At 39.3% G+C, this 57,671-nt stretch carries 57 protein-coding genes, 2 pseudogenes and 1 riboswitch (2 of these 60 running past the window's edge); of the genes and pseudogenes, 11 read left to right on the top strand and 48 right to left on the bottom strand.

Annotated elements, in window-relative coordinates:
- The 33 genes and pseudogenes from BQ7400_RS10160 to BQ7400_RS09995 form a co-directional block, all read right to left on the bottom strand.
- A protein-coding gene (locus BQ7400_RS10160) for an ORF6N domain-containing protein (RefSeq protein ID WP_002838522.1) crosses the window boundary here: on the bottom strand, nucleotides 1-602 show its 5' portion. 388 nt of this gene lie to the left of the window's left edge; the window shows 602 of its 990 coding nt (coding positions 1-602); the start codon lies at nucleotides 600-602; its stop codon lies off the left edge, out of view.
- A 73-nt stretch (nucleotides 603-675) separates the two neighbouring features.
- Nucleotides 676-999 carry a hypothetical protein gene (locus tag BQ7400_RS10155; protein ID WP_028078916.1) on the bottom strand — a complete coding sequence of 108 codons (324 nt, stop codon included), beginning with the start codon at nucleotides 997-999 and terminating at the stop codon, nucleotides 676-678.
- Nucleotides 1,000-1,180: 181 nt separating this feature from the next.
- Nucleotides 1,181-1,927: a phage replisome organizer N-terminal domain-containing protein gene (locus tag BQ7400_RS10150; RefSeq protein ID WP_065355236.1), complete on the bottom strand. Its 747-nt coding sequence runs from the start codon at nucleotides 1,925-1,927 to the stop codon at nucleotides 1,181-1,183.
- A 2-nt stretch (nucleotides 1,928-1,929) separates the two neighbouring features.
- Nucleotides 1,930-3,582, bottom strand: coding sequence for a MobQ family relaxase (gene mobQ, locus BQ7400_RS10145; protein ID WP_049691251.1), 1,653 nt, complete (start codon nucleotides 3,580-3,582; stop codon nucleotides 1,930-1,932).
- Between the two features lie 247 nt (nucleotides 3,583-3,829).
- A complete protein-coding gene (locus tag BQ7400_RS10140) occupies nucleotides 3,830-4,159 on the bottom strand; it encodes a DUF3847 domain-containing protein (RefSeq protein ID WP_028078447.1) in 330 nt (109 codons plus the stop codon).
- Between the two features lie 83 nt (nucleotides 4,160-4,242).
- Entirely contained in the window at nucleotides 4,243-4,659 is a 417-nt protein-coding gene (locus BQ7400_RS10135) for a sigma-70 RNA polymerase sigma factor region 4 domain-containing protein (RefSeq protein ID WP_001074477.1), read from the bottom strand.
- A gap of 265 nt (nucleotides 4,660-4,924) precedes the next feature.
- Complete coding sequence (locus BQ7400_RS10130) at nucleotides 4,925-5,509, bottom strand: MptD family putative ECF transporter S component (RefSeq protein WP_000791747.1); 585 nt, start codon at nucleotides 5,507-5,509, stop codon at nucleotides 4,925-4,927.
- Between the two features lie 10 nt (nucleotides 5,510-5,519).
- Nucleotides 5,520-6,224 (bottom strand): energy-coupling factor transporter transmembrane component T, encoded by a 705-nt coding sequence (locus tag BQ7400_RS10125; RefSeq protein WP_025194627.1) that lies wholly within the window; start codon nucleotides 6,222-6,224, stop codon nucleotides 5,520-5,522.
- Nucleotide 6,225: 1 nt separating this feature from the next.
- Complete coding sequence (locus BQ7400_RS10120) at nucleotides 6,226-7,731, bottom strand: ABC transporter ATP-binding protein (RefSeq protein ID WP_028078446.1); 1,506 nt, start codon at nucleotides 7,729-7,731, stop codon at nucleotides 6,226-6,228.
- 2 nt (nucleotides 7,732-7,733) lie between these two features.
- Nucleotides 7,734-9,443 carry an ABC transporter ATP-binding protein gene (locus BQ7400_RS10115; protein WP_004837644.1) on the bottom strand — a complete coding sequence of 570 codons (1,710 nt, stop codon included), beginning with the start codon at nucleotides 9,441-9,443 and terminating at the stop codon, nucleotides 7,734-7,736.
- On the bottom strand, nucleotides 9,436-11,175 hold the full coding sequence (locus BQ7400_RS10110; RefSeq protein ID WP_072470442.1) for an ABC transporter ATP-binding protein: 1,740 nt from the start codon (nucleotides 11,173-11,175) through the stop codon (nucleotides 9,436-9,438). The genes BQ7400_RS10115 and BQ7400_RS10110 overlap by 8 nt, the downstream gene beginning before the upstream one ends.
- Nucleotides 11,176-11,315: 140 nt before the next feature.
- On the bottom strand, nucleotides 11,316-11,834 hold the full coding sequence (locus BQ7400_RS10105; RefSeq protein WP_000708365.1) for a ClbS/DfsB family four-helix bundle protein: 519 nt from the start codon (nucleotides 11,832-11,834) through the stop codon (nucleotides 11,316-11,318).
- 50 nt (nucleotides 11,835-11,884) lie between these two features.
- Nucleotides 11,885-12,457, bottom strand: a complete 573-nt coding sequence (locus BQ7400_RS10100) for a TetR/AcrR family transcriptional regulator (protein WP_000079884.1) — start codon at nucleotides 12,455-12,457, stop codon at nucleotides 11,885-11,887.
- Between the two features lie 75 nt (nucleotides 12,458-12,532).
- Nucleotides 12,533-14,371, bottom strand: coding sequence for a recombinase family protein (locus tag BQ7400_RS10095; RefSeq protein WP_072470441.1), 1,839 nt, complete (start codon nucleotides 14,369-14,371; stop codon nucleotides 12,533-12,535).
- Between the two features lie 39 nt (nucleotides 14,372-14,410).
- Nucleotides 14,411-14,905, bottom strand: a pseudogene (locus BQ7400_RS10090) (type IV secretory system conjugative DNA transfer family protein); the annotation flags it as partial.
- Between the two features lie 41 nt (nucleotides 14,906-14,946).
- Nucleotides 14,947-15,111 carry a transposon-encoded TnpW family protein gene (locus BQ7400_RS10085; RefSeq protein WP_070606374.1) on the bottom strand — a complete coding sequence of 55 codons (165 nt, stop codon included), beginning with the start codon at nucleotides 15,109-15,111 and terminating at the stop codon, nucleotides 14,947-14,949.
- Between the two features lie 104 nt (nucleotides 15,112-15,215).
- Nucleotides 15,216-15,584, bottom strand: coding sequence for a nuclear transport factor 2 family protein (locus tag BQ7400_RS10080; RefSeq protein ID WP_070606376.1), 369 nt, complete (start codon nucleotides 15,582-15,584; stop codon nucleotides 15,216-15,218).
- Between the two features lie 10 nt (nucleotides 15,585-15,594).
- Nucleotides 15,595-15,816, bottom strand: a complete 222-nt coding sequence (locus BQ7400_RS10075) for a hypothetical protein (RefSeq protein WP_154274324.1) — start codon at nucleotides 15,814-15,816, stop codon at nucleotides 15,595-15,597.
- A gap of 67 nt (nucleotides 15,817-15,883) precedes the next feature.
- On the bottom strand, nucleotides 15,884-17,389 hold the full coding sequence (cls, locus tag BQ7400_RS10070; RefSeq protein ID WP_072470439.1) for a cardiolipin synthase: 1,506 nt from the start codon (nucleotides 17,387-17,389) through the stop codon (nucleotides 15,884-15,886).
- Nucleotides 17,390-17,453: 64 nt separating this feature from the next.
- Nucleotides 17,454-18,428 (bottom strand): choloylglycine hydrolase, encoded by a 975-nt coding sequence (gene bsh, locus BQ7400_RS10065; RefSeq protein WP_070606383.1) that lies wholly within the window; start codon nucleotides 18,426-18,428, stop codon nucleotides 17,454-17,456.
- A gap of 103 nt (nucleotides 18,429-18,531) precedes the next feature.
- The gene (gene mobQ / locus BQ7400_RS10060; protein ID WP_072470438.1) at nucleotides 18,532-19,992 is read right to left on the bottom strand and encodes a MobQ family relaxase; all 1,461 of its coding nucleotides are present in this window, start codon (nucleotides 19,990-19,992) and stop codon (nucleotides 18,532-18,534) included.
- Nucleotides 19,993-20,232: 240 nt separating this feature from the next.
- Complete coding sequence (locus tag BQ7400_RS10055; protein ID WP_070606385.1) at nucleotides 20,233-20,553, bottom strand: DUF3847 domain-containing protein; 321 nt, start codon at nucleotides 20,551-20,553, stop codon at nucleotides 20,233-20,235.
- 93 nt (nucleotides 20,554-20,646) lie between these two features.
- Nucleotides 20,647-21,318, bottom strand: a complete 672-nt coding sequence (locus BQ7400_RS10045; protein ID WP_257876529.1) for a class I SAM-dependent methyltransferase — start codon at nucleotides 21,316-21,318, stop codon at nucleotides 20,647-20,649.
- Nucleotides 21,319-21,421: 103 nt separating this feature from the next.
- Nucleotides 21,422-23,092 (bottom strand): recombinase family protein, encoded by a 1,671-nt coding sequence (locus BQ7400_RS10040; protein WP_072470436.1) that lies wholly within the window; start codon nucleotides 23,090-23,092, stop codon nucleotides 21,422-21,424.
- A gap of 54 nt (nucleotides 23,093-23,146) precedes the next feature.
- A pseudogene (locus tag BQ7400_RS10035) lies at nucleotides 23,147-23,719 on the bottom strand (type IV secretory system conjugative DNA transfer family protein); the annotation flags it as partial.
- 44 nt (nucleotides 23,720-23,763) lie between these two features.
- Complete coding sequence (locus BQ7400_RS10030; RefSeq protein WP_019117252.1) at nucleotides 23,764-23,970, bottom strand: hypothetical protein; 207 nt, start codon at nucleotides 23,968-23,970, stop codon at nucleotides 23,764-23,766.
- Between the two features lie 197 nt (nucleotides 23,971-24,167).
- Nucleotides 24,168-24,659, bottom strand: coding sequence for a PcfB family protein (locus tag BQ7400_RS10025; RefSeq protein WP_072470434.1), 492 nt, complete (start codon nucleotides 24,657-24,659; stop codon nucleotides 24,168-24,170).
- Nucleotides 24,660-24,673: 14 nt separating this feature from the next.
- Nucleotides 24,674-25,531: an ATP-binding protein gene (locus BQ7400_RS10020; protein ID WP_072470433.1), complete on the bottom strand. Its 858-nt coding sequence runs from the start codon at nucleotides 25,529-25,531 to the stop codon at nucleotides 24,674-24,676.
- A 14-nt stretch (nucleotides 25,532-25,545) separates the two neighbouring features.
- Nucleotides 25,546-26,508, bottom strand: coding sequence for a replication initiator protein A (locus tag BQ7400_RS10015; protein ID WP_072470432.1), 963 nt, complete (start codon nucleotides 26,506-26,508; stop codon nucleotides 25,546-25,548).
- A 1,317-nt stretch (nucleotides 26,509-27,825) separates the two neighbouring features.
- The gene (locus BQ7400_RS10010; protein ID WP_049555307.1) at nucleotides 27,826-28,116 is read right to left on the bottom strand and encodes a CD1845 family protein; all 291 of its coding nucleotides are present in this window, start codon (nucleotides 28,114-28,116) and stop codon (nucleotides 27,826-27,828) included.
- A 43-nt stretch (nucleotides 28,117-28,159) separates the two neighbouring features.
- Nucleotides 28,160-28,402 carry a P-loop NTPase family protein gene (locus tag BQ7400_RS10005; protein ID WP_072470431.1) on the bottom strand — a complete coding sequence of 81 codons (243 nt, stop codon included), beginning with the start codon at nucleotides 28,400-28,402 and terminating at the stop codon, nucleotides 28,160-28,162.
- Nucleotides 28,399-29,691: a metal ABC transporter solute-binding protein, Zn/Mn family gene (locus BQ7400_RS10000; protein WP_245759438.1), complete on the bottom strand. Its 1,293-nt coding sequence runs from the start codon at nucleotides 29,689-29,691 to the stop codon at nucleotides 28,399-28,401. Before BQ7400_RS10000 ends, BQ7400_RS10005 begins: the two co-directional genes overlap by 4 nt.
- A 117-nt stretch (nucleotides 29,692-29,808) precedes the next feature.
- Complete coding sequence (locus BQ7400_RS09995; protein ID WP_034438918.1) at nucleotides 29,809-30,474, bottom strand: ZinT/AdcA family metal-binding protein; 666 nt, start codon at nucleotides 30,472-30,474, stop codon at nucleotides 29,809-29,811.
- 490 nt (nucleotides 30,475-30,964) lie between these two features.
- Here BQ7400_RS09995 and BQ7400_RS09990 point away from each other — a divergent pair, with 490 nt between their 5' ends.
- From BQ7400_RS09990 to BQ7400_RS09980, 3 genes are read left to right on the top strand one after another with little or no spacing between them, the layout of a single operon-like run.
- Nucleotides 30,965-32,239: a peptidase dimerization domain-containing protein gene (locus BQ7400_RS09990; protein WP_072470429.1), complete on the top strand. Its 1,275-nt coding sequence runs from the start codon at nucleotides 30,965-30,967 to the stop codon at nucleotides 32,237-32,239.
- Nucleotides 32,229-33,029, top strand: a complete 801-nt coding sequence (locus BQ7400_RS09985) for a DUF3100 domain-containing protein (protein WP_034438921.1) — start codon at nucleotides 32,229-32,231, stop codon at nucleotides 33,027-33,029. Before BQ7400_RS09990 ends, BQ7400_RS09985 begins: the two co-directional genes overlap by 11 nt.
- The gene (locus tag BQ7400_RS09980; protein WP_072470428.1) at nucleotides 33,022-33,516 is read left to right on the top strand and encodes a hypothetical protein; all 495 of its coding nucleotides are present in this window, start codon (nucleotides 33,022-33,024) and stop codon (nucleotides 33,514-33,516) included. The genes BQ7400_RS09985 and BQ7400_RS09980 overlap by 8 nt, the downstream gene beginning before the upstream one ends.
- 66 nt (nucleotides 33,517-33,582) lie before the next feature.
- Here the strand turns inward: BQ7400_RS09980 and BQ7400_RS09975 are convergent, their stop codons facing one another.
- Nucleotides 33,583-35,508: an S-layer homology domain-containing protein gene (locus tag BQ7400_RS09975; protein WP_072470427.1), complete on the bottom strand. Its 1,926-nt coding sequence runs from the start codon at nucleotides 35,506-35,508 to the stop codon at nucleotides 33,583-33,585.
- 227 nt (nucleotides 35,509-35,735) lie between these two features.
- Between BQ7400_RS09975 and ald the strand changes: the two genes are divergently transcribed.
- The 7 genes from ald to hemL all read left to right on the top strand — a co-directional run bounded on the left by ald (nucleotide 35,736) and on the right by hemL (nucleotide 43,477).
- Nucleotides 35,736-36,851: an alanine dehydrogenase gene (gene ald, locus BQ7400_RS09970; RefSeq protein WP_072470426.1), complete on the top strand. Its 1,116-nt coding sequence runs from the start codon at nucleotides 35,736-35,738 to the stop codon at nucleotides 36,849-36,851.
- Nucleotides 36,852-37,068: 217 nt separating this feature from the next.
- Nucleotides 37,069-38,298: a glutamyl-tRNA reductase gene (hemA, locus tag BQ7400_RS09965; protein WP_034440749.1), complete on the top strand. Its 1,230-nt coding sequence runs from the start codon at nucleotides 37,069-37,071 to the stop codon at nucleotides 38,296-38,298.
- Nucleotides 38,295-38,963 (top strand): precorrin-2 dehydrogenase/sirohydrochlorin ferrochelatase family protein, encoded by a 669-nt coding sequence (locus BQ7400_RS09960; RefSeq protein WP_072470425.1) that lies wholly within the window; start codon nucleotides 38,295-38,297, stop codon nucleotides 38,961-38,963. Before hemA ends, BQ7400_RS09960 begins: the two co-directional genes overlap by 4 nt.
- Complete coding sequence (gene hemC / locus BQ7400_RS09955) at nucleotides 38,890-39,780, top strand: hydroxymethylbilane synthase (RefSeq protein ID WP_072470424.1); 891 nt, start codon at nucleotides 38,890-38,892, stop codon at nucleotides 39,778-39,780. The genes BQ7400_RS09960 and hemC overlap by 74 nt, the downstream gene beginning before the upstream one ends.
- Nucleotides 39,773-41,257, top strand: a complete 1,485-nt coding sequence (cobA, locus tag BQ7400_RS09950; RefSeq protein ID WP_072470423.1) for a uroporphyrinogen-III C-methyltransferase — start codon at nucleotides 39,773-39,775, stop codon at nucleotides 41,255-41,257. The genes hemC and cobA overlap by 8 nt, the downstream gene beginning before the upstream one ends.
- On the top strand, nucleotides 41,238-42,206 hold the full coding sequence (gene hemB, locus BQ7400_RS09945; RefSeq protein WP_219306821.1) for a porphobilinogen synthase: 969 nt from the start codon (nucleotides 41,238-41,240) through the stop codon (nucleotides 42,204-42,206). The genes cobA and hemB overlap by 20 nt, the downstream gene beginning before the upstream one ends.
- Nucleotides 42,203-43,477 carry a glutamate-1-semialdehyde 2,1-aminomutase gene (hemL, locus tag BQ7400_RS09940; protein ID WP_072470422.1) on the top strand — a complete coding sequence of 425 codons (1,275 nt, stop codon included), beginning with the start codon at nucleotides 42,203-42,205 and terminating at the stop codon, nucleotides 43,475-43,477. Before hemB ends, hemL begins: the two co-directional genes overlap by 4 nt.
- Nucleotides 43,478-43,523: 46 nt before the next feature.
- Here the strand turns inward: hemL and BQ7400_RS09935 are convergent, their stop codons facing one another.
- The 14 genes from BQ7400_RS09935 to BQ7400_RS09870 all read right to left on the bottom strand — a co-directional run bounded on the left by BQ7400_RS09935 (nucleotide 43,524) and on the right by BQ7400_RS09870 (nucleotide 56,382).
- A complete protein-coding gene (locus tag BQ7400_RS09935) occupies nucleotides 43,524-44,144 on the bottom strand; it encodes a V-type ATP synthase subunit D (RefSeq protein ID WP_034440755.1) in 621 nt (206 codons plus the stop codon).
- Nucleotides 44,137-45,525: a V-type ATP synthase subunit B gene (locus tag BQ7400_RS09930; protein ID WP_034440756.1), complete on the bottom strand. Its 1,389-nt coding sequence runs from the start codon at nucleotides 45,523-45,525 to the stop codon at nucleotides 44,137-44,139. Before BQ7400_RS09930 ends, BQ7400_RS09935 begins: the two co-directional genes overlap by 8 nt.
- Nucleotides 45,526-45,529: 4 nt before the next feature.
- On the bottom strand, nucleotides 45,530-47,296 hold the full coding sequence (locus tag BQ7400_RS09925) for a V-type ATP synthase subunit A (RefSeq protein WP_072470421.1): 1,767 nt from the start codon (nucleotides 47,294-47,296) through the stop codon (nucleotides 45,530-45,532).
- Nucleotides 47,293-47,919, bottom strand: coding sequence for a hypothetical protein (locus BQ7400_RS09920; protein ID WP_072470420.1), 627 nt, complete (start codon nucleotides 47,917-47,919; stop codon nucleotides 47,293-47,295). The genes BQ7400_RS09925 and BQ7400_RS09920 overlap by 4 nt, the downstream gene beginning before the upstream one ends.
- Nucleotides 47,916-48,239 (bottom strand): V-type ATP synthase subunit F, encoded by a 324-nt coding sequence (locus BQ7400_RS09915; RefSeq protein WP_034440759.1) that lies wholly within the window; start codon nucleotides 48,237-48,239, stop codon nucleotides 47,916-47,918. The genes BQ7400_RS09920 and BQ7400_RS09915 overlap by 4 nt, the downstream gene beginning before the upstream one ends.
- Complete coding sequence (locus BQ7400_RS09910; protein ID WP_034440760.1) at nucleotides 48,239-48,664, bottom strand: ATP synthase subunit C; 426 nt, start codon at nucleotides 48,662-48,664, stop codon at nucleotides 48,239-48,241. Before BQ7400_RS09910 ends, BQ7400_RS09915 begins: the two co-directional genes overlap by 1 nt.
- A 1-nt stretch (nucleotide 48,665) precedes the next feature.
- Entirely contained in the window at nucleotides 48,666-50,603 is a 1,938-nt protein-coding gene (locus tag BQ7400_RS09905) for a V-type ATP synthase subunit I (protein WP_072470418.1), read from the bottom strand.
- Nucleotides 50,593-51,633, bottom strand: coding sequence for a V-type ATPase subunit (locus BQ7400_RS09900; RefSeq protein WP_034440762.1), 1,041 nt, complete (start codon nucleotides 51,631-51,633; stop codon nucleotides 50,593-50,595). The genes BQ7400_RS09905 and BQ7400_RS09900 overlap by 11 nt, the downstream gene beginning before the upstream one ends.
- Entirely contained in the window at nucleotides 51,623-51,955 is a 333-nt protein-coding gene (locus BQ7400_RS09895) for a hypothetical protein (RefSeq protein WP_034440763.1), read from the bottom strand. The genes BQ7400_RS09900 and BQ7400_RS09895 overlap by 11 nt, the downstream gene beginning before the upstream one ends.
- A 1,129-nt stretch (nucleotides 51,956-53,084) precedes the next feature.
- Nucleotides 53,085-53,879, bottom strand: coding sequence for a DnaJ domain-containing protein (locus BQ7400_RS09890; RefSeq protein WP_072470416.1), 795 nt, complete (start codon nucleotides 53,877-53,879; stop codon nucleotides 53,085-53,087).
- Complete coding sequence (locus BQ7400_RS09885) at nucleotides 53,872-54,243, bottom strand: metallopeptidase family protein (RefSeq protein WP_034440765.1); 372 nt, start codon at nucleotides 54,241-54,243, stop codon at nucleotides 53,872-53,874. The genes BQ7400_RS09890 and BQ7400_RS09885 overlap by 8 nt, the downstream gene beginning before the upstream one ends.
- Nucleotides 54,244-54,251: 8 nt before the next feature.
- On the bottom strand, nucleotides 54,252-54,782 hold the full coding sequence (locus BQ7400_RS09880) for a folate family ECF transporter S component (RefSeq protein WP_052099446.1): 531 nt from the start codon (nucleotides 54,780-54,782) through the stop codon (nucleotides 54,252-54,254).
- Between the two features lie 47 nt (nucleotides 54,783-54,829).
- Nucleotides 54,830-54,920: riboswitch (THF riboswitch) on the bottom strand.
- 465 nt (nucleotides 54,921-55,385) lie between these two features.
- On the bottom strand, nucleotides 55,386-55,862 hold the full coding sequence (locus tag BQ7400_RS09875; protein ID WP_072470415.1) for a peptidoglycan recognition protein family protein: 477 nt from the start codon (nucleotides 55,860-55,862) through the stop codon (nucleotides 55,386-55,388).
- Entirely contained in the window at nucleotides 55,831-56,382 is a 552-nt protein-coding gene (locus BQ7400_RS09870) for an RNA polymerase sigma factor (protein WP_072470414.1), read from the bottom strand. Before BQ7400_RS09870 ends, BQ7400_RS09875 begins: the two co-directional genes overlap by 32 nt.
- Nucleotides 56,383-57,422: 1,040 nt before the next feature.
- Here BQ7400_RS09870 and BQ7400_RS09865 point away from each other — a divergent pair.
- Nucleotides 57,423-57,671: the 5' portion of a hypothetical protein gene (locus tag BQ7400_RS09865; RefSeq protein WP_072470412.1), read on the top strand. 267 nt of this gene lie beyond the right edge of the window; 249 of the gene's 516 nt are visible here — the first part of the coding sequence; the start codon lies at nucleotides 57,423-57,425; its stop codon lies beyond the right edge, outside the window.

The following is a 57,671-nucleotide window of genomic DNA, read 5'->3' as shown; positions in this document are numbered from 1 at the left end:
TTATATATTTTTGTATAGGCAACATCCGCTTCAATCTTATCTCCATTCATCAAAAGGAAATGCTTGTAAGTGTCCGGATCGATAAAATTATCCATTACTTTTTTCAAATCTTCTTTAGTAGCCATTTGAGATTTTATTTCTGCAATATCATTTGTGTTTTGGTTGGTTTGAATAGCTATTTGGACTAATTCTTTTGAACCGATAAAATCTTGATTTTCAATAATGAAGTCTTTCATCTGCTTAAATGTTCTAATTAAGGCTCTGCTTTGCCTAATCGCAAGTTCTCCCCTTAATACAGTCATAAGCATATAAATACCTTGTTCCGTAAAGGCATTTGGTAGGTACCTTGAGCCGCCCCAACTTGAGGTGAAATTTTTGCACCTCAAGTTTTCAAACTCATTCTCGGTCAATTGAAACATAAAATCTTCGCCTTCAAACTTTTCAATATTATTTTTTACCTGTCTATTAAAGTTTTTAGTTTCATAACCATATATTTCAGCTAAATCTGCATCAAGCATTACTTTTTGTCCACGAATGAAATATATTTTTTCTTGTATAGTTTTATCATCTACAATAACTATCTCTTTATTTTCATCTGCCATGAAATGCACCTCCAAAATTATCTAAATATCTTTTCCAATCCGCCACGCACTGCGTAGCTTTTTGAAATAAGTCTCATATCTTTTTATATTTTTCTACTCCACCTTCAGCTTTTCCGATGTGTTCTACATTTTTCACAAGTCCCTTATTTACATTTTCATAAAACCATCTGCCAATCAAAGCCGGCGGTGTTGCTATTAACTCTCGTAAAACAAATTCTTTGTCTTTCGGCAAAAAGCTTATTTTATTTAGTAAGGTATTATATAAGTCAACATAACTTGTATTTTCTTGTAAACTGCTACACTTACAATATTCACTAATACTTGGGTAATTACCCTCTATAACTTTTTTAGTTAAAATTTTCAGTTCTTCATCGTTTACTGTAAATTGAATTCGCATTTATATATCCTCTCTTTATAACTGAGTTTATTATCATATCACTGTCATTTTATCATAAATACGATGATTTTTCCATACTGCAATTTTAAGCCCTCACATGATGTTTTCACACTTAGCTATATTCTGATACCTCTTTTGCCATTAACGCTCTAAAAAAGCCTCTCCACCGTCTTATATGAGATTATAAATGTTCTCCCTTGTCATAATCTTCAAGGGTATATACTGTTGATTTACTACACTCCTTTAATTTCCCTTTATCTTGTTCATACCAATGAATTAAGGTCGCATAATGGTCTTTGTAGTTTCTTCCTGTGCTTTGCATATAAGTCGAAAGCTTTTCTATCATTTTCTCCCTATGACCTTGCATTTTATCCTTTAACTTTCCATATTCTTCATCTGTTAAGGAAACATTTTTATATTCTCCGTAAAAAACGGGGGATATTTTTTCTATCTCCCCCTCTTTTTCTAACTCTATATCTATTTCTTTCTCTATATCTCCGTTGCAATTTTGTTGCAAAAGGTTGCAATGTGTTGCATTAGTGTTGCATTGCAACGCTTTTTGTCCTCTCGATTTTCTCGAACGCCTTGTAGACGCTGTTTCTGAACCTATAAGACTTGGGATTTCTGTTAAAAAATACTCGTCATTTTCTGTGATTATCTCCATCAATCCTTGTGCCATAAGATAGTTCACTATAACCATTACATCATCTTCCGTTTCATCAATCGTTAAGGCAAGCTCTTTGATAAAGTCTGTTTCTACTCCATCATAATACAGCTTCCCACTATCTTTTAAGCTAAGTAAAAGCAATTTAAGATAAATGATTGTATAGGTATCTCCTCCTGATATTTTTCTTAGCCTTTTGATTCTCTTATCTGTAAAAAAATCTTCTTTCAATTTTAACCAATAGTATCTTCTGTTGTCTGCCATTTTTATCTTTCCTCCCCTTTATTTTTATAATTTTCTTTAGCCTTTTCTTTTGCTTTTTGTTTGTACTGACCCTTTCTTTCCTCTTGCTCTTGAAATTTTTTCAGTTGTGCAATTACACTTGGTTTATCTCCCCTCTTAATTGCCTTGTCTATCTCTATAGATAAATCTATTCCATACTCGTCACCCACAATCTTTACTGCATATTTGATATGATCTATCTGCTTAAATTCGTCTTGAACTTTAGCTTTATCTTCAGTTAAGTCTTGTATCTCTTTTTCAAGGCTTGATATTTCTTTCTGCCAATCACTCGACTTTATAGCTGATGTTCCAGTAAATTTTTCTATAGTCTTTCTTGCTTTTTTGTAGTTTTCAATTTCATCTTTATGTGAATTGTTAAATTTATCTTTAAGAAAAGTTTTATCTTTATATTCCTGATATACCGCCTTATTTTCTTTGATGATGTCTGCACAAATAAAGCAACGATTTAACTCCTTTATTCTTTGGGTTTTGCTTTGAATATCTTCACTTATCTTTTTACTTTGCTTTGCCAGTTCAAAAACTTTTTCTTGTAGGTCTGCTATGGTTTGAAGATGATTATCTTTTAGATAGTAGATTGCTTTTACAAATCTCTTTAGGTCTGCATTTCCCTTTTTTATCTGTCCATAGTAGGATAGATTTTTTGTTTTTTCTCCCTGTATTTCGTTGTAGATAGAAATATATTCATAAAGGTTAAAGAGTTCTGCTTTGTTCTCCAGTTCATCTTTCTTGGTCTGTTTATACCCATCGTATTTTGCTTGCAGATTTCCAAGTAAAGAGTCTATCCAAGAAGTGATTTCTTTTATCTTGTTCTTGATAGCTTTTACTAAAGAGTTATGTTTTTTTATTTCTCTGTTGATGTTTCCTTTGTCGGTTTCGATTCCTTTTTTCTCTAAGGCACTGGCACTTGCTCCCATGTGAATGGTTGGGATTTCTTCTATCCCTTGCCTTTTGTAGGAACGATGATCCACTCTCTTTTCTTGATGATTTTTTTCTAAATACTGATTACAAAGTCTTGCAAAATTCTCTCTCCATTTCTCTGCGTTTCCTTTATTGTTCCAGTCTGTCAGCTCTACTTTTCTTGTTTTGTAGTTCCCGCTTTTTAGTTTTATCTTTTCTCCATTTTCATCAATTACATATTCTTTTTTGCTTTTTGCCTGCCACTCTCCTTTTTCATTGATTGGTCTGAGGGTAGTCATAATATGTGCATGGATATTATTATTTTCTTCATCACTTTCATCATGGATTGCAAGGTCTGCTATCATTCCTTTTGATACAAAATTTTCTTGTATGAAGTCGGTAATGAGTTTCTTATTTTCTTCAAAGGATAATTCTTTTGGTAAGGCGATAATGAAGTTTCTTGCAAGCTGTGCGTTACTTGCTTTCTCATTTAGTTCAACGCTATTCCATAAAGTAGTTCTATCTTTTAATGCTATGGGAACATTCTCCGGCAAGAAGATTTCTGAATGTAAAAGTCCTTTTTTATTATGATAGTCATGAACTTCTCCATCCCATTCATTTTTGATTTTCTCACAAGAGATATATGCTGCACTTGCAACTGCCGATTTACTTTTTCCTCTGCTTATCATGGAAATATTAAAGTGAAATGTTTCTGCCATCTTCATAAGCTCCTTTCATTTTTTATTTGTTTTTAGGTAAAGGAAAAAAGCAGACAGGCTATTTTTTGTATCTTTTCCTATCTGCTTTATCCGTATATTTTTATTAAGTTTTGGATTTTTTAATACTTGCTAAAATCCCTTAGTTTTTCTAAGGGCGCAATTATACACCCTAAAGGGTGTTTTGCGTTCTGCGAAGCTTTTTGCCCTTGCAGGGAGCTTCTGAAAAAACTAAGTTTTTTTATTCTGTTCACTCAATATCTGTTTCATCTTCCATATCTTTTCCATTTATCATTTCTTCATAGGCTTGTCTGTATTCTTCTGTATCAGTAGCAACTTTAAGTAGTTCTTCTATCTCCTCATTGGCAAACATAAGGGAATTTTCAATTACTCTTTCTACTATCAAGCCTCTTTGTATGAGCCTGTGATTTCTTCTTTTTCGTTCCTTTTCATTTGCCAGTTTTTCTAATTTTTTGCCTTGATTTTGTAATTGTTTCAGCTTTACATCGCACTTTTCTCTTTCTTCCTGAAGTTCAGAAATTTGTTCCTGTACTTCCTGTAATGTTTTTTCTTTCTTCATTTTTAATTCCTCCGTTTTGGTATCTGCTTGTTTCCATAAAGAAAGGTTAAGCACCTTTTTTGACACTTAACCTTTCCAAGTTTTTAGATTTTATCTTCTAAAATCTTTCTCAGTTTTTCTAAAATCCTATCCCTCCTCCCACTGATTGCTTGATGTGTAACTTTCTCTCTTCTGCTGATTGACCTTAGACTTTCTTCTTTGTAGAAGATGGCTTCCATTAGTTCTCGTTCTTCTTTTGTAAGAGTATTTAATGCTTTATGAAGTTCTTCAATTCGCATTTTTACTTCTACAATTTTTTCTAAGTCTATCTTTTCATCTATGATGTTATCTACAAAGTGTCCATCATGATCCAGTGCCGAAAATGGTATTACATTATGCTTCCAATCTTTTCTTTGGAGATACTTTTCATGCTCTGTTATCTTCCAATAGGCTTTGTAGACTTCTTCACTTACAGGTACGGCTTTGCCTTTTACATAAAGGTAATATTCTTTCTTTGCCACTTAGTCATCCTCCTTTTTAAGTTCTCTGTTTTGGTTTTGAGAATAAAAAAGGAGGACTTCTACACTTTGGCGTAAAAAGTCCTCTCGGCTTAAAAACTAATGTTTTATATAATTTTCTATTTGGTCGTTTCTGGTAAAGTATTATTGCTATGTGTAAGCAATTCCAAGAATAAAAAAGGATAATTATATCGTTCTGTGAAAACCGAAACTATAAGTTTTGACATAATTATCCCTCCATTATTTTCCCTCCTAAGTAAATTTATTATTAAATCACTCCTGCTTTTTCAAAATGCTTTTTGAGTATCTTTGTTGCAACGAATGCTCCTATGCAAGCAAGAACAAATGTTATCAAGGCAAAGCCTACTGCCCATGAAACTTTGAAATAAGATAATGCTTCATTTATTTGTGCTTCACTCATTTTCCATTTTGATGCTCTTTCCACAAAAGAAGCTGTTCCGAATAAAATCACAGGAATTACTGTCCCTAAAAAATCCGCTAATGCAAATATCCCATATCCAATAATCATTCGTCCCTTGCTCTCATAATTTCCTATAATCAAATCACATATAATTCCACCGATTACAGCAAAGACTGCATGAGGCAAATGTCCTCCTGACAATGCAATTAAACCAAGAAGCGTTCCTGATATTGTAAATACGCCCTTCTTTTTAACTTTCAAAGCCATAAGGATATAAACGGTAGCAGCTACCATAAAGCTAACTCCTGAAGCAATAAATCCTCCAATCACTGTTGTTGCCATAGCAAATGCAACCGCCATGTATATGACAATTCCAATTGCATTAAAGATTCCGATTGTAATAAAATCACGACCATTTAATTTGTTTTTCATAAAAGTCCTCCTAATAAATTTTCTGTATTACTATCACAAGAGCAATCATCAAAGCTCCTAATAGTCCAATCAACAAATCCGTTGTTCTAAACCTCAATTTTGTTAATGTAACCCTGTTCTCATCACTATCAAGTCCTCTAATGAGTGCTGAAGCTGACAGTTCATCTGAAATCTTAATCATTCTCATTAAAAGCGGAACAAGCGTATATTCAATATATTTAATTGGATGTAGCAAGGGGAAAAATCTACTTGTTACGATTCCTCGAATCTTCATATTCTCTTTTAATGCCTTGAGTTCTATTTTTATAGTTGGTACAAACCTAAGCAAAACACTAAAAGGTATACCAATGCTTCTTGGTACTTTCATTCTATTTAATGCTTCAAGCATTTCACTTACACTTGTAGTCTTTGTTATATATCCACCAAACATAGCAATTAAGGTCATCCTTGATGCAAAGTAAATAAACATATATATTGCAAATACGATACTTGCTTCACAAAACTTTCCAAGCCATAACTCTATGCAGTATAAAATCACAAAAAACAAAATAAAGCGTAATGCTCTTTTCCACATACTGCTGTATACATACAGAAAAAAGGCAAAGAGAATCAGTCCGAAAAGTAGAATTGTATCGCTTATAAAAAAGCTCGTAAATCCAACAATTGGAAGTAGAGTAAGTTTTATTCTCGGATCGACTGTTTTTCTATCCATCAAGTTATCTACCTCCTCTCATCTTGTCCAATATGAGAATTTTATTACTTTCACTCATATTCAAAACACTTTCTATTTTTCCATCTCCCATTACCCAGAGCTTACTCACTGTGTTCGCTAAAAACTCAAAATCATGACTTATTACCAAAACTGTTATCCCTTTTTTTAATTGTTCTTCAATCAGTTTTGCGACTGAAAGCATTGAGTCTTTATCACAACCTGATGTTGGTTCATCATAGATGAAAACTTTTGCCTGTTTCATCATTCCACAAGCTATTGTCAGTCTTTGTTTTTCTCCTCTTGATAAAGCAAACGGATGCTTATCTATATATTTATCTAAGCCAAGAACATTCAAAATAGACTTTGCCTTTTGGGTATTTTCTTTTTTATCTTTATTTGAAATACCAAGCAGCATTTCATCAAGTACACTTTCCGAAAATAACTGATAGTCTGAATCCTGAAATACAAAATATGACATATCCATTAAATCTTTACGATTCAACTCTTTATCTTTTTCCGCCCATATTTTCCCCTCTTTTATCTTCTCAAGTCCTGAAATTACCCTTGCAAAAGTAGTTTTCCCAGTACCATTTAACCCAATAAGACCAATGGCTTTTCCACACTCCATATTGAAATCAAGATGATTTAAGATGTATTGATTTTGCTTATTTCCAACCTTAGTTGCACTTGGGTAACAAAATTTCAAGCCTTTCCCACTGATACTTTCATCATTTAATTGATATAAATCTTTCTTCTCACTTATCCTGTATTCTTTTAATTCAAGAGTTCTTAGTCCATTATCATCCCAAAACTTCCCTTCAAGATGGATAACTTCTTCCCGACTCAAGTCCTGTGCAATCTCTCCATCTTTAACCAAAAGAAAACGGTCAAATAAAGATTTTACATAGTACAAACGATGTTCAATTAGAACAACAGTTGTTCCCTTTTTCTTTAATTTTTCCAAAATTAAAAATAGGTCAAATGTTGCTTTCATATCCAAATTTGCTGAAGGCTCATCTAAAATTAAAACTTTCGGATTCATTGCATAGATGCTTGCAATAGCTATCTTTTGTTTCTGCCCGCTTGATAATTCAAAAACAGATTTTCCTTTCAGTTCCTCAATATCCAGCTCTGCATATACTTCTTCTACTCTCTGTTTGATTTCATATCTTGATTTGCAGATAGTTTGAAGCCCAAAAGCTATTTCTTCATCTGTCGTTGTCGTGAAAAATTGACTTCTTGGATCTTGAAATACAGTACCTACAATACGCCCTATTTCATGAAGCGATAATTTGCTTATATCTTTTCCGGACGCAAAGGCTTCTCCTTGCATTTTGCCTTTGTAATAATGTGGAATAAGACCATTCATTACACTTCCAAGAGTACTTTTACCACTTCCACTTTTCCCTGAAATTAAAACAAATTCACCTTTTTTAATTTCAAGATTGATATTTTTTAAAGCAGTTCGCCCATCTTCCCATTCATAAGAAACATTTTTTAACAAAATCATGATTATACCTCGTACTGAGCTTTCCATAATTTTGTGTAGTAACCATTTTTCGCAAGAAGTTCACCATGCTTTCCTTTTTCAAGTAAATTTCCTTTTTGAAATACGAGAATTTGGTCAGCTTTTTGAATTGTTTTTAAATGATGAGCCACTACAAGTACAGTTCTATTCTTTGCAAGTTCTGTAATAGCATCCTGTATCAAAGATTCATTTACAGGATCAACATTACTTGTCATTTCATCAAGAATTAAAATCGGTGCATCTTTTAGAAAAGCTCTTGCAATAGATATTCTTTGTCTTTGTCCACCTGATAAAATTCCTCCATTTTCGCCAATATCAGTTTCATAACCTTTTGGTAAACTCATAATGAAATCATGTATTCTTGCTTTCTTTGCAGCTTCAATGATTTCCTCTTTTGTAGCTCCTTTTTTACCTACTCTGATATTTTCTTCAATCGTGTTATCAAACAATTGAACATTCTGCATGACAATGCTAATACGGTCTAAAAGCTCATCATAAGGAATATCCCTTATATCAATTCCTCCGAGTGTAATTTTTCCTTTATGCACATCATAAAATCTTAGAAGTAAGTTGGTTATAGTGGTCTTTCCACTACCTGATTCTCCAACTAAGGCTGTCATTGTTTTTTCAGCAATAGAAAAGCTCAATTTTTCCATTTTAAATTCATCTTTTTCATAGGAAAATCCAATGTTATCAAAAGCTATATCATTATCTTTCGGAACAATTCCATTCACTTTATCCGGGATTACATCTGCATATAAAATTCTTGAAAGTCTTTCGTAACTATCTACCGCCGAAACATAGTTCATATAGTGTTGTTCCATAGAAGCGAACGGCTTATAAAACTCTTTTGAAATTACTGCAAAGATAATAAAATTAAGTACATCAAGACTTCCCTTTATAACAAGTATTGCTCCTGCAATTAAAAGAACTAAATATCCAATATCCAGTAAAAACCCAAATATAGATAGCTGTTTTGCCTTGAATCTTGAAGCTACTTTGCTTGTTTCTCCAAACTTTTTTGTCTTGTTCATAAGCTCATTATCCAAGCTTTTATTGTTTGAAAAACTCTTTAGTACAGGTATTCCTCTAACATATTCAACAAATAAGCTAACCATATCAAGAAGTGCTGAATTATTCTGATTCTCTATTCTTTCAGATTGCTTAATTGTCAGATATAGAAAGACAAGTGCAATCGGAACAGATACAGCCATTAGAATAGCAAGTTTGAAATCAATACTTGCAAGACCGATAAATACGACTGCACCTATCAAAAAATCGCCAAACATTCTCGACCACATGTGTCCTACAACAAGAGACATATTATCAACATCTTTGTGTAAAATTGTATTGATCTCTCCCAGTCTTTCATTGGTATAAAATCCCAAACTGAATTTTTTCAATTTAATAATCATGCGTTCTCTGATTTGCTGAACAATATCAAAACCTGCACTATGCTTTTTCATATCTGCAACCATATTACAAATGCCTTTGAATACTACAAGTAACCCAATTGCAATAAAACCTTTATATAAACTTGCTAAACTCGTCCCATCAAATATCTGAAACAGTATAGAAAATACGATAACAATCATGGCTATGGAGCTTAGTCCATAAAGGGCAAAGAATACACTTGATATAATCAAATCTCTCTTGCCGGTTTTTGTAAGCAGCTTTAACATTTCTCTAAACATTTTCTGTTACCACCTCTTTCAAATTCCATCTATCTACCTTGTTCTGTGCTTCAACCATATCCTTATAGAACTCACATCTTTTCATCAACTCTTCATGGCTTCCTGCATCAAGAACAACACCCTTATCCATAACTATAATTTGGTCTGAATCTCTAATTGTGTTTAGATGATGAGCAATTGTAATAATGGTTTTATCCTTGCTTAAATCGTCAATTGCTTCGCCGATTAGTCTTTCATTTTCACTATCAACAGCTGCCATTGCTTCATCTAATATTAAAATCGGTGCATTTTTCAGTATCATTCTTGCTATGGAGATTCTTTGTTTTTCTCCACCAGATAACTTAACTCCCATTTCACCTACTCGTGTTTCATATCCATTTGGCAATGCTGAAATAAAATCATGGCATCTTGCTTTTTTAGCAGCTTCTATGACTTCTTCTTTTGTTGCATTTAGTTTTCCAATTGCTATATTTTCAAAAATACTTAAATCAAAAAGGATAACTTCTTGTTGCACACTACCAATCAGCATTGAGATATTATCTTGACTATATTCTTTTATATCTTTTCCATTTATCAGTATTTGTCCTTCATCTGCATCCCAAAATCCCATAAGCAAATTAGATACAGTACTTTTCCCACAACCACTTGCTCCTACAAAGGCGTTCAAACTATTTTTCTTAAAATTCAAATTGATATGTTTAAGCTCAAAGCTATCTTTTCCGTATGCAAAATTCACATCTTTAAATTCTATATTTCCAAATTCTAAACCTTGTTCTGTCTTTTTCTTTGGAAGCGGAACTGTTAAAACTTTTCCAATCGCCTTTAGTGCTTCCTTAAACACAATAGAAAAATGTTGCAATGTAGCCGTCTTACTTATAGATGCAGTAAAAGCAGACGATAAAATAATGGCAAGTATAAAATTAGGGGTTGTAATATTTCCATAGTAAAGAAATATACTTCCCAAAATCATGACAATAACTACTCCAATTTCCATAAATATGTCAATGAGTCCCATTGGAATTGTAATTGCTCCCATGCTCTTTTTAACCCAGTAAATATATTCTCTTGCCGTTTTTAATGTTCTTTCACTAATCTCCTCTTCTTTAGCAAAAGCCTTAATCACAGAAATATTTTTTACATATTCCATTAGCTCTTCTCTCATCTTATTTTCATGGTTAAAGTAAATAGCAAAGTTTTTATCCATTGTTTTCTGTGAAAGAACTTTTACCAAATACATGAGTGGAACTCCAGCAATCATTCCAAGAGCAAGACGCCAATCAACAAAAATCATAGCTACAAAAATAATGGTAGGCAGAAGTGTAACTGCCATTATTTCAGGAAGACCATGGGCAAGGTATACTTCCACTTGCTCTACATCATGTTGAACAATGTTGGTAAGCTCTCCTGTATTATGTTCTTTAAAGAATCCCAAACTTAGTTTTTTCAGATGACCGATAATATCTAACCTAAGTTCTGTTAATTTTTCGTATGCTTTCTCATGGGCAACCTTTGTTGCAAAATAATAAAACACTCCTTTTAATACAAACGATATAAAGATTCCCAAGAATATATACTTTAAATTACCTTCGTTAATATTGTTTGTGATTAAAGAACTAATCAAATATACAAGTAAGATTTGTGGTATCAAATCAAATACTATTTTTAAAGCAAGAAGTGAATTGGATAAACTATTTTTCCCAATCACTTTTTTCCTTAATTCTTTTTCCGGCATGAACAACTCTCCTTTCAAAATTGAATAATATTGAATTTCAATTCAGTATTAAGGTTTAAAGTAAGACTTTGCTGATTACGCAAAGTCTATTTTATCCGATCACTATATTTTTTTAAATTACTGTATCAGCAAATCAAAAATTATAGCACAATCTTTTTCCATTTTCTAATCTTAGTTCTAAACGTTCCAAAAGGGGCAACCGTATTAACATGAATAAACTTATAAACTTCCCATGTCGCTGTTTTAGTAGCTTCATCAGCCCATTTTCTCATATGCGGTTGAAATAATTCTTCTTCACTTAGTGTATCAATCATTGTATAGATAGATATAATATTTTCTTTCAATCGTTTCTTTAATTCTTCTATCGATAAATGAGCATAAGTATCGGTAAACCACTGATATAATTCTCCAAGTTGATTCCATTTAAACATATCCGACGGTGTCTTTACTTCAAAACCGTTTTTCTCATCTTTTTCCCATTTCAAAACTAATGTTGTCCATCCGAGTTGATAAGCAAGATTTTCTGCTGGTGTTCTGTCAACTTCAGGGACTCTCTTATCTTTGAGAGATTCAGGAATAATATCAAATTCAGAAATATACTTTTCAAAACTTTTATTTATCTCAGATTTCAGTTCTTCTTTATCTTTATATATCTTCAAAATATCTCCTCCAAAAATTTAAATTTATCGCATTTAAATATCAAATCAACTTACAATGATTCCACTCCCTTGTAATAACACTTTGCAATAAGTTTTAGCATATCTTTTGCCCACTTTTCACTTTGATAATGCCTTGCTATTTCAAGAAGTCCCTCTGTAAAGTTACTGGCTAAAATATGGGCAAGCATTGGATCATATTCCTGTTTCGATTGTCTTTTTAAACTTACTTCAATATGAACCTGCATTTGCGATATGAGTTTTTGTTTTGCTTCTGTATGCTTTGTACCTGAGCTTTTATCCATTAAAATAATTAACTTCTTACGATCTTTTAAAAGTTCATGAATATAATTTTCTCCAACTTCATCAAACCTTTCAGAAGCAGAACCTTTTTCCAAAGATTCTTCCTCATTAAAAGCTGACTCGAAGTTTATATAAACAGAACTTACTACTGCATCAAACAAAACTGCCTTATTTTTGAAATAGGTATAAATTAGTGCCACAGGAATATCTGCTTCTTTTGCAATTTCTGTTAATTTGGCACCTCTATAATCCTTTTTATAAAATACTTTTTCTGCTGCTTCGAGTATTCTATTTCTAACTTCTTCTTTTAATACTTGTGCCATAGCACACCTCTTTCTATTCCAATACTGAATATATATTTAATAATAAATCAAAATTCAATATTTGTCAAGATAGGTTTAAATATTTGTTTTTATATACTCACTCACCGGTATCCCCACTCTTTTCAAAACCTTTATTTTCTCCTGTTTCTTCTGTTCTCTCCTTGCCTTATATTTATCTTCATACTCTTTCTGTTTTCCGCTTGCTTTTCGTTTCAGGTAATTTTGATGTAGCTTGTCTTTTCTTTTCTTTATTTTTCTTTCTTCTTCCTCAAGTTTTTGTTTTTCTTCATCACTTAACTCCGCCTGTGGCAGTTCATAATTGCCTATGAAATTAAAGTAAATTTCTATCTTTTGCTTTGATGTCTGACTTCCTTTTCTATCTCTTTCATGTACGACAATCTTTTCTACAAACTCATTTATCATTGTGGTTGTAAGTTCATCAAAGTTTTCATAACGACTGATAAGAGATATAAATTTTTTAGCTCTGTCTGTTTCTTTTTCATATCTTGATACCTGCTGCTCCAAATCCTTAATTTCTTTACTTAAAGTTATCTGCTCCGTTTCATATTGGTTATTTAGTATTTCATATCTGCTATTTGGTATTTTGTTAAGGATCATATCTTCATAGATACGACACATCAGTCTTTCTAATTCCTGTAATCTTCCTTTGCTGTCAATAAGCCTTGTGCGTTTCTTTTCTATCTCTATTTTTTCCTTTTCTTCCATTTCATTTTGAATGGAACGGATAAAGGCTTCATTATCTTCATTAAGGTATTTTTTAATATCTTTTAGTGTTTCCCTAATAAGGTTTAAGACCGCTTCTGCTTTTATTCTGTGTGCTGATGGACAAAGTGTGCCACAAGGTGTTTTGGTATAGGCACTGCAAGTGTAATAGGGAATATTCTTATAATTGCTTGTTCTATGAACATACATCTTGCTCCCACAATCTGCACAATGCATTAGTCCTGTGAGTGGGTGATATTCTCCCCAACCGTCAGGATACCTTTTTACATTTCCTCTTATCCTTTGCACATTATCAAAGGTTTCTTGGTCTATGATTGGCTCGTGTGTATTTTCAAAAATAAGCCAGTTATCCTCGGATACATATTTGCTTTTCTTGTCCTTGAAGTGCTTTCTTGTTTTGAAATTGACTGTATGCCCCAAGTATTCCTGTTTCTTTAAAATGCTTGCTATTGTTGAGCTGCACCAACGATAGGGATGTTCAAAGTTTTTGCTTTGATATAGTCCATAGCCTAATTTCTGTTGATGATAGGCGGGTATATCTACTTTTTCACTCTCCAATATCTTTGCTATTCGATACGGACCATTGCCTTGCATGGTCAGGTTAAATATTCGCCTTACTATCTCTGCTGCTTTTTCATCTACTATCCATTTGTTTTTATCTTTTTCATCTTTGATATAGCCATAAGGCGGTGTGCTTGCAGTATGTTTCCCACTTTCGCCTTTTGACCTGAAAGTCGATTGTATTTTTCTTGATGTATCTCTTGCATACCATTCATTCATGATATTTCTAAAGGGAGTAAAATCATCTTCTCTGTAAAAACTATCTACATTATCATTGATAGCGATTAGTCTTACGCCCTTTTGTCTTAGTATCTCCATACATTGACCGACTTTGAGATAATCTCTGCCAAGTCTGCTCATATCTTTTACAATGATACAACCAATATTTCCTTGATTGACTCCGTTCATCATTGCCATAAATCCCGGTCTGTCAAACTGCGTTCCGCTGATTCCGTCATCTGTAAAATGGATGATGTTGGTTAAATTATTCTTACTTGCATATTCTTCAAGGATTTTCTTTTGATTAACGATTGAGTTACTTTCTCCTTCAAGTTCATCATCTCGACTTAATCTCTCATAGAGTGCTGTTATCTTTTCAAAATTCCTCACTTTTACCCCCTTTCTCTTAATTTTTCAATAAAAAAAGAATTAAGAAGTACATATTTCACTAAAATAGTGATTAAGTGTTCTCCTTAATTCTATTACTCCTGCTGCCAGCTTATATTTCTTATATTGCTTGACTGCAAAATGACTTGGGTCTTTCTTTTCAAGAGCTTCAAAAAGCCTATCAATTGGGTTCATATAGGTCTCGTCATCTTCTCTGACTTCACTTGCGTCAATCATATCCAAAAGTGTCTTAAAGTTCTTTTCTTCTTCTGGTGCTTCATAATAAATATACCCAATAAGAGCAGTGTAATATAACTTTTCAGCCTTTACCCAAAAATCTTCTCCTGCCTTTTCTCCATCTCCCTTGGTGTTAGCAATTATGGTTTGGACAAGCTTTAAAATATCTTTTTCACTTCTCAAGTATGCAAAGGGATTGTATTTCATAGATTTTTTAAAGTTTATTGTATTTAAAATCTTTATGTCATATCCATTTTCATAAAGCATTTTTCCACACTCTAACACAAGTGTGCCTTTTGGGAAGATTTGTCAAGGACATAAACAAAATTTCTTTGAAAAATTTATATCTTTTCTGTTTCTCTCTTGATTAGCTTTAATATTTTATCCTTGTATGTTTCGCCTGTACCTTGCTTAAAATGTAGGTTTACAGTATATTTTGTCTTCCCAATATCCATAACTAACTGTTTATGTGGTGGTACTTGTATTTTTCTTCTTTCTTCTTCCATAAGTTCTCCTTTCCATTTTTAGACAATAAAAAACAGCAAACCATTTTTGATTTACTGTTACTGTGTTAGTTTTTATTAAATTGCTTGATTTTCAAAATTGAAATTTACCTAATGCGTTTCCCAATTTTCATTTTCTTACGCCATTCTGGTGCCAATCCATCATAAGACCAATATTCATCCATATCAACAATCAAATTATCTTCAAGATAGATAAAACTTACTACATGAAAAGACTCACTATTATCTGTTGGAAAAACCCGACAAGCTAAAATAATAGTATCTTCATTTTCTTCAATTCTCTCTATTTCTCCGTTCCAATTTCCGGGATATTCACAATTTGCCCTTATATACTCATCTAAGGTAAAAAACTCATTTGTGCAATGCCATTTTATAACAGCATTCTTTTGAAAATATTTCCTAAGTTCTTCTGCATTTTGTGATAAAACCGTTTTGAAAAATCTATCTATATCCATAGTAATCACCTTAAAACCAATTCACTTTTTCATCTCTAAACAATGGTGTTTCACTCTCTTTGTAAGGATTGTAGTTATTACAATTACAGCCAAACTCTTTCAATACTTTTATCTTATTATCGGCTGTCCAAACAATCAAAGAAATACCGTCAAATTCTTCAACTTTCCCTGTAGAGATACAATTGATGTGAGACCAAAAACAGGAAATTCTCTCTCCTGTTTTTGGTCTCACATCATTTACAAATGTACACTTTCTCAACAAATTATAATTTTCTATTTATCTAATTTTATTATATCGTTTACATTATTGGAGCAAATAATCTTAAAATAGCTTGCCATAGTCCTTTAAATAAACCATTTTTTGCTTCTCTTTCATCTACTTTATGTGATTCTTTAAAGGAATCCTCAAAATCTTTTTTGATATCTTTTATTACATTTGTATCCTTCATATAAATACCACATTCAAAATGTAAATATAAACTTCTATAATCTAAGTTTATTGTTCCTACAGTTGCTATTTCATCATCGGATAAAAATACTTTGCTATGTACAAAACCATTCGTATAAGTATAAATTTTTACTCCACCTTTAATTAATGTATAAAAATAAGAAGAGGTTAAATCATATACAATTCTTTTATCGGGTATTCCAGGAACAACAATTCTGACATCTACTCCTCTTCTTGCAGCTAAGATTAAACTATTTATCATATCTGTATCAATAATTAAATAAGGTGTATAAATATAAACATACTTTTTCGCTTGATTGATAATATTTAGATAAATATCTTCGCCGGTTATAACATCATCTAATGGACTTTCCCCATAAGGTACAACGAAAGCATTTTCCTTATACTTTTCAGTAAAATTATATTTGTATTTATTATAATCATTATCTTCTTTTTTAAATGAATTCCACATTTCTAGAAACATAACAGTAAAATTCCAAACAGCTTCACCTTTTATCCTAATTCCATTATCTTTCCATACTCCTAATTTACTATTTATATTTATATATTCATCTGAAATATTAATTCCACCAGAAAAAACAGTATGTCCATCAATTATCATCATTTTTCTATGATCTCTATTATTCATAATAATACCTGCAAATGGCGATAATTTATTAAATTGCATACATTTTATTCCATATTTCCCCAGTAACTTTGGATAATTACTAGGTAGCATAGCAAAAGAACCCATATCATCATATAATACTCTTACATCTAGTCCTGAATTTGCTTTTTCTTTTAATATATCTAAAATTCCTTGCCACATAGTACCATTATTAATAATGAAATATTCTATAAAAATAAATTTTTTGGCTTTTTTTAGTTCTTCTAACATAACAGGATAAACGTCATCACCAAGAGAATAATAGTTTATCTCATTGTTTTTCGTTACAGGAAATCCTGCAAATTCACTTATATATTTTAATTGTCCTAAATTTTTAGTATCGATTTCTTTTTTTATAAATTCATCTTGTATTAAGTATTTTTGACCATTTTCTATATTTTCATTAATATTCTTTAAAACTTTACTTCTTTTCATATTATTACTAAGTATGATATATAGAAGTGTTCCAATTAATGGAAAAAGCATAATCAGTAATATCCATATTAAATCGCTACTTAATCTTTTACTATACTTGATAATCATTAAAACAATTATAATACTAAGTAAACCATAAACTACATGAATAATACTTATAAATTCTCCAAATTTTAAATATATAAATAATGTTAATAGAATTTGTATTAATAAACCTATTGCTACAACAATTCCTCTTTTTACTGCCATCCACATATTTTTTCTCCTCATACTAATTCATTTTTATATGTAATACTTTTATCTTCTTTATAGATAAACATTAATTTTGAGTTCTTATCTGTTCTTCCTTTATCAAAGGATAACGAATAAGTACATTACTATCTAGATTTTCTTTGTGCATATCAACTGCTGTTATTTGATGATTATCATATGTTGTATAATAATAAATTCCCTTATTTACATTACAGCAAGATGTATAAATTGTTATTTCAAATTTATCATCACCTAAATCACAGCATCCTCTTTGTTGATCAACGCTACCTAAAATGTGAAAAAATTGACTAACACTTGATTTTTCATCTTCTTTAGAAAAAGAATTTAATTTAGTATACGCTACTCTTATGAATCTTGATTGCGATGATAAATCACCTGGTAGACCTATTGCTCCCATTCCTCTACTATATAAACTTAGATCTAATTCTTTACTAAATTTATTCTCTGGAGATTTAGGTGATAAATACATATAATTATTTAAGGCAAACATTTGCTTATCAAAAGATGGATTATTAGTTAATACCCCTACTGGATTATCATATATTTTTATTCCATCAATAACAGACTCTACAGTTATTGATTGTGTGCTATCGGAAATAATCCAATGTAAGCTAGCTAATGGTAATTTATCACTAAATGGAGTATTTAACACATTCATTTTTTCAATCAAATTTCTAGCTTCATTTACATTTGAACATTGGCTTAAAATCCATGGTATCAGTTCAAATTGAGCAACATTATCTTTTCCTTCCTGTTTTTCTTTATAATGAGCATTTCCAACAAAATTTAAACCTGCTATTGCTAACCCTTTTTCGTTTATTGCATCGTAATATAATGGATAATCTTCAGTAACAAATGCCATTCCAATTATCGCATAATGACTCTTAATGTCATCTACTTCTCTAAATTTAAATTCAAAGTTTCTTGGTGTTATTGTTACTTCATCTCCATATGAAAATTCATAATCCAATGTTCTTCCAAAATAAAAATCTTTCGTTTTATAAGTTGCTGCTGTACACATATTCTTTCCCTTCTTTCTAATACTATTTCTTATCTTTTATATAACTCTCTTTAAAATTACTATTTAGTGATTATATTTAATTATACCATTTTTTCACTTAGTTTTATAGGTCTAACTCATTCCTCTTTACCTGTGATAGTTGTTTTTCTTGTTCCTGTAACTGCTCTATACAGGTCTTAACTTTTTCAGCCTGTTCTACTTCTTCTCGTATTTCTAATATTTTACTATATAGGCTCTTTTTATCTTTCTTCAAAGTGGTAAGTTCCGATTTCCATTTGGATATATTTAAGGTCTTACTTTCCCCTAAATGCTCTTTGAGATGTTTCCTTGCACTTTCAAATAGAATAAGCTTCGCCGTATGCTCATTATAAAAATCTTCCTGTTTTATTTTCTTTAACTTTGCATAGGCTTTGTAGATGTCCTTGTACTTCAAATATTTTTCTGACTGGTCGATGAGTTGTGTTTTTTCATCAATCTTTTTCTCGGTATCTTTTAAGGCTCTTGTGGTCTTGTAATTCTTATCTCTTAAAGTAACTATACTTTCTTTCAGTTCAGATAAGGAAATAATGTTTTTCTCTTTTAAGAATTGATAGCTTTCGATGTATTTTTCTAAATCTGTATTATGGTTATCTGCATTTTTACGGATAAGATTTTTAAAAACGGATAGCAAATTTTCTTTGGATGGGAGGGTAGATTTGAGATTATCAGTTTCTGCCTTTTCTTCTTTTCCTATTCCTCTTATCCAATTTAGTAAGGCTTTTATTCTTCTTGCAATCTCTTTTAATATCTTATTCTGATGTTTGATTTCTCGGTTGATATTTCCCCTGTCGGTATTTATGCCTTTCTTTTCCATTTGGGTGGCTGATACGCCTAAATGAATGGTCGGTATTTGTTCTATGCCCTGTCTTTCATAGGAACGGTGATCCACTTTTTCCTGTATGCTATTTTCTTCAAGATATTTATTTGTAATATCTGCCCATGCTTTTCGCCAATGCTCTGCTTTGTCTTGTTCGTTCCAATCTACTGCATTTATTTTCTTTGTTTTGTAGTTGCCATTTTTAAGTTTTACTTTCTCTCCGTTTTCATCAAGGATATATTCCTTTTTTGATTTTGCTCCCCATGTTGTATCTTCGTTTAGCGGTCGCATAGTTAATAGAATATGTGCGTGTGGGTTTCCGTCATTTTTATCATGTAGGGCAATATCGGCACACATACCAACTTTCACAAAATTTTCTTTTACATATTCCCTTACAAGTTCTATCTGTTTTTCCCTGTCTAATTCTTTGGGTAAAGCAATTTCGATTTCTCTTGCAAGCTGTGAGTTTTTACTTTTTTCTATTTTCTCAACACTGTTCCATAATACAGAACGGTTTGAAAATTCTTCAGGTGCATTTTGCGGTAATAGAATTTCGGTATAGGCTATTCCGCCTTTTCTTGTAAAGTCATGGACTATTCCGTCATATTCGTTTTTTATCTTTTCGCCACTACGATAGGCGGAAGCTGCTACTGCACTTTTGCCTTTTCCTCTTGAAATAATCTTTATACTAAGATGATATATCGCCATAAGAAAAAACCTCCTCTCTTTTTTAATGTGGGGACGATGGCGATGATAAAGACTTACTAAAAAAAATCGGATTGCTTTTTATCCGATTTCTTTTGGGAAGTACACAAGGGGTAGGAAATTTATTTCCGTAGGGGAGTGTAGCTCCCCTGTATCAGCGTTAGCTGATATGCTCTCTGCAAGAGCCTTCGGAGAACGCACACACCCTTTAGGGTGTATAAGTGCGCCCTTGTAAACAAGGGACTATTCCTCTATGTCCGTTTCTTCCTCTTGGTTTTCTGTGTTTTGATTTTGATTTTCTTTTCGCTTTTCTATGATTTTTAAGATTTTTTGATTGACTTCTTCTTTGATGTTTGGGAATGTGATTAGCTGATAAAATTCGTCTTTGGTAAAATCCTTGCTTTCAATAAAGATACTTTCAAAGACTGCTCCTTTTTCATAAATCCGTCTATCCCTTTTCTTTCGTTCTTCCTGTTTCTGTTGACTGATGAGCTTTTTTCTTTTGTTTTGTAACTGCTTGATTTCTTCTTCTGTCATTAAAATTTTTTCATCTATGTTTTTCATTTCTGTTTTCCTTTCTTCTGTTTTTGGACAAAGAAAAAACAGTAAACCATTTTTGATTTACTGTTAGTGTGTTATTTTTTATTAAATTGTTAGTTACTTCTTTTTCTTAAAAACCACGACTCCAAAAAATGGACAAATAGCTACCGTTTTTACTAACTCCATATTTGCTTTTTCTGACCAATGTTTCAACTCTTTCATAGAATAGAACCAATTATCCTTGGGACTATTTTCTCTCATATCTTCAACCGTATAAACTTCATTTTCTTTAAGGTATGGTTCTATATAATTTTTATATATTTCTTCAGGCGTGGTTTCTTTTAATAAAAATCTATATACCTTATTAAATAATTCGGTATCCTTTTCTGCGTCAAATAAAAGCATGGTATCGCACAAATAAAAATAACCATCCGTTGTAAGTATCTCTGAAATATTTTCTAACGACTTTTCTTTATAATCCCATGGCACTTGATGGAATGCTAACATACTAATAACTTTATTAACGCTTTGATTGCAATTTAATGCTTCAAAACTTCCTTGAATATATTTTACATTTCCATTACTACGATTTATAGCTTCCTGTAAATTATCTGCATTTGGCTCAATACCAATAACTTCATCTGAAAAATTACTACATACCTTTGAAAAATTTCCCCAACCACAACCTATATCCATTACCTTATCGCTTTTTTTCAATTCAGCTAATTTAAGCATAAGATTAACTAACTCATCTTTACTTTCGTAGGTTTGTCTCCCATCGGGACTAATAAGTTTGTTAATGTATTTATCTAATAATGCTGTCCAATTTTCAGCGATATTCTACCTCCTATTTATATTTTTATTGTCTAAATTACTAAATATTATAGCATTTTTAAGGTGCTTTTTCCATATCAGCTTTCTGTGGAATTTGACAGTTCCCTATAAAGTTAAAATACACATCGACCTGTTGTTTTCTCTCCTTGCCTTTTCTTCCTCCTGTTGCTTCATGGACTACAACTTTTTCTATATACTCATTTATCATTGGTACTGTCAGTTCTTCAATATCGGTATATTTTTCTATCATCTTTAAGAATTTATCAGTATCAACTTTTCTCTGATGATAACTTTCTATTTCATCTTCAAAATACTGTATTTGATTTTCTAAGTCTTGTTGCTCCGTATCATAGGTATTAAATAATCTATCAAAGTGTTTTACAGGAATTTTTCCAAGTGCGTGGTCTTCATATAGCTTTGTAATAAGGGTTGTTAATTCTGCATTTCTTGATGACAGTTTCTCTAACTTTTCTTTATCCCCTTGATACTTTTCTTCTCTTTTTTCATCGGACAATTTGTTCATCACTTTTAGAAATTCTTGTTTATCTTCTTTGGCAAAGTCTGTGATTTCTTTAATTGATTTCAAGAGAATTTCATTCACTGTCTTTACTTTGATGTAGTGCATACTGCAAGTGCCTTTTCTGTGTCTGTAATGTTGGCACACAAAACAATAATCACAATCGTATTTCTTTTCTTTATGTTCTGCCGGCTCTCTGTAACTTAACTTTCCTCCACAATCAGAACAGATTAAAAGTCCTGTAAATGGGTGGGAGGTTGTACCATACTTTGGGCTTCTTCTTACTGTTTTTCTTAACCTTTGAGCATTATTCCATGTTTCTTCGTCAATAATCGCTTCATGGGTGTTTTTGAAGATAATGAGTTCATCTGCTTTCGCCTTTCTGCGTTTCTTGGTTTTGTAGTCTACACTAATTGTCTTTCCCAATACAGTATGTCCCATATATTCTTGCTTTTCTAAGATATAGCTTACTGTGGTTGGTGTCCAAAAATATGGGTCTTCTATTCCTCTTTTCTTGGAGCTGTGGTTATTTTCAGGATAGTGTATTTCTGCATAGGCTGATGGAATAAGGACTTTATCTTTGGTTAGTATATCTGCTATCTGAGTTACTCCATATCCCTCTATTACAAGCCTATAAATGCGTTTTACGACCTTTGAACTCTCTTTATCGACAAGTAGCTCCTGTTTGTTCTTAGGGTTTCTATAATAGCCGTATGGAACGCTTGGTGATACTCTTTTACCCTCTTCCATTCTTGCTCTGAAGATAGATTGTATTTTTCTTGAGGTATCTCTTGCATACCATTCGTTCATAATATTTAGAAATGGGGTAAAGTCGCTTTCTGCTTGTTTTTCACTATCTATTCCGTTATTGATAGCGATAAACCTCACTCCCTTTTCTTTGAAAAGTATTTCGGTATAAAAACCTACTTTGAGGTAATCTCTGCCAAACCTGCTCATATCTTTTACTATCACAGTAGATACTTTGTTTTCTTCTACTGCTTTTATCATATTTTGAAATCCCTCTCTATCAAAGGTCGTTCCGCTTACTCCATCATCGGTATAGTGATAGATATTTACAAAACCGTTTCTTTTCGCATAGCTTTCAAGCAGCTGTTTTTGATTGGTGATGGAATTGCTTTCTCCTTGCATTTCGTCATCACGACTTAAACGCTCATAAAGGGCTGTTTGTCCTGTTCTTTTCGTATTTGACATGAGAATTACCTCCTTTCCAAGTTTTTGTTATTTTCTCTGTCCCTAAAAGGTTAATCCTTTTGGATCGGTCACTACATATGAAGAGTGCATTTGCATGAGATTCGGCTTTACAAAGAACCTTGTTTTACCACTTCCAGAACCTCCAATTACCAATACATTTTTATTCCTAGCATATTTTGGATTTTTAGGTCTATTGTTCATGGTAAGTCTTTCAGTTTGAGTTAGTAGCACATTGTTTTCAAACTTCTTGTCAATGTATGGCTCAATATCTTTTTCATTTCCCCATCTTGCCGATCCATATTCTCTGCCCTCTCTAAACTTTTTTGCTTTTTTCTTTTTCTGTATAAGGATTAACTTGATAACTACTGATAGAATTAGACCGGGTATCAGGTTTTTTATTTTTAATGATGGAATATATTTTAAAGTATCTATTTGACTAAAAGCCACTAGAATTCTATCTATTATATCTCCTCCTACATAAGAGTTGACATGGCTTGCAAAGATATTTCCTATATAAAAAAATAAGAGGTAAGGAAAATTTTCTAATACAAATTTCTTCTTATCTCTTATCTTAAAAACATTTTTTATATCTTTTATTATTTCATTTAGTATTTTCGAATTAATCACTTCCTCTCCATAAAAAAGAGTAGATTTCTCTACCCATTAGTATTTTATTTATCTTTTTTATATCTTATTACTGGAACTTGTTTTATTTTTTTACCTATCTTTTTTCTTTCCAAGACAAACATCATATTTTCATTTCTTTTAAAATATCCTAAATCTTTATGATAACTTATACCACACTTGCAATGTAATAGACCTATAAACTGTTGTCTCATCTTTGAGTTACATATAGGACATATTCTTTTATTTGTCATTTTGAACCACCATTATACTTATATTTTACTTTCAAAGGTATTTTTTAGTTTCTTTCCTAAAGCTTCTGCTCTCATTTTTTATCTATAGATAAGAGAAATTCTTCTACTGGATGATTCCAATCTTCTTTTTCATAGTATTCAACAATAAAGCTATTCATGCCTTCTCATCATATATATTATATATCCAAGTGTTTTTATTATAAACTTTGTTCCTGATGTTTATGTTTAACCTTATCTCTGTCAATAGTATCTTTGACTTTATCCTTGAAGTTATTAAGCCTTTCTATTACAGATTTTCTCTTTCTTGACTTATCTTTATTAAATTTCTGGACTGTCTTTTTAAAAGCTTGTTCCATTACTTTTATATCTTTTGCTTGAAAAAAGATAATGTTGTTTCCATTTTCTAAATCTTTCTTTATAGAAAATTTCACCCCATATCTTTTTAATTCTTTTTTCAATGTTTTTAAGTCTATGTCATTTAATTCTAAGGTTTCTACTTTACCTTTTTTTACAAGGTCTTTTACTTTTACTTTTTTAAATTTTTCTAAGGGTCTTGACTGTTCTATCTGTGTTTTATGTTTATTTATCTCTAATATTTTCTTCATCAAATTTATAACTTGCTTGGCTGTAACTATCCCCGCTTTTTTTACTATGGCTATTGTTCTGCTATTTATATCATCATTTTGCATTCACTCACCTACTTTCATTCTTTTTTTAATATTTCATAGGCTAATTTTGATTTCTCCTTCATTTTTTCTATTCTTCTATTTTCTCCTGTAAATATAATGGGACTGCATATTTCAAGTATCCTTGAGTAAATTCTTTTATCTTTTATAGTTTCAGGATTAGTTAAAGCTGATATATTTAAGTTTGTTGTTATAATTAGAGGTTTCCCACTTCTATATCTACTATCTATTATGTTAAAGATATGCTCAGCTGCAAAATCTGTATCTCTTTCCATTCCAAAATCATCAATAATTAATAGTTTCTTATGATTTAGGTTATCTATATACTTACTCTTATCAATCTCAAAGTTAGTCATATCATTTAAAATTACAGAAAAATTTGTCATTTTGACTGATATTTCTTTTTCTAGTAAAGCATTTGCTATGGCACTTGCAAAGTAAGTTTTCCCACAACCAACATTTCCTGTAAGAATTAGACCTATATTGTTTTCATATATTTCATCAAATTTTTCAACATAGTTTTTTGCTACTTTTTCATGCTCACTGTCTTTGTCCATATTTTTAAAATTCCAATTTAATAGGATAGGATCAGAAAAACACTCTTTTTTTAAGTGTTCAATTTTCAAAAGCCTTTTATTTTCTTTTCTTTTTTCTTCCTCTAATTTTTGTCTTTCTTTTTTACATTGACATAAAATACCAACTTTTTTTATTTCTCCAAAGAAGTCTATTTCTTTTTCAATTGGTGTTTTACATTTTGCACAATATTTTAATCCTGTTTCTTGATCTATATAACTCCTATTTTCTTCATCTTTTGATGGACTATTTGTTTCTGCATTTTTTATTTTCTGTTCTAAGATTTCTTTTATTAATTCCATATGCGCCTCTCCTATCAAGTATTTAAAAATTCTCTCCAAATATCCTCATCGTTACTATAGTCATAGTTTTCTCTTTTCTGATCTTCTCTCTTTATGACTTCTATGTTTCTAATACTTTCATCTGCATTGTATAAGAGAGTCAGTAGATAGGCATTAATGTTTCTAATATCCTTTGGAGCATTTTCTCTTAGGTATTTCAAAACATAGTCTATGTGTTTATAGTTAAGACTTAGAAATTTTTCTTTAAAATTTTCATTGGATATATGCCTCCCTCCTATTTTAATGTTTGTAAAGCTAGTTAAGGCTTTTACAAGTACATTTATCATTACATCTACCTGCTTCTTTTCTACTATTCTTACTTTTTCAAAGGTTTCATAAGATATATTCTTTTTTATAGTTTCTTTTAATTCTTCCTCCTCCAAAGTCTTTTTTGATTTTTCTCCTAGCTTTTCTAAGGGGGATATGGGGGTGGTATTATTAAAATCAGTATTATTAGTTTCAGTATTATTAGAGTCCTCTTTTGAAACTTCTTGAGGTTTGTTTTCTAAACTTCCTGAAGTTTGTTTTTTAAACTTCTTAAGGTTTGCTTTTGAAACTTCTGTAGTTTTATTATTTTCTGTGTAAATAAAGTTCTTTACATAGAGTAAATTTGGCTTTCCAAGTCCTAACCTCTTTTTTTCTAATAATCCTATCTCTTCAATTTCTTTCATTACTTTGACCGACTTATTTCTCCCCCAATTTAATACTTCCATAATTTCTTCTATTGTATAGATGATGTATACCTTGTTTTCTTCATCTAACCATTTATTCTTAATTGACAAGCTCATTCTGTCGAGTAGAATTCCATAAAGAATTTTTGCTTCTACGGATAGTTTTTTTAAATTTAAGTCGGTAAATAAAGTTTTGGGAATCCTAAAAAATGAATATTGTTCTGCTTCATTGCCATAATAATATTCAAATTTAACTATTTCTTTCATCATAACCCCCTTTCTTTTCAATCGAGTAGGAGGTAAATGATTATTTCATCTACCGTCCTCTCACACCACCGTACGTACGGTTCCGTATACGGCGGTTCTAAAGTTTAATTCGAACTTAATTCAGTTCTCCTTTGGTATATCCTTTTGAAGTCAATTTTCCATGACTATGTCCAGCTACCTTATCTTCGCTTTCCGAGCTATTTTCTGGTAGTTTGGTTATTTTTTTCTACAATCTACGTCATAGGCTGTTTTCTTCATAAATTCATACCTCCTCTAGTTCCGTCCTTCCTAGAAAATTGTTTCCTAGTACTATGACTTCTGCTGACTTCTCATAGTTCGTTGTTACTACTAAGTCGCCTATGAGACCTCCTCGGGTAAGAACATATTCTTTCCTCTCATCTATCTGCCACATTTACATTTACGCATTCCGTGTAGTTATTGGACTTCAACTTGTATAGCAGCCTTATCCTACGTACCTGCCTGATGTGATTTCTGTTCGTCAGACCAAGAGTTTGCCTGGGGCTTCCTTCAGATTCCACCTCACGATGGACACCCTTGCCTTTGGCTATGTGTTTCCCACTACCGGGCACACTCAGGACTTGCACCTGTTAGAATATGCTCATGCCGAGCACAATCGAGTAGGAGGTAAATGATTATTTCATTTACCGACCTCTCACACCACCGTACATACGGATCCGTATACGGCGGTTCTAAAGTTTAATTCGAACTTAATTCAGTTCTCCTTTGGTATTTCCTTTCGAAGTCAATCTTTCCATGAATATGTCCAGCTACCTTATCTTCACTTTCCGAGTTATTTTCTGGTAGTTTGGTTATTATTTTTTTCTACAATTTACGTCATAGGTTGTTTCCTTCATAAATTCATACCTCCTTTAGTTCAGTCCTTCCTAGAAAATTGTTTCCTAGTACTATGACTTCTGCTGACTTCTCATAGTTCGTTGTTACTACTAGTCGTCTATGAGACCTCCTCGGGTAAGGGCATATTCTTTCCTCTCATCTATCTGCCACATTTACATTTACGCATTCCGTGTAGTTATTGGATTTTACTTTGTTAGGCAAGCTTATCCTACGTACCTGCCTGATGTGATTTCTGTTCGTCAGACCAAGAGTTTGCCTAGGGCTTCCTTCAGATTCCACCTCACGATGGACACCCTTGCCTTCAGCTATGCACTTCCCACTACCGGGCGTGCTAAGGACTTTCACCTGTTAGAATATGCTCATGCCGAGCACACCTATAAAAAGAGATAGCTTTGATTTTGCTATCTCTTTTTCATCGTTTTAATCTATTTATTTTTATATTTAAATTACTTTTATTCTTTCATTCACCCCTTCTATCACTTCTATAATAAAATATCCTAGCACTGGCAAGCCATAAGGACTAAAAAGATATGCTAGTATAATTGCCTCTATAGCAAGTGCTTTTTCTCCATGATAAACAGATCCTAAAAATCCCATAATAGCGATAAATGAAATCAGTTTGAAAAATATTGTGCTGAGTCCTAATACAAACGTTAAAAATAGAGTGATGATACTTAACGCTATACTAATAGGAAACAATATGATTTTGAAAAAAACTCTAAATATTATCATATTCTCTTCAATCCTTATTACTTATGTTTTCTTTTCTTTTTTGTTAATTTAATAAAAAAGATGACAGACTTAATCCTAAATCGTCTTGTTTAAAAGTTTTGTGGAAGCCTTTAAACTTTGATTTTAATGGATTTATTGTATCTGTCATCATTATATCACTGTCCCCGCTTCCGTTGCCCCCTAGGATCAAGGTCATTTCTCCGGTTTCCACCTGGAGTTGACAGTCTTTTAAAACATCTTCCTGCCCGTAGGCAAAGGTTAGGTCTTTTATTTCAACAGCCTTCACTGGCCACCTCCATCTTGTAAGGATTCGTATATATTTTTAATGTTCATTTCCATCAGGTCCAAATAACCCTGGTTATTTTTCTTTTGGTCTGCTGTGACAAATTCCATAGAAGCCAGGGGAACCACCTTGCCGCCAATTTCTTCGGCCAGGGCCTGGGCCTCCTTGGGGGGCTTGCCATATTCGTAAAAGACCGTGTCAATCTTCCGGTCCCGGGCAAAGTCTACTGCCTTACGGATGGTCTTCAAGGACGGCGATTCTAGACTTGTCAGGCCTTGGAGGGGGTATTGGATCAGGTTGAAGTCCCGGGCAATATAGGCATAGGCATAGTGGACTACTAAAAATTCCCGCCGGTTTAGGGCCTTGAACTTTTCATTGTATTGGGCATCAATGTCTGTCAACTTGTCCACGCACTTGAGCTTGTTTTTCTTGTAGAGCCGGGCATTTTCCGGATACTTTTCCACCAGCTTTTCCTGGATGGCATTAAAGTATTTTTTGCCATTGACTACAGACAGCCAGGAGTGGGGGTCGTAGTTGATCTTATCCATACCTGAAGAAGACCCCTCCATAAGGTCTTTTTGCTTGCCCTTGTCCTTTAAAAGCTCTCCATCAGAATCTTGGAGATAGTAGGGCAAGAGGTCTTCTGAAATCCGGTCACTGATAAAAATCCACTTCCCTTCCTGGGGCACCTTATAATAGATTTGTCCGGATTCGTGGCCCATTTCAAGGCCGTAGACCTTTCCTTCTTCCACGTCAATGGTGGAATTTTGGGGCACCAATTTTCCCTTGGCCTCCATATATTTTTTCCCTTTTTTCACCAGGTCTTCCAGTTTTGACCCGTCTTGCCTGAAAAAGCAAACCCGCATGACATTTTCATGGGTGTGGCCAAACTCGATTTCATGGCGTTTATTGTCCAGCTTTAATTCCGTCATATATTGGAAGTCGCCAATGGCTGCGGCTCCCTTGTAGGAAATCAAGTCCACACTGTCGGACAATTTTAAGATGTCCAGGTTGGGCAAGTTTTCCTTGACCTGGTCCAGCCAGGGCTCCATGTTGGCCCCATTGACTACCAAGAGGTCGGCCTTGGCCAATCTTTTCATGTCCTTGGGAGAGGGTTCCCAAAGGTGGGGTTCCTTGTCCACAGGCATGAAAGATTCTACATCTGCCGTCTCCCCGGCAATCAGCTTGGTCATGTCTTGGATGGGGAAAAAGGACGTATAAATTAAAGGCTTGTCACTTTTTTTCTCTCCGCCCCCGCAGGCCGTCAGACAAACCAGGGCCAAAAGGGCCAAAAGATATCTTCCTTTTTTTCGCAAAAGGTCCTCCTTTCTTGACACAAGAAAGGACAGGTTGCCCTGTCCCACTTGTTTTCATCTTTATCTCTTTTTTTGAAGGTATTTTAGAATAAATTATTCTGCAATTTCTCCAATAATTTGATCATTGGTAGAAGATGGTTTTACAAAAGTTGGGAACCAACCTTCTTTAGCCAATAATTCGTCTTTGTCATCACCATAGCGCATGTGGAAATGGGTTAGAGCTTCTTCACCATGGACAGGCATCATTAATAAATACTTGTAAGGAGCATCTCCTTCTGCTTCAAAAATATCCCATTCCAAGGTTGCGTTTCCGTGGGGAACTTCTTTTGATTCAATAAACTTGTAAGTTCCTTCACCCTTTACTTCGCCCTTGTCTGCAGGGAAAGTAGATAGGTAGGTAATCTTGTCGCCTTCGATTTTTAAGCCGTCAAAGTCACATTGTCTCTTGGCAAGGTAGTCTGCTTTAGCCTTGGCCACATCAACATTTTCCTTTTTAGCTAATTCTTCGTAAGCAGATTGAACTTCAGGGCGTTCTAGGTAGCCACCCATGTTGTTCCATTCGCCTTCCCAATCAGCCAGGGAGACCTTGTCGTCTTTTGCTGCTTCTGCGTCTGCTTTTTCCTTGTTGTTTTCAGCATTGGCACTGGCATTGTTTGCCGGAGCAGCATTGTTGCCTGCATTGTCTTTAGGTCCGCAAGCAAATAAAAGCATGGAGCAAGATAAAGCCCCGATTACTAAAAGTAATTTTGTTTTTTTCATTTTGTCCTCCTGTTTTTGATCTTGTGGCGGCCTGGTCTAGCCCCGGAAAACTATGAAGAGGGGTTTTTTTCTTAACAAACCATTCCCAAGCTACAATCTTGCAGCACTTGGAGCTTCCAGGCCCTGCCACTCAATCATTCGTTTTACATGTTCATCTTATCACGACAAGAAAGTGATGTCAACAATCATTTTTATTATCTGTCCTGGTTCATATGTCCGTGCTCTCATATTATTTACCTCTTTGACGACTTCTTAAAAAGCCTGTATTTACCTATTCTTCTTGGATTTTTCAAAAAATATTTTCTTTTTATCCCAAGGATTTTTTAAAACCCATTTAAAAGCTATTCTTATTTAAAAAAATATTTTCTTTTTATTAGCCTATTTTCTTGTTAAAACTTTTTTCTTTTTTGAAAAAGCTTTTTTTCTTTTCCCTTGCAGTCTTTTCTCTAAATGGATAGTATAGAACTATCATATCTAAAATGGAGGTCCTATGAAAAAATCTGATCTTGAAGAAATTAAAAAAATCACTCTTGATATTTTCAACCATCCTGAGTTGGGCTATGAAGAGTGGAAGACCAAGGGGCTGGTCTTGGACTATATGAAAAAATATTGTCCCGACATCAGCTACCAGGAATTTGCCCGGACAGGCCTGAAATTTTCCCTTCCGGGAAGTCAGGACAAGGCTCTAAAAATGTGCTTTGTGGCTGAATTGGATGCCCTCTATCTCCCGGGCTATGCCCATGGGGACCCCGAAACAGGCGCCGCCCATGTTTGTGGCCACTACACCCAAACAGGAATTGCCCTGGCCCTTTTCAAACGGCTGATCCAAGACCAAGTCTATAAAAAGCTGGACTATGCCATCGACTTCGTCTTTGTCCCGGCAGAAGAATATGTAGACCTGGACCACAGAAAAGACTTGCGGGACGGGGGAGAAATTTTTTATTTCGGCGGCAAGCCCGAGGGGATGCGGTTGGGAATTTTTGACGACTATGACTTTGGGATTTGCACCCACACCATGGGTGGTTCCTATCCCAAGGACTCTGTGGAATTTTTATGCGACCTGGCCGGCTTCCTCTACAAGTACTACCACTTTGAAGGCCAAGCCGCCCATTGCGGTTTTGCCCCCTGGGACGGAATCAACGCCCTGTCCATGGCCACCAGCTTCCAAACCAACCTGGGCCTGGCCCGCCAGCAATTTAATGAAAGCAAGATGGTCCGGGTCAACCCCGTTATCTTAGAAGCTAGCCAGGGGATCAACACCATTCCCGACTCCATCACCCTGGGAACAGACATCCGGTCCAATGACCTGGACTACCTAACTCTTTTGTCCAAGCAATTAGACCGTCTGGCCCAAGGCTCAGCCTATGCCTTTGGCGGCAAGTTGACCATTGAAACAGAAACAGGCTACCTGCCCTTTGTCCAAGACAAGTACCTATCTCAACTTTGCCTGGACTTTACCCGGGACCAGTACAGTCAATTTGACTGCTACACCAACCGGCCCGTTGCCGCTTCTGGAGACATTGGCGACTTGTCCTACCTCTTCCCCTGCCTGCAAATTGGTTACAGCGGATTTTGCGGTCGCCCCCACGGCCTGGACTTCAACCATGTTGACCTGGACTTTGTCCTGGACCGTTTCCCCAGCTACCTCTTTGACCTCTTCTTCCACCTGTCGGGAAAAATCGACCCCAAAAAACTCTACCGCCGCAGCTACCAAGACTACAAGTCTGCCCTTAGTGAATTAGGAGGCACCATTCATGAAGATTAAAGACCTATCCATCCTTATCTTATTTGTTTTAGTCGTTATCACCATTGCCGAATTTATCGGCTTCCAATCCTTTACCATCGCCGGCCTGACCTTTAACTTCCTCCCCTTGGTCTTTGCCCTGGTCATTACCATGGGCCTGGGAATTAAAGCCTTCCGTCATGGTCTAATTCAAAAAATTTATTCCGAATCCAACATCCACTTTTCTTCCAGCTACATGATCATCATCATGCTCCCCCTCCTGGCCAGGTATGGGGCAGATGTGGCTCCCAAGTTGCATGAAATCCTAAGTATCGGTTGGGTCTTCCTTTTGCAAGAACTGGGCAACCTGGGAACCGTCCTCATCGGACTACCCATTGCCATCCTGCTGGGCCTGCGGCAAGAAGCCATCGGATCCACCCTGGGGATTGGGCGGGAAGGCGAGTTGGCCTATATTTCTGAAAAATATACTCTGGATTCACCCCAAGGACGAGGCGTCCTATCTCAATACATTTTCGGCACCCTCTTTGGCGCCATGTTCTATAGCATTGTGGCCCCCATCTTTTTAAACCTGGGCTTTTCCATTGAAAGTTTGTCCATGGCCTCAGGGGTCGGGTCAGCATCCATGATGGCTGCCGCCTCTTCCTCCCTGACAGCTACCATGCCCGACTATGCTGACACCATTTCAGCCTACGCCTCAGCCTCCCAACTTTTAACCAGCTTTTTAGGCACCTTTACCATGCTCTTTTTAGCTGTTCCCCTCCAAAGACGACTCTATAAACTCCTAACCAGAAAGGACCCCGACCATGAATAAAATCACTTCCATCAAAGAAATTTTAAGAGACATCCCCATCCTCTTTTTAAGCGTTGGTCTGATCCTCTTTACCCAGTGGATCAAGGGAATCAAAAACCCAGACGCCCTGCCCATTACCGGCAACACCCTTATTGGCCTCTTACTCCTGGTCCTCTTTGCCAGCCTGGCCCTGTGTTTGAAATTTGCCTTGAACCACCTCCACATCCAATTTTTAGACAACTTCCCCGTCCTGGGTTGGGTGTCTGTCCTAAGCTTGATCCTCTGCCTTGTTTTTCCCAAGGCCATTGACTACATCAATGCAGTGGACTTCCTTTCCATCACCACCCCCATCCTGGCCTTTGCCGGAATTTCCGTAGCCAACCGCCTGGGAGATATCAAGTCTATTTCATGGAAAATCGCCATTGTTGGTGTCTTTGTCTTTTTGGGAACCTACCTGGGATCTGCCCTGGTTTCCCAAATTGCCCTCCAAATTGCCGGAAAAATTTAAAGGCCTTTTGGCCATAAAAAAATCGGACTTTGAAAGTCCGATTCTTTTTTTATGGTGTTTATTTTCTTATTTTAATTCACGAGCTTGTTGGGAATACCAGTAGTCTCTAGAAGATGTATCATAAGGTCTGTATTTGAAGGTCTTTCCAACTGGATTTCCACTAGCATCGACAAAAGTTTCAATTTCATAGACTTGGTTGGGAATTAAGGAATTACTCCCTATGGTCCCTGCCAAGCGGAAGGTCATAGTTTGACTGTAGGTGTAGTATGGGTCCAGGCGTGCTGCTCTGTATTCCACCAAATCATTACTAATTTGAGTTGCACTTTGAATCCGCACTTGCCCACTAAAGAAGTTGCTCACTCCTGTAATTTCAGTGATTTCATCCACGTAACCGTCTTTTACATTGATACGGACATACTTATCCCTTAATTTTGCTAGGTCTGTCAGGCTCAAGCTGGATGAAACAAAGCTATTGTCCTTGCGTAGTTTTACTGTGTCTTTAATACGGTATTCAGACCTCTTTCCATCGCTGGTGTCTAAAAGAAGGCTGGAGGCGTTGCTATAGGCTGAATAAGTGATGTCATAAATTCTTCCCATGTGTTCGCCACTTTGGCCCATGGAAACCTTGTTGATGAGCTTATAGTAGACATTGTAACGAACCCTGTCCCCAATTCTTGGCAGGCTGAAGTAAGTGTCAGTTACATAGTAGGTTTCTTTTTCCCCATTGTTGAGTTTTAGGGTAATTTCCTTGCTGACAGATACCTTCTTGGAATCTTCTACTTTTTCAACAATCCCTTCAAGGTAGCCGCTGGGAGAATAGATCTTTACTTCTTTTAATTCTCCATTGATGGATTTTAATTCTACAATGTCGTTGACTTGGACCTTGTTTAAGTCGTAGTTTAAGCCGTAAGAAGTGACTTTTACATTTCTCGGTAGGGTAAAGTATTTTTGTCCTTGAGCAATCAGTTGGCCCCTTACCAGGTCAAGATTGTCTGTGCGGTCTGTATAGTCCAGGGTAATCTTGTCTCGGTCCAAACGGATAAAGCGTCCATAGATAGAGCTTTCTGTCTTCTTTAAGTCTACCTTGCTGGCCAGACGACCAGTTTGTTGGAGGCTGTTGTCCACTTCCTTGTAGGTAACCTTGACTTCTTGACCTTCTTTCAGGTCTTCTGCCTTGGCGGACTTGCCGTTTAGGGTAAAGCTGGTGGATTCATTGTAGTTGACGGCTAATTTTTCACTGCCTTTTTCCACAACAAATTGCTTGTTGCCGATACCGGAGCTTACCAGGGTGACCTTTCCTTCAAAGGTCTTTTCTTGGCTTGCTTTTTCATTGTACTTGTAGGCATCGTGGGTGATCCGGGCCATTTCATCCCGGCGGATTCCCCGGTTTCCTTCAAATTTACCGCTGGCTCCATAGGCATCAAAGACACCGGCATCTACTAGGGCAGATAGGTAGCCTTTCACATCTTGGTTCACAGAGGCCAGGTCAGATTGTTTCAAGTTGGATGTGTCTGTTTTTTTCTTTAATTTCAAAGCGCGAGCATAGTAAACGGCTACGCTGGACCGGTCGGGAATGGCTGTTGGATTGTAGGATACCATGCCATTTTTCTTGGCTTGGTTTAGGGTTTCTACATCCAATACTCCCCGGTAAAGGGCCACGCAAATGGATTGTTGGGCCCAGGTTGGCACGTTCATTTGACGAACAACTTCTCCGTATTGGGCTTTGGCATTGGCAGTTTCTGAAGAGGAAAGGTTGATAACTCCTTCCAGTAAACGCATGACTTCTAAGAATTGAACTTCTTTAGCCGGCTTGTAGGTGTGGTCTGAATAACCAGCAATCACTCCCCGGTTGCTCATGGCATCAATATAGGAATAGGCCCAGTGGTTGGCTGGAACATCTTTAAATTGAGCCGCTTGGATAAAGGTTGACGGTGCTAAAACAGCTGCCGACAAGGCTAGGGCTAAGCTTCTCTTAACAAATTTTGTTTTCATTATAAATTTCCCCTCCTTAAAGGTTCTTTTGTTATGTCTATTATACCATAGGATTTTTTGAAAAATATTACATTTTAATATCATTGTCTAAGGAAAGCCCCCTATCTTTAGCCCATTTTCTCTAAAGTTTTCCCCCGGTGGATTGTTTACAAGGGACTTAAAAAGTGATAAAATGAGTCTATTCATTTTATTTCAGTAAATTGTTAAAGAAAAAGGAGAGTGAGTCTATGATTATTGGTGTACCCAAGGAAATTAAAGAACAAGAAAGTCGTGTGGCCTGTACCCCGGCGGCTGTCTACCAATTGGTCCAAGCCGGCAATACTGTTTATGTAGAAAAGGGCGCCGGCCTTGAATCCGGTTTTTCCGACGATACCTATGAAGATGCCGGAGCCAAGATCTTGGACCAAGCCAAGGATGTTTGGGAAAAATCCGACTTCATCTACAAGGTCAAGGAACCCCTGGCCTCGGAATACAAATATTTCCGTGAAGGGCTGATCCTCTACACCTACCTCCACCTGGCTGCCAACCCCTCCCTGGCCAAGGCCTTAACCGACAGTAAGATGGTGGCCTTTGCCTTTGAAACGGTGGAAGAAGACCACAAGCTCCCCCTCTTAAAACCCATGAGTGAAGTGGCCGGTCGGATGGCCGTCCAAGAAGGGGCCCACTTTTTAACCAAGCCCAACGGCGGCAAGGGCATTGTCCTCCAAGGGGTGCCGGGAGTTCAACCGGCCCATGTTATTGTCGTTGGTGGCGGAACTGTAGGAACAGCTGCCACCCGGATTGCCGTGGGAATGGGCGCCCGGGTCACTGTTTTGGATGTCAACATTGACCGCCTAGGAGAACTTTTCAACATCTTTGGCGACAAGATTGAAACCCTCTTCTCCAACCACTACAATATTGAAAAGTGCGTCAAACACGCCGATATGGTTATTTCCACCATCCTGATTCCTGGTCGTAAGGCCCCCAAGCTCATTACCGAAGACATGGTCAAGAGTATGGAAGCAGGATCGGTCATTGTGGATGTGGCCATTGACCAAGGTGGGTCCACCGAATTGACAGAAAACCACCCCACCACCCACCATGACCCCGTCTTTGTTAAGCACGGCGTCATCCACTATGCCGTAGCCAACATCCCCGGCGCTGTGGCCATGACCTCCACCGCTGCCCTGTCCAACTCCACCACCAAATACGCCCTGATCCTGGCCAAGAAGGGCTGGAAGGAAGCCGTGAAAGAATCCGAAGGCCTCCACAAGGGCCTCAACACCGCTGCCGGCTATGTAACCAACAAGGGCGTAGCCGATGACCTGGCCTTGGACTATAAAGATGTAGACGATTTAATTTAAATCTTAAAGCACCCTCCGGGGTGCTTTTTTATGGAAATTTTTCCTTTTTATTTTCTAAAATTTTCCCCTGGCCCAGCAAGTAATTTTATCCTCCTCTTCCAAAAAATATAAATCTAAATCATTTTCATTTGATTCCCTCATTCCCTTTAATTCTCCCCCTGTTTGAGATATAATAAAAAAAGAATAAACGAGGGAAATTTGAAGGAGATTTTATAGAATGAAATTTTGTGTCGTTGGGATCAACCACCATGTTGCTCCTATTGAAATCCGGGAAAAAGTCCACTTTAAGGAAACGGATATTATTGAGGTTACGGATGCCTTGTTGGATGAATCCATCCTGGAATTGGTCATCCTGTCCACCTGCAACCGGTCGGAAATTTACTTTTTGTCCAACCAACCGGACCAGGATGTCAAAAGGGTTGCAGACTATCTAAGAGACTACTTCCAGCTGGATTTACAGGACAAGGACCTCATTGCCAAGGTGGGAGACCAGGCCCTCCACCACTTATTTTATGTGGCCATTGGCCTGGACTCCATGATTATTGGTGAGGACCAAATCCTGGGTCAAGTCGTCGACGCCCATACTACGGCCATGGACTTAAACAGTTCCCAAAAGATTTTAAACAAGATCTTCCGGGAGGCCATTACCTTTGCCAAGAGGGTCAAGACGGAATCCACCGTCTCTGACCGGCCGGTGTCCATTGCCTATATCGGGGTGAAAAAGATGGAAGAACTTTTCGACCTCTCCCTGTCCCGGTGTATGATCATCGGCCTGGGAGAAATGGGATCTCTAGCCCTGGGCTACCTTATTGAAAGGGGAGCCGAGGTGGTGGCTTGCAACCGGACCTATGAAAATTCCATTAAGATGCAGCAAAAATACCATGAGTTGGAAATCCTCCCCTTTGAGGACCGGCTCAAGGGTCTGGTGGATGTGGACATTCTCATTTCTGCCACTTCCAGCCCTCACACCATTATCAACTCCCGGGACCTCTTGCGGCGGACCAAGCCCCTGGCCATTATGGACCTGTCCCTGCCTCGGGATGTGGACCCGGCTGTGGCTAGTCTGGAGGATGTCACCCTCTATGACATTGACTCCCTCCAAGAAATTGGCCAACACAACCTGGAGGAAAACAAGCGGATCCTGGATGGCTACAAGCCAGAAATCGACCAGGTCATCCAAGAACTCAAGCACTGGATTTCTGAATCCAAGGTGGACCCCATTATGAAGTCTTTAAACCAACGTTGCGATGAAATTGCCGATGACACCCTCCGCTATATCTTCCGCAAAACCGACCTGACCCACAATGAGCAGCTCAAGGTGGAAAAAATTGTCCGGTCTGCCTTGAAAAAGGTGGTTCGAGAACCCCTCTTGTCTGTCCGGCAGATGGACGAAAGCGACCGCAAAGAAATTACCATATCCGTATTAAAGGAGGTTTTTGGAGCATGAAATACTATCCTATTTCCATTAATTCCACTGATAAAAAAGTCTTGGTCCTGGGTGGCGGACAAATTGCCAGCCGCAAGATCAAGTCCCTCTTAAGGGGGAAATTTGAAATCTATGTCCTGGCTGAGGATTTTGACCAAGACCTGGTGGACCTGGTGCGGCTCTACCCCCACCGGCTCCATTTAAAGGGCCAGGTCCTGAGAAAGGACTTTGTCTTTATGGGCTACGACCTCTTGGTTATTGCCACTGGCGACCCGGACTTGAACCAGGCCATGGAAGACTATGCCAAGACCAAAAAAATCCTCTATGTCCGCTGTGACAAGAGGGGGGATTCTTCCTTTATTATGGAAAAAATCCTCCAAAGGGGCCCCATCCATGGAAGTCTTTCATCTGACGGCCTCAGCCCCACTCTAACCATGCTCATTGGCCAAGAAGTCCAAGATTTTTTGGAAGACTATGACCTGGAAAAATTGGACCTTTTAACCCAGGTCCGGGACAAGCTCATGGACTTGGACCCCCAAGACCGGAGTCAAATTGTAAAGGACTTGTTTAAACAAGATAAGGACGCTGTGAAAAAGTATTTGGAGGAAAAGAATGAAAATCAGACTAGGGACCCGGAAGAGCAACCTGGCAGTGGTTCAGACCCAGCTAGTGGCCAAGATGCTTAAGGACCGCTACCCCGATTTAACTATAGAAATTGTCAAAATCTCCACCAAGGGAGATGAAATTTTACACAAGGCCATTAAGGATGTGGGCAGCAAGGGGGTCTTTGTCAAGGAAATTGAACAAGCCCTCCTGGATGGAAAAATTGACCTGGCCGTCCACTCCATGAAGGACATGCCTGGGGAAGTGACTCCCGGACTTTGCTTTGTAGACCCCCCAAGAGGGGAGGACCCCCGGGACGTTTTAATTACCAGGGACAACAAGCCTCTGAAAAAAGACGGTGCCTATAAAATCGGCACCGGGAGCCTCCGTCGGGCCCTACAATTAAAAAGGCTCTACCCCAACTGCCAAACTCTTCCCATCCGGGGAAATATTGAAACCCGTATGGGGAAAATCCAAAGCGAAAATTTAGACGGAGTGGTTTTGGCCTATGCCGGCCTCATCCGGGCAGGCTACCAGGACCGGGTCCAACACATTTTTTCAGAAGATGAGTTGATTCCCGCCCCCTGCCAGGGGATCCTGGCCCTGCAAGTCCGGGAGGACGACAGGGAAATCCAAGACCTCTTGAAGCCCCTGGCCCATGAAAAAACCACCCTCCGCTATCAAATGCAAAGGGCCTTCCAAAAGACCCTCAACGGTGGTTGCCAAAGCCCCATGGGAATTTCCAGCCGGATTGACGACCAAAGGGTCTACCTAAGGGCCTGCTTCGGCAATGAAGACGGCAGCGTCTTTTGCCAAAAAGACCTGGAAGGTCCCCTGGAAGATGGAGTCCAACTGGCCCAAGACTTGGCCCAAGCCCTAAAGGAGGAAGTTTATGACTAAAGGAAAAGTATATATTACCGGCGCCGGCATCGGCCCCAGCGATCTCATTACCCAAAGGGCCATCAAGGTCTTGGAAGACTGTGACGTCGTCATCTACGACCGGCTTTTAAACCCCGACCTCATTGCCCCCTACCTGGATAAAAAAGAAGTCTACTATGCCGGCAAGGCCGCCAACAACCACTACCTGACCCAGGACCAGACCAATGCCCTGATGGTGGAAAAGGCCCTGGAGGGAAAAAAAGTCCTCCGGCTCAAGGGGGGCGACCCCTATGTCTTTGGTCGTGGCGGCGAAGAAGCCCTTTACTGCAAGGACCACGGCATCGAATTTGAAGTCATTCCCGGCGTTACATCGGGGATTGTCTCCCTTATGTATGCAGGAATTCCCGCCACCCACCGGGGCAAGTCCACCTCGGTTTCCTTTATTACCGGCCACCGGGAAAAGGGCGACCCAGGAGACTTCCACTCCTATGCAAAATTAGAAGGCACCCTGGTCTTTTACATGGGCCTTAACAACCTCCCCTTGATTACAGGGGAACTTTTAGAAGCCGGCATGGACCCCAAGAGACCCTGTGCCGTCATCATGCACGGGGGCTATCCCGACCAAAAGGTCTTGACCTCCACTGTGGAAAACATCTGCCAAGATATCCAAGGCAAGGGCTTCGGCTCTCCCAGCCTCATTGTCATTGGCGAGGTGGTGGACCTGAGAAAGGACTTGAACTTTTACGAATCCCGTCCCCTTTTTGGCAAGCGGATTGTCATTACCCGGGCTAGAAGCCAAGCCTCCAGCCTGGCCCAAGCCTTAAGAGACCTGGGAGCCCAAGTTATGGAAGCCCCCTGTATCCAACTCCAGGCTGTCCACAAAAAGACCCTGGAAAAACGGATCCTGGCCCAAGACTTTACCCATGTCATCTTCCATTCTGTCAATGCCCTGGAAATTTTCATGGATAGCTATTTGTCCGTAAGAGACTTAAGAGACCTGGCCCCGGTTAAGCTCTGTGTCATTGGCGAAAAAACAGAAAAAGCCCTGAGGTCCTATGGCCTCAAGGCCGACCTGGTGCCCAAGGACTATGTAGGCGAAGCCCTGGTTCAAGCCTTAAAAGAAGACCCCAGCCCGGACAAGAAACTCTTTATTCCTCATTCCAACAAGTCCCGGCCAGAACTCATGGACCAATACAAGGACCTGGGTCAAGTAGACGACCTGGTCATCTATCGAAACATCAAGCCTGAAAAAATGGAAGACCTTTCAGGCCCCATCGACTATGTTTTATTTACCTCTTCCTCCACCGTGGACAACTTTGTTGACCACTATGGAAAAGAACTTTTAGAAGACGCAAAAATTGTCAGCATTGGACCCATTACCAGCCAGGCCATCCAGGCCCATGGTTTGGAAATTGCAGGATGCTCGGAAAAAGCCACCATCCCCTCTATGGTCCAATGGATAAAGGAGGATGCAGACCATGCGCATGCGAAGAATTAGAAACAACCCCTTGATGCGGAAGATGGTGGAAGAAACCAGTCTTTCCCCCAAGGACTTTATCTACCCCCTCTTCCTAGTTGAAGGAGAGGGCATCAAGAAAGAAATCCCCTCCCTACCGGGAGTCTACCATTTTTCCCTGGACCAACTGGACCAAGAAATTAAAGAAATTGAAGACCTGGGCATCTCCGGAGTCATCCTCTTTGGCATCCCCAACCACAAGGACGCCCACGGGTCTCAAGCCTATGCTGAAGACGGCATCATCCAAAGAGGGGTCCGGAAGATCAAGTCCCTCCACCCCAACCTTTTAGTAGTAACCGACGTCTGTATGTGTGAATACACAGACCATGGCCACTGTGGCATCCTGGATGAAAATGGCCAAGTCCTTAATGACACCACCACCAAGTACATTGCAAAAATTGCCCTGTCCCATGCCCAAGCCGGAGCCGACATTGTGGCTCCCTCCGACATGATGGACTTTCGGGTCCGGGAAATTCGCCAGCTCTTGGATATGAACGGCTACGAAAACACCCCCATTATGGCCTACAGTGCAAAATTTGCCTCTAGCTACTATGGTCCCTTCCGGGAAGCCGCCCACTCCGCCCCCTCTTTTGGGGACCGCAAGTCCTACCAAATGGACTTCCACAATGGCCAAGAAGCCTTGAAAGAAGTGGCCCTGGACCTGGACGAAGATGCCGATTTTATCATCATCAAACCCGCCCTGGCCTACCTGGATGTGGTGAAGGAAGTCAAGGAAAACTTCAACACCATCCTGGTGGTCTACAATGTCAGTGGAGAATATTCCATGTTGAAAAATGCCATTGCCCAAGGCTTGGTGGATGAATCCATTATCTACGAAACCATGATTGCCATGAAACGGGCTGGAGCCCAAATCATCATCAGCTACCATGCCAAGGAAGTGGCCAAAAAATTAAAGGAGGCCCAAGAATGACCCTTTTTGACCGCGCAAAAAAAGTCATTCCCGGAGGAGTCAACTCTCCAGTCCGGGCCTTTGGCTCTGTCCATATGGACCCCATCTTTTTTAACAAGGCCAAGGGATGTCATCTCTATTCTACAGATGGCAAGGAATACATCGACTATATCTGCTCCTGGGGCCCCATGATCCTGGGCCATGGCCGGGAGGACCTGGTTAAAAAAGCCCAAGGCTACCTGGATGAAGTCCTAACCCTGGGACTACCTTCCGATGTGGAAGTCACCATGGCCGAGACCTTTACCCGGGCCACCAAAACCGACATGGTCCGGATGGTTAACTCCGGCACCGAAGCCACCATGTCGGCCATCCGTTTGGCCCGGGGCTACACTGGCCGCAACAAGATTATCAAGTTTGAGGGTTGCTACCACGGCCATTCCGACGGCCTCTTGGTAAAAAGTGGGTCCGGAACCCTGACCTACTATGCCCCCACCTCTCTTGGCGTTCCCCAAGGCACCATCCAAGATACCATCGTCTGTCGCTACAACGACCTGGCCGATGTCCGGGAAAAATTTGACCAATTCAAGGACCAAATTGCCTGTATCATCATCGAACCCATTGCCGGCAACATGGGGGTTGTGGTTCCTGACAAAGAATTTCTACAAGGCTTGAGAAGGCTTTGCGACGACAACAAGGCCCTTTTTATTTTTGACGAAGTCATTACCGGTTTTCGGACCCGTTACGGGTCTGTTGGCGACTATTTTGACGTCAAGGCCGACCTCTATACCTATGGAAAAATCATCGGTGGTGGCCTTCCCGTAGGAGCCTTTGCTGGGTCCAGAGAAATTATGGAAAAACTCTCTCCCCTGGGAGGGGTCTACCAGGCAGGAACCCTGTCCGGCAACCCCCTGGCCATGAAAATTGGCCTGGACACCCTAAAAGTCCTGGAAGCCCATCCGGAAATTTATGAAAAATTAGACCGCTTTGCCTATGAATTGGACCAAGGCTTTAGCAAAAACCTTTCTGACCTGGGCATTCCTGGCAAGGTTACCCGTTTCCACTCCATGCTGAGCCTCTTCTTTGGAGAATTTGACCAAATCAAGTCCTTTGACGACGTCCAAAAGGCCGACACCGACCTCTATGCCAAGTACTTCCAAGGCATGGTCAAGGAAGGTTTTATCATGGCTCCGGCCCAATTTGAAGCCATCTTCCTTAGCGACGCCCATACAGAAGACATCATTGAAAAAACCATCCAGGCCAACCGCCGGGTCTTGGAAAAAATTTGTAAATAAGAGCCAAACAAAGAAAACCCTTAAGCCGTCAAGCTTAAGGGTTCTTTTATTTGTCTTCTCTTTTTTTCTTTACTTTTTTCAAACGAAAGAAGTCTTCTCTTTCCTTTTCTGCCAAGACGTCTTCAATCATCTTAATATTTTCCGTAAATTTGGGAATTTGGATCTTGTCCAAGGCATTGGCCCTTTTGGCCGTCTGCTTGATTTCCTGGGCAATCCGGAAAACGCTGGTTTCAATTTCTGCCAGCTGGTAGATATAGTAGAGAAGTTGGTTAAAATCCAAGGAAGCCTGGTCAAAGGCGGCTGTGGATTGGTGGAAGGAATACTCCGTCTTTAGGGGACGTTTCTTGTAGTTGATCTTGGGCACTTCCACCCCCATAACGGACCTGGATTGGAGGTCAAAGCCTGGTTCCAGGGCCATGGATTGGGAGAGGCCTTCTACATTTTCAGACCCCATGACAATGGTGGCGTCAATCAAGGACCCATAGGATTGTTCAATCATCTTATGGATTTCCCCTTGGAGGTCCTTGGCCACCCCATTTAACCGCATCATTTCTTGGATCAAAACGGTTCTTTTCTTATCTAAAAGTTCATATCCCTTTTGGGCAAAGGCCACCTGGTCTTTTAGGTTTAAGAGATTGGCCTTGGTGGGAATTACACGGTTACTCATCTTTCTTCCCCAAGAATTCTTCTTTTAATTCAGGAGAAATCCGGTCCAGGCTGGTTTCCGGTAGGAGTCTTAAAAGTTCCCAACCCAAGTCCAGGGTTGTTTCAATATCCCGGTTGCTTTCGCTACCTTGGTTGATAAACTTGTCTTCAAAGGCTTGGCCGAACTTCAAGACCATTTGGTCTTCCGGAGACAGGTCGTCGGCTCCAATAATTTGCGCCAAGGCCCGCACTTCTTGCACCCGGGAATAGGAAGCAAACAATTGGGAGGACAGGCTGTCGTGGTCCTTTCTGGTGTAGCCTTCCCCGATGCCGTCCTTCATTAGCCGGGACAGGGAGGGTAGGACCTGGATGGGTGGATAAAGACCTTGGCCTGCCAAGTCTCGAGAAAGTACAATTTGCCCCTCGGTAATGTAACCCGTTAAGTCGGCAATGGGGTGGGTGATGTCGTCATTGGGCATGGTCAGGATGGGAATCAAGGTTACCGATCCATCAATGCCTTGGATCATCCCGGCCCGTTCATAGAGCATGGCCAAGTCAGAATAGAGATGGCCCGGGTAGCCCTTTCTGGAGGGAACTTCTTCCCGAGAAGAGGAAACTTCCCGCAAGGCTTCGGCATAGGATGTGATGTCGGTCATGATGACCAAGACGTGTTTCTTTTCTTCATAGGCCAAGTATTCTGCCGCTGTCAGGGCACACTTGGGCACAATCAACCGTTCCATAATGGGGTCATCGGCGTAGTTGATATACATAACGACCTTTTCAGAAACCCCAGAATTTTTAAAGGCATTTTGGAAGTAGTCGGCTTCGTCGTGTTTAACGCCGATGGCCGCAAAGACAATAGCAAAGGAGTCTTCCCCTGCATCTCCGGTGATCTTTGCTTGGCGAACAATTTGGGCTGCCAGTTCATTATGGGGCAGGCCGGACCCGGAAAAGATAGGGAGCTTTTGTCCCCGAATCAGGGTCATTAGGGCGTCAATGGAGGAAATCCCCGTTTGGATAAAGTTCCGGGGGTATTGGCGAGAAACTGGGTTCATGGGCCGTCCATTGACATTTAAAAATTTATTGGAATAGATGGGACCCCCTTCATCAATGGGCTCTCCAATTCCGTTGAAAACCCGGCCGAGAATTTCCTTGGATACAGGAATCTCAAAGGGCTTACCTAAAAAGGTTACACTCCGGTTTCTGGTCGAAGCCCCCAGGTTGTCTCCAAATACTTGAAGGACACAGGAATCTCCATCAATTTTTGTCACTTGACCCACTTGTTTTTTGCCCGTGTCTAGGGATTTAATTTCAACAATTTCCCCAAAGCCTACGTGGTGCAAACGGTCAAGTTCAATCATGGAACCTTCCACATGTTTTAAACGCACATATTCTTTTTTCAATGTCTCATCCCCTATTATCTTTTATCAAATCTTCGTAAAAATTGTCAATTTCATTGCTTAAATGGACAAAGGCTTCTTCATCGTCATTTTCAATGTTGTATTTCATGTTGATAATTTTTCCAAAGAGGTCTTCATTCTTAATTTGCCGGATGGGAATTTTTTGGCTCAAGGCCTTCTTCCCGGCTTCATACAAGTGGTCAATGGTTTTTAACATATTGTATTGCTTTTCCAAGGGCACAAAGGTGTCGATCTTGTTAAAGGCATTTTGTTGCAAAAAGCCCACCTTTAAAACCCGGGCAATGGCCAAAAGTAACCTTTGGTCATCTGGCAAGACTTCTTCCCCAACCAAGAGGACAATTTCGTTTAACTTGGCTTCTTGATGGAGGATGTCCATGCACTTGTTCCGTAGACCCACTAAATCCCCATCCAGGGCCAATTCATAGTAGTTTTTCAAATCGGCAATGTATTGGGAATAAGAGGTCATCCATTGGATGGCGGGATAGTGTCTTGCATAGGCCAGGTTCTTGTCCAGGGCCAAGAAGACATTGACAAAGCGCTTGGTGTTTTCTGTAACAGGTTCGGAAAAGTCTCCACCAGCCGGGGATACAGCCCCAATCAGGGTAACAGACCCGTCCTTACCGGAAAAAGTTTCTGCCGACCCGGCCCGTTCATAAAAGCCCGCAACCCGAGAGGGTAGGTAGGCTGGATAGCCTTCTTCCGCTGGCATTTCTTCCAAACGACCAGAAATTTCCCTTAGGGCTTCGGCCCAACGAGAGGTGGAATCCGCCATCAGGGCCACGTCATATCCTTGGTCCCGGAAGTATTCTGCCATGGTAACTCCAGTATAGATGGAGGCTTCCCGGGCAGCTACCGGCATGTTGGATGTGTTGGCAATTAAGATGGTCCGGTTCATAAGAGATTGCTTGGTATAGGGGTCCACCAGGTTTGGAAAGTCTTCCAATACCTCGGTCATTTCGTTACCCCGTTCCCCGCAACCAATATAGATGATCAAGTCAGCGTCACAATATTTTGCAATTTGGTGTTGGGTCATGGTCTTGCCCGTTCCGAAACCACCGGGAACGGCACAAGTTCCCCCCTTGGCAATGGGGAAAAAGGTATCCAAAACCCTTTGCCCTGTCAAGAGGATTTCCCGGGTGGCCTTCCTGTGCTTTACAGGACGGGGAACCCGGACTGGCCATTCTTGGGCCATCTTCACTTCGTGGATCTTGTCATTTTCGTCCTTGACTCTTAAGAGGACCTCTTCAATATTGTAGGACCCCTCTTCCACCATTTCTTCAATGGTTCCGGAAACCCCCATGGGAATCAGGAGCCGGTGGGTCATGGAGTCCGTTTCAGGAACCGTTCCGAAGATTTGTCCCTCTTGGACAAAGTCTCCCTTTTTCACCGTAAAAGTCACAGGCCAGAGCTTTTCTTGGTCCAGAGAAATCAGACCAATTCCTTCCGGCATAAAGTTGCCGTGCTTGTCTTGGATGCTCTTTAGGGGACGTTGGATCCCGTCAAAGATGTTGGACACCATACCAGGGCCCAACTTAACACTCAAGGGCGCCCCAGTGGATTGGATTTCTTCATCCCTCTTGAGGCCTTCTGTTTCTTCATAGACCTGGATGGTCCCCAGGTCCCCATCTATGGAAATGACTTCGCCGATTAACTTCTTTTCCCCGACAACCACCATTTCCCTTACTTGGAAATCCTTCATACCAGTTGCTTTGACAACAGGACCGTCCACAATTTTTACATATGCTGTTTTCAATCCATACCACCTTCAACTTTCAACTGATTATGCAGCATCTTTCCTAATTCATAATTCAAACTGTCAATTTTTGCTTGAAAGCTGGCATTGATAAAGAAGCTTTCTTCCTTGTCCGATACCATAAAGCCCCCCAGGGCCTTTTTTTCCAAGGAGACAAAGTCCAAGTGGACCCCTTCTTCCTCGGCGATCTTATTAAAGGCGCCTTCCAAGCGGTCTCGGTCTTGGTCCATAAGGTGGACCGTAATCCTTTCCTCATTGACATCAGCCAAGATCCCCTTGAAGATATCCCCTTCCCTTTGGACATAGGCTTCACTTTCCCGAAAGGCCTTTAATTTTTCCTTCAAGCTGGCAATAAAGTCTTGAAAAAGAGCTTGTTCCTTCTTTAAAACCTCAATCCGGGTTTCTTCCTTGGTGTTCATGACTTGGTCATAGCCCTGTTCCTTGGCCAATTGGATCCTTCTGGCAATTAAGTCCTTTTCCTTTTGGTCCATTTCCCGGGTCTTATCTGCCAAGGCTTGGTCCAACCGGGCCTTTTCTGCCTCTATTTTTTCCTTGGACTCTTTTTCTTTTTTTAAATACACCATCTCATTAAAGATGGCGATTTTCTTTTCAAGATAAATCATTCCTTTGCATCATCCTTCATTCCAATACCGATGGATTCTTGAATGTACTTTAAGATAAAATCTTGGTCCATATGACCGTCGATTTCCGGAATTGTGACAATTAGAGGAGATGCCCTGTGCATCTTCACGTCAATGACTTCCTCCTCCAGGGCGTAAAAACCCCGGGTGGTTAAAATAATTAAGCCCACCTTGTCATTGGCCAGGGCCCGGTGGAATTCGTCCCTTAAGGACTCCTCATTTCCACACAAGACCCCTTCAATTCCCGCCATTCGCAAACCAGTTAAAATATCTCGATTATCCGTTAAGGCCAAAGAGCGCATTATAGGGATCCTAAAATCATAATAGAAATAATCAGACCGTAAATGGCAATCCCTTCAGCAAGTCCCAGGTAAATCATGGACTTACCAAGAATGTCCGGATCTTCACTGACAGCCCCAATGGCTGCAGAACCTACATTAGATACGGCAACACCAGCACCCAAAGCAGCAAGACCGGTGGATAGGCCGGCAGCCAAATAACCCAGGCCTTGGCCACTGCCGGAAGCAGTTTCACTGGCAGCTTGAGTGATTTCTGGTACTAGGGTCACAAGACCAAAGACGAAAACCGGTACAAAGATAAATAAATTTAACTTAATGACTGAACGAACAAACTTCTTGGACTTTTCTGTCCTGTTGTAGGCAAGAAAACCTGCCCCGGCAAAAAGTGCAACGACTGTTAAAGATAAAAACAAAATAATTTTCCCCATTTTAATCCTCCTTCATGGATATCTTATCCGCCTTAAACAAGCGGCCATTTCCCTTGTAAAAACGACTGAACATTTCATAGTATTCCAAACGCAAGGATTGGATAAAAACAATCAATCCTTCCAGGGCAATAATGACAATGTTCCCTACAATTAAAACCAGCGTATTTCCCCCGGAAGACCCAATCATCTTGCCCAGGGTTTGGAAGGCTAAAAACAAGCCCACATGGTTGATGGCAAAGGCCCCTACCCGGATAAAGGAAATAATCCCCGTAACCGTAGAAAGCATGGTTTCCACCAGGGAGAAAATCCCTTCCGTGTAATAGTCCACCTTAGATTCAACCACCTTCTTGTGGGTCAGCTTTTCCACAATGGGTCCTTGGAACAACATCAAGACCAAGGACAGGACAATGAAAAATACACTGACAAAAATCGGGACCACTACCAGCTTAGCCAGTAGGTAAACCCCAATATTGATAACATTCAAAAAAATCACAAGACCCAAAACGCCCTCTTTTGAAAAGAAAGCCTGGCTCTTTTCATCCTGCTTGACTTGGTTATAAATCCCAATTGCATAAGAAATCAGGAGGAGAAGAACCCCGAAACAAATGGCCGTAACCAGGGTCCGGTTGATTTGGTCAAAAGGCTTAAACCAAAGCCCCGAGAAAATTTCCTCACTCCCAAAAATAGACCCGTAGAGGGCCCCAAAGACCATAGACGACAGGCCCAGGCGTTTTAAAAGCTGTCCAAAGGCGCCCAGCTTGCGGGACAAGAGCATTCCTGCTAAGAAGAATACTGCCCCCTGACCAATATCACCGAACATGGCGCCGAATAAGACCATATAGGTAATCCCAAAAATCACCGTAGGATCAAATTCATAATAATTCGGTGTACCGTACATATTGATCAAGAATTCAAAAGGCTTGAAAAATTTCCAATTCTTTAATTTTGTCGGTGGGTTGGAATTCTTCTTGGGGTCGATAAAGTCAATAGATAAGCCCTTGTACTTGCCTTCCAAGGCCTTGATGGCTTCAATATCCGACAATCCAACCCAGGCAGATAAGAAATAATAGTGGTCCGACTGCAGCATCATGGTCTTTAACTCTTCAATCTTATCCTTCAAATAAATATAGGCCAGAGCCTCCTTCATGTCCTCTTGGTGGTCATGAACATATTGGACCCTTTCCGACTCAATTTGGTCCGATTGGCTCCTAAGCTCTTGGATTTCCACACCCAAATTCAGGATAATATCCTTGGAAATCCGCTCATCATGCCCTAAAATATCAATATCCATCCAGCCCAAAGACTTCAAAACCCGGTCAATTTCATTGTCCATTTCCTTGGGATAAATGGTGAAATAAATTTCCCGGTCCTTGTCCAGGGTCCCTGTGTGGTAAAAAACCGCCAGGATATTGCTGTAATTCTTCTTCAAGCGGAAGCGGCCTTCCGCCGTTAAAAAGCCAAAGCGGACATTGAAATTTTCCAGCTCAGACAAGTCCTCCAAGTTGGCATCAATATCGTCAAAAAGAGCCCGGTTATTTTCAATTTCTTCCAAAATTTCCAAACTCTTGTGGATTTGGTCATGGTCCGCCCTTTGCTTTTTCATCATATCAATGATGGGGTCGTAGTCCTTGTCCATATCCACCCGGTCCGTATAGACCCGGTCAATATCCTTGAACCCGTAAAAATCCCTAAGACCTTGGAGCAAGTCCCGTCCCTGGTCCAGAGATTGACTCGTCCCAAAGGGCTTGACATAGTTGAGTTCAATATTCTTGTCCAGGTTGTCTTCATCTTCCAAACTTAGGGCAAAATTATTCTTGTCTACTTCCCCTTGAGCATGAATAAATTCACAGGCATCCAAGCGCAATAAATCCACCAAGACAGAATTCATGGTGGGCTTGGGACCAATTAAATTCATCATTCGCATTTGCTCAATAGCCATTCACTTCACTTCCTTCTATATGTCCTAAATGCCTCGTTAAATACTTCAGCTTATCCTCCGTATCAATGTGGAAACGAGCACTTTCAAACAAGATCCTCAAGTCATTCATCTCACTTTCCAGGAGAATCAAATAGCAAAACAACTTGCCCATGTTCCCCTTAGAAAACTTGATCTGGCTCTTGCAATAATAATACAAAAACCGACTGGCCCTGCGGTGGCTGTATAAATACACATCCTCCCCTTCAAACAAAAAGGCATAGGGCGTTTGGGCGATCCTCTTTAAAAATTCCCCCTCCGACTTGGTGTAACAAAGGTCCGATAGACGCTTATAATTATAATAGTCACCACCAAGAATACAGAAATTCATAATTTCTTCCGGTAAGAGCTGATAATACTTCTTGGCCCGAGCCATCCAGAGAATATTCAACAAGTCAATCTTGCGACCAAAGATCCTCTTGAACCAGTCCTTGTTTTCCTTAGAAAACTTGGCCGTAGCCCCCAACAAATCTTGGTAGTAGAGCTTGTCCAGGTTCATTTCCATATAAAAAAGTATTACATCCTCCTCCTCATTTTGATAAGGCTTTAAAATTCTGTAATACTTGGTCATCTTTAGTCTATCAACAAATTGTGCGATTGTTTCATTCTTGAGTTGAATCTTTTGCTTGCCTAAAACCAGCTGGTTAAAAGTCAAATCCCCCACATTCTTGTGGAAACGGAGGCAACGTAAAACCAATTTCAGCCGGTTCATTTCCTCACTCCGGGTGTAGGCCTGCATAAACTCCTTGTAGGGTCCCGTTAAAAAATGCGTCAGCTTGTTAACCTGACCCCCCTCATAGGCCTTTAAAACATCTTGGGCATCATACACATTTTCAAAGGCATCAAACTCGGCCAAAAAACCATAGTCATTGACCCTTCGAAAAACATCTTCCAAGTCCTGCTTGCCTGCAAGCAGCAAAATGTCATCATCCTTTAGAAATTGACCATACATATGATCTATTTTGGCATTCAAAGCCGCAAATTTATTGATCATCGTCTGCACTTTCTTTCCCGAGAATTTTCGTAAAAGCACGTTCCACCAAGGCATCCTTCACCTTGCTGTACTCAAGATCCATATTCTTCAATTGGACCTGAGAAGCACTTTTTACCGCTTCAATATCCCTTGCGAAAGAATCCAGGGTTTCGTCATAAGACTTCTTCGCCTTTTCCTTAGCCTCCTTAGACCTTTGATATTCCAAAGAAGAAAGCTCCTTGCGGTAAGACTCATCCATTTGGTCAATAGACCGCTTGGTGTCCCCCTCCAATTCCCTTGTCTTTCGGTCAATATCAAGAATGCTTTCAATACTTCTTTTCAAAACATCCCTTCTTTCCAAAGATTATTATATGCCTATTATACCATAAGTTCAAGAAAAATAAATTATTTTCACCCCCGAAAACAAGTAAATAAAAGGCCTGGGGCGTGAAAATGTTTTTTTGTGCAAGTTTTGATAAACAGGATATGTAAATATAGGTCCAAGATAAATATGCAGAATTTCCCATGTAGGGGCGACCCTGTGCCGCCCATGTTGCGGATTCGGGTTTGTTTATATTGGGGATATATTTGTGAATGGTCTGTAGGGGCGACCTGGTTCATGACCTAACCCGATGAGAGCGAAGCTCGAATCGTAGGTAGGTTCGCAGACAATTGTTGCCAAATTAAAATTTGGACAATTGGTTGCATAAGACCTACTATGGCTCCTTCGTCGCCAAGTTAGGTCTGGAAGATACTAAGATTTCCCAAGAAGACAAACGAAGTGCAGTCTGATTGGTAGAAATCGACAGTGATCGCCCGTTCTTTCGTTCCCAGGGATATTTTGTATAGGGGACATCCCTATTTACATTCTTCTCTATATATACCCTTTTCCCTATATATTGGGGAAGGAAGTAGGGCGTCTTGATTCGCCCTATCCTTCCCCAAACCCCTACCTCTCACCCTAACGCACTGAAAGAAGCAAAAAATTTGAGATTCTAAAAATTTTGAACTCGCTACGCTCAAACAGCAAAATTTTTTAACGAATCTCAAATTTTTTGACCTCATTTTAAATAGTCGAATCGATACATATCCGGGAAAAATTTTGGATGGTCTGTAGGGGCGGCCCTGTGCCGCCCATGTTGTGGATTCGGGTTTGTTTATATTGGGGATATATTTGTGGATGGTCTGTAGGGGCGGCCCTGTGCCGCCCATGTTGTGGATTCGGGTTTGTTTATATTGGGGATATATTTGTGGATGGTCTGTAGGGGCGACCTGGTGTCGCCCGTTATTCCGTTCCCGGGTTTGTTTATATAGGGCATTATCTTACATACAATATTCTACTATGTCATTCTTTTCCCTATACGGGCTTGACAAGCAAGCCCCTACATAAATCTCTACATCCCCAAATAGGTAAACATAAGAAACAAAATCCCACAAAAAAAGAGACCCGGGCCAGGCCCGAATCCCACTCCTTACCCCTTCTTCATTTGTCGGTAACGATTCATATTGTCCTCATTCATAAACTCATAGGCATCGTTAATTTCCTGGAACTTCTTGGTGGCCGAAGGGTCCTTGTTAATGTCCGGATGGTACTTCTTGGCCAACTTCCGATAGGCCAACTTCACCTCATACTTGTCCGCCAAAGGAGAAATTCCCAAAACCCCAGCGGCCTTTTCATATTGGTCGACAAAACCCAAAGACCCAGGTCCTCCTTGGCCGGCCCCCTGGTAGCCCCCATAAGACTCCCGGTTGCCATAACCATAAGTAAATTGGTCACCAAAAGACCGAGCAAATTCCTCCCATTGCCGGCGGTAGGCCTCCTCTTGAGCCGCCCGACGAGTCTGCTCTTGCCGCATCCACTCCTGTTCCTGGCGGATCCTCTCCTGTTCCTGCATCCGCTTGTAACGGCGACCATAATCCCCCATAGAATCAAAAGAAGCATCCTTGCCTTGGAGGTAAAAATCCGCCTTTTCGTAAAAATACTCCGTCACCATATACTGCAAATACTTGAGATAAGACACGGCAACCTTGCCAATAAAAGGAAAGACAAAAATCAGCAAAAAAATAAAAGAATAGCGGGAAAACATTAATACATTGGAAAAAACCAAAAACAAAAAACACCCGCCAAAAGTCAACGCCGCCGTCAATAAATCCTTTAAAGAACCGAAAATATTCACTAAAATCGACACCACAGTAATCAGGGCACTCAACAAATAGTCAACAAAGACCCCGATGCCCTGGTTCACATGACCCAAAAATTTATTCATGATGCCCCTTTCGATAGCCTTCTAAAAAGACCGCATCCTCCTCAGCCAAGTCATTGACCCCGGCCAAGCGCTCAATATGGTGCCGCAGCTCATGGTGCAGCAACTTTTCCACTTCCTGGTACAAAAACCCCCGGGACTCATTCCCATAAACCTTCATCAAAGATCCATAATAAATCACAATCCGGGACCCGAAAGAATCCACCTGGTATTGCCCCATAATCAACAAATCGTGGTTCAAATCCTCCGGATGGTAGACCTCCTCCTCAGACAAGATCACCCCACCCGTTAACCCGTCAAAAATTCCTTGGGGTAAACGAAGAGCTGCCTCATCCAGCAGCTCCTGTACTTCTTCTATCGTAAACATGTATACTCCTAATCTAAATGCACTTCCCTTTCCACAATAGGGACCACTAGGGGAAGCACAAGGGCCAAAATAAGTGGCTTGGCAATAGCTTGTACCCCTTCCACAGGAAGCCGTGTCCACAAAGTTTGCACATAAGTATTTCCCGTAAAAGACATAATCCAAGCCGAATTTAATAAAAAGTTGCAAATGACTACTTGGAAAAGCCCCGCCAAGATAATATTTGGAATCGAAATCGGACGTTTCTTATGAAGCAAATAACCATAAGCCAGACCCACCAAGGCCGCCGTAAAAGCAAAACCCGGATGATAAGCCCCAACAGGCCGGATCAGAAAACCCAAAAAGTCCGATAAGACCCCGCAAACCGCCGCCGGGATCGGTCCCAGCAAGGCCCCACAAAGAGCCGACACAAGAAAGGCAAAGTTAATCCGAAAAACATTTCCGATTTCCAGAGAAACCACCCGGGCCACTACCACTTGCAAGGCCACAAAAAAAGCCATTACAACTAAAAATAAAGTACGTTTTGAAGATGTAGATTTCATATGAAAATAACCTCCTATTCTCGCTGGTAGCATAGGAGGTCCTATGTCGCAGCGGATCGAAAGAGCATCGCGAGCCAACTCTTCGTTTTATGGCATCTCCATTCCATAAACACTTAACGCGCATCTTTCTTTTCTACAAACATTCTTTCAATTGAATAAACAAGCCCAAAAACCCGGCCCATTTATAAAAATATTATACCATACCCAGGCCAGGCATTAAAGAAGAAGATTGAAAAAATGGAAGAGAATTGGTGCAGTTGTTTGTATTGGGCATTATCCCCCTTTGCATTTTCGGGTAAATTGTCTGGATGGTCTGTAGGGGCTGGCTCTGAAGCCCTAGCCCGAAATCTTTGATTTCGTAATGTAGGGGCGATTTTATATCGCCCATATGGATAAACAGGATAGGTAAATATTATGGAACATGTAAATAAACAGAAATTCCAATTGTAGGGGCCGGCCTGTCCGGCCCGTATGGATAAACAGAATATATAAATACAAGGGAACAAGGTAAATACACATTTATTCCCAATATAAACATATTCGAGTTTGCGGGTGGGCGATATAAAATCGCCCCTACAAGACCACCCCATAATTCAAAAAAACCTACAAACTCTCCCAAAAACCCCACCATGGGCCCCAATCCCCCTGGCCCACCATATGGCCCGGGCAAATCTTTCGACTGGCGTCATAATGCCGGACCACCCGGGACTTGGGAATCCCATACCGAGCCATCAAGACTCGGATCAAATCCCGGGCATAGGCATAAGTCTTGGCCATGTCGTTGCCCTGGTTGATACACAACTCCACCCCGATAGAATTCCTATTTGAAATCCCATACCGGCCCCGACCGTCGCCACAATGCCAGGCCGCATTCCAATCCTCCACCAGCTGGACCACCCCCTTGTCGTCCACAAAATAATGCGCCGAAGCCCGGCGGTTGCCCCCGTTAAAATACCGGAAATGATTCATGGCATCCGCACTGGCCGCCCGGTTTCCCGTATCGTGAACCACAATATAAGAAACCCGAGCCCCCTTGCGACTGGAAAAATTAAAACGAATCAACTTCTTCTTCACAAACATCAAATAACCTCCTTAAATTCCTCAGCCCAGCCGCCTTGGTGTTCTCCACCGACTTATAAGCCAGGCCCAAAAAACCAGCAATCTCCGACAAAGACAAATTTTCATAATAATAGAGCCGCAAAACTTCCCCCTGCCGGGGAGGCAAAGACCCCAGATAAAAATCCAGCCGCCTTTGCCCGTCCTCCCGGCAAACCGCCTCCTCCAAGTCAAAAGGATCCAACAAGGCCTCCTGAAAATCCTCCCCGGCATCCAAAGACTCCACCTGGCCCTTGAACCACTTCCTTTGCACCCCATAGACCCGGTACTTTAAAGCCCTTTGGACATAAGCCGGAAAAGCAACCCCCCGCCCCGGATCAAAATCCCGGACACAGCGACACAATTCCAAGACACACTCCTGGAAAAGATCCTCCTTAGAAGCCCCCTCCCAGCCATAAGCCCGGACCGTCTTGCGACAAAGACCCTCATAAGCCTCATAAATTTCCTCCATAGAATACTCTCGGGGATCCAAAATAACCTTCATACATTTCACCTCCTTTCCCCACCAGTATAGGAGAAAAAGCCAAAAAGTAAAACATATGTTCTTTTCTTCCTACCCCTGTTCTTTTCCAAAAACCTGGACAAAAAGAAAAAATCCCCCGTAGTTTTCAAAACTACAGGGCATTTTCTGAAGCTTTTATTGAAAAAATTTCCCCTTAGATCAAAAAATAAGCCGGGAAAAATTCTTGAAAGACAAGAAAAATTGATGTATCATATTGATTAGAACGTATGTTCTTTTTTGTTCGTAAATGAATGCAGCCTTCGCCAAAAAATGGATTGGGGATTGTGTAAATGCACAAACCATTGTAGGGGCGACCTGGTGTCGCCCGTTATTCCGTTCCCAGGGATATTTTATATAGGGAACATCCCTATTTACATTCTTCTCTATATATACCCTTTTCCCTATATATTGGGGAAGGAAGTAGGGCGTCTTGATTCGCCCTATCCTTCCCCAAACCCCTACCTCTCACCCTAACGCCCTGGATGTAAGAAAAAATCGACAAGCCTAAAAATTCAAAACTCGCTTCGCTCAAACATTGAATTTTTTTAACGGCTCATCGATTTTTTCTCTCAATTTGAATCATCGGATCGGTATATTTCAGGAAAATGTAGGTTGGTTTGATGTAGTTTTGTAGGGGCGACCCTGTGTCGCCCACATGGATAAACAAGATATATAAACACAAGGAAACAAGGTCAATACACATTTATTCCCAATACAAACATATTCGGGTTTGCGGGTGGGCGATATAGCCGTCGATTTCTAGCTGTTCAAGCAAAGCTTTCACAGGAAATCTTGGCATGAGACCTGCCACGAAATCATAGATTTCGGGCTAGGGCTTCAAAATCGCCCCTACAAGATCATCCATCAATTTAAAATGTAAATGTAAAAAATCACGTCAATAAACAGAATTCCCATGGAATTCAATAATATTTACCCATCCCCCTCATTGTTGCATATACACAATTGCAAAAATATGTCCAAATAATCCACCCCACCCAATCCAAACAAAAAAGGGAGGCAACATGAAAAATCAACCAAACCAACCACAACCACAAACCACAAAAAAACAAAAACCCCACCCCGTCCCCTACGAAAGGATCCAAACCATCCTTCCCGTCTACCTAGACCAAACCGGCGACGGAACACAAATCTACACCCAAGACGGGCAAACCACCACCCTGCCCGTCCCCATTACCCACTTTATGGACCAATTCGCCAAGACCTACTTCCTAGACCCCAAGGCCCTGAAATCCTTCTTCCGGCAAAAAGGC

The sequence above is a fragment of the Urinicoccus massiliensis genome (assembly GCF_900120405.1).
In the GTDB taxonomy this organism is placed as follows: Bacteria; Bacillota; Clostridia; order Tissierellales; family Peptoniphilaceae; genus Urinicoccus; species Urinicoccus massiliensis.
The sequence above is the reverse complement of the archived record's forward strand: the minus strand, read 5'-3'. Positions and strand labels throughout refer to the sequence as shown.

Bases quoted from the DNA above. Each gene is read 5' to 3' on its own strand.
- BQ7400_RS10085 (WP_070606374.1), bottom strand. From the start codon at position 15,111: ATGGAAGAAGAAAGAAGAAAAATACAAGTACCACCACATAAACAGTTA.
- BQ7400_RS10140 (WP_028078447.1), bottom strand. From the start codon at position 4,159: ATGAAGAAAGAAAAAACATTACAGGAAGTACAGGAACAAATTTCTGAA.
- BQ7400_RS10040 (WP_072470436.1), bottom strand. From the start codon at position 23,092: ATGTCAAATACGAAAAGAACAGGACAAACAGCCCTTTATGAGCGTTTA.
- BQ7400_RS10130 (WP_000791747.1), bottom strand. From the start codon at position 5,509: ATGAAAAACAAATTAAATGGTCGTGATTTTATTACAATCGGAATCTTT.
- BQ7400_RS10020 (WP_072470433.1), bottom strand. From the start codon at position 25,531: ATGGAATTAATAAAAGAAATCTTAGAACAGAAAATAAAAAATGCAGAA.
- BQ7400_RS09885 (WP_034440765.1), bottom strand. From the start codon at position 54,243: ATGTTTACGATAGAAGAAGTACAGGAGCTGCTGGATGAGGCAGCTCTT.
- BQ7400_RS09920 (WP_072470420.1), bottom strand. From the start codon at position 47,919: ATGATTTATCTTGAAAAGAAAATCGCCATCTTTAATGAGATGGTGTAT.
- BQ7400_RS10025 (WP_072470434.1), bottom strand. From the start codon at position 24,659: ATGCAAAATGATGATATAAATAGCAGAACAATAGCCATAGTAAAAAAA.
- BQ7400_RS10110 (WP_072470442.1), bottom strand. From the start codon at position 11,175: ATGCCGGAAAAAGAATTAAGGAAAAAAGTGATTGGGAAAAATAGTTTA.
- BQ7400_RS10150 (WP_065355236.1), bottom strand. From the start codon at position 1,927: ATGGCAGACAACAGAAGATACTATTGGTTAAAATTGAAAGAAGATTTT.
- BQ7400_RS10115 (WP_004837644.1), bottom strand. From the start codon at position 9,443: ATGTTTAGAGAAATGTTAAAGCTGCTTACAAAAACCGGCAAGAGAGAT.
- BQ7400_RS09990 (WP_072470429.1), top strand. From the start codon at position 30,965: ATGAAAAAATCTGATCTTGAAGAAATTAAAAAAATCACTCTTGATATT.
- BQ7400_RS09875 (WP_072470415.1), bottom strand. From the start codon at position 55,862: ATGTTTGTGAAGAAGAAGTTGATTCGTTTTAATTTTTCCAGTCGCAAG.
- BQ7400_RS10015 (WP_072470432.1), bottom strand. From the start codon at position 26,508: ATGAAAGAAATAGTTAAATTTGAATATTATTATGGCAATGAAGCAGAA.
- BQ7400_RS10100 (WP_000079884.1), bottom strand. From the start codon at position 12,457: ATGGCACAAGTATTAAAAGAAGAAGTTAGAAATAGAATACTCGAAGCA.
- cobA (WP_072470423.1), top strand. From the start codon at position 39,773: ATGACTAAAGGAAAAGTATATATTACCGGCGCCGGCATCGGCCCCAGC.
- BQ7400_RS09915 (WP_034440759.1), bottom strand. From the start codon at position 48,239: ATGCGCTCTTTGGCCTTAACGGATAATCGAGATATTTTAACTGGTTTG.
- BQ7400_RS10155 (WP_028078916.1), bottom strand. From the start codon at position 999: ATGCGAATTCAATTTACAGTAAACGATGAAGAACTGAAAATTTTAACT.
- BQ7400_RS09975 (WP_072470427.1), bottom strand. From the start codon at position 35,508: ATGAAAACAAAATTTGTTAAGAGAAGCTTAGCCCTAGCCTTGTCGGCA.
- BQ7400_RS10030 (WP_019117252.1), bottom strand. From the start codon at position 23,970: ATGACAAATAAAAGAATATGTCCTATATGTAACTCAAAGATGAGACAA.
- BQ7400_RS09980 (WP_072470428.1), top strand. From the start codon at position 33,022: ATGAATAAAATCACTTCCATCAAAGAAATTTTAAGAGACATCCCCATC.
- BQ7400_RS09910 (WP_034440760.1), bottom strand. From the start codon at position 48,664: ATGGGGAAAATTATTTTGTTTTTATCTTTAACAGTCGTTGCACTTTTT.
- hemL (WP_072470422.1), top strand. From the start codon at position 42,203: ATGACCCTTTTTGACCGCGCAAAAAAAGTCATTCCCGGAGGAGTCAAC.
- BQ7400_RS10080 (WP_070606376.1), bottom strand. From the start codon at position 15,584: ATGGATATAGATAGATTTTTCAAAACGGTTTTATCACAAAATGCAGAA.
- hemC (WP_072470424.1), top strand. From the start codon at position 38,890: ATGAAAATCAGACTAGGGACCCGGAAGAGCAACCTGGCAGTGGTTCAG.
- ald (WP_072470426.1), top strand. From the start codon at position 35,736: ATGATTATTGGTGTACCCAAGGAAATTAAAGAACAAGAAAGTCGTGTG.
- BQ7400_RS09995 (WP_034438918.1), bottom strand. From the start codon at position 30,474: ATGAAAAAAACAAAATTACTTTTAGTAATCGGGGCTTTATCTTGCTCC.
- BQ7400_RS09870 (WP_072470414.1), bottom strand. From the start codon at position 56,382: ATGAAGGTTATTTTGGATCCCCGAGAGTATTCTATGGAGGAAATTTAT.
- BQ7400_RS09900 (WP_034440762.1), bottom strand. From the start codon at position 51,633: ATGATCAATAAATTTGCGGCTTTGAATGCCAAAATAGATCATATGTAT.
- BQ7400_RS10010 (WP_049555307.1), bottom strand. From the start codon at position 28,116: ATGATAATATTTAGAGTTTTTTTCAAAATCATATTGTTTCCTATTAGT.
- BQ7400_RS10120 (WP_028078446.1), bottom strand. From the start codon at position 7,731: ATGATTTTGTTAAAAAATGTTTCTTATGAATGGGAAGATGGGCGAACT.
- BQ7400_RS09905 (WP_072470418.1), bottom strand. From the start codon at position 50,603: ATGGCTATTGAGCAAATGCGAATGATGAATTTAATTGGTCCCAAGCCC.
- mobQ (WP_072470438.1), bottom strand. From the start codon at position 19,992: ATGGCGATATATCATCTTAGTATAAAGATTATTTCAAGAGGAAAAGGC.
- bsh (WP_070606383.1), bottom strand. From the start codon at position 18,428: ATGTGTACAGCAGCAACTTATAAAACGAAAGATTTTTATTTTGGAAGA.
- BQ7400_RS09935 (WP_034440755.1), bottom strand. From the start codon at position 44,144: ATGAGTAACCGTGTAATTCCCACCAAGGCCAATCTCTTAAACCTAAAA.
- BQ7400_RS09960 (WP_072470425.1), top strand. From the start codon at position 38,295: ATGAAATACTATCCTATTTCCATTAATTCCACTGATAAAAAAGTCTTG.
- BQ7400_RS10055 (WP_070606385.1), bottom strand. From the start codon at position 20,553: ATGAAAAACATAGATGAAAAAATTTTAATGACAGAAGAAGAAATCAAG.
- hemA (WP_034440749.1), top strand. From the start codon at position 37,069: ATGAAATTTTGTGTCGTTGGGATCAACCACCATGTTGCTCCTATTGAA.
- cls (WP_072470439.1), bottom strand. From the start codon at position 17,389: ATGTGGATGGCAGTAAAAAGAGGAATTGTTGTAGCAATAGGTTTATTA.
- hemB (WP_219306821.1), top strand. From the start codon at position 41,238: ATGCGCATGCGAAGAATTAGAAACAACCCCTTGATGCGGAAGATGGTG.
- BQ7400_RS09880 (WP_052099446.1), bottom strand. From the start codon at position 54,782: ATGAAATCTACATCTTCAAAACGTACTTTATTTTTAGTTGTAATGGCT.
- BQ7400_RS09890 (WP_072470416.1), bottom strand. From the start codon at position 53,879: ATGAATAAATTTTTGGGTCATGTGAACCAGGGCATCGGGGTCTTTGTT.
- mobQ (WP_049691251.1), bottom strand. From the start codon at position 3,582: ATGGCAGAAACATTTCACTTTAATATTTCCATGATAAGCAGAGGAAAA.
- BQ7400_RS09985 (WP_034438921.1), top strand. From the start codon at position 32,229: ATGAAGATTAAAGACCTATCCATCCTTATCTTATTTGTTTTAGTCGTT.